General features: G+C 65.8%; 54 protein-coding genes (1 of these 54 cut by a window edge). 36 read left to right on the top strand and 18 right to left on the bottom strand.

Annotated features, from left to right (window positions below; translation table 11 throughout):
* Positions 1–17: 17 nt before the first annotated feature.
* Together purL and E1N52_RS28025 are read left to right on the top strand one after the other, a co-directional pair.
* The gene (purL, locus tag E1N52_RS28020) at positions 18–4094 is read left to right on the top strand and encodes a phosphoribosylformylglycinamidine synthase (protein ID WP_133186042.1); all 4077 of its coding nucleotides are present in this window, start codon (positions 18–20) and stop codon (positions 4092–4094) included.
* 218 nt (positions 4095–4312) lie between these two features.
* Positions 4313–5428 carry a Fic family protein gene (locus E1N52_RS28025; protein WP_133186043.1) on the top strand — a complete coding sequence of 372 codons (1116 nt, stop codon included), beginning with the start codon at positions 4313–4315 and terminating at the stop codon, positions 5426–5428.
* 81 nt (positions 5429–5509) lie between these two features.
* On the opposite strand, the gene E1N52_RS28030 is transcribed toward E1N52_RS28025, so the two are convergent.
* The 5 genes from E1N52_RS28030 to E1N52_RS28050 all read right to left on the bottom strand — a co-directional run bounded on the left by E1N52_RS28030 (position 5510) and on the right by E1N52_RS28050 (position 9367).
* A complete protein-coding gene (locus tag E1N52_RS28030) occupies positions 5510–6289 on the bottom strand; it encodes a peptidylprolyl isomerase (protein ID WP_133186044.1) in 780 nt (259 codons plus the stop codon).
* Between the two features lie 58 nt (positions 6290–6347).
* Positions 6348–6656 carry a BolA family protein gene (locus E1N52_RS28035; protein WP_028206991.1) on the bottom strand — a complete coding sequence of 103 codons (309 nt, stop codon included), beginning with the start codon at positions 6654–6656 and terminating at the stop codon, positions 6348–6350.
* Positions 6653–7186, bottom strand: a complete 534-nt coding sequence (locus tag E1N52_RS28040) for a septation protein A (RefSeq protein ID WP_042269484.1) — start codon at positions 7184–7186, stop codon at positions 6653–6655. The genes E1N52_RS28035 and E1N52_RS28040 overlap by 4 nt, the downstream gene beginning before the upstream one ends.
* A gap of 112 nt (positions 7187–7298) precedes the next feature.
* Positions 7299–7718 (bottom strand): peptide-methionine (R)-S-oxide reductase MsrB, encoded by a 420-nt coding sequence (gene msrB / locus E1N52_RS28045; protein ID WP_042269481.1) that lies wholly within the window; start codon positions 7716–7718, stop codon positions 7299–7301.
* A 50-nt stretch (positions 7719–7768) separates the two neighbouring features.
* Positions 7769–9367: a protein adenylyltransferase SelO gene (locus E1N52_RS28050; RefSeq protein WP_425468146.1), complete on the bottom strand. Its 1599-nt coding sequence runs from the start codon at positions 9365–9367 to the stop codon at positions 7769–7771.
* A gap of 156 nt (positions 9368–9523) precedes the next feature.
* Here E1N52_RS28050 and E1N52_RS28055 point away from each other — a divergent pair, with 156 nt between their 5' ends.
* The 9 genes from E1N52_RS28055 to E1N52_RS28095 all read left to right on the top strand — a co-directional run bounded on the left by E1N52_RS28055 (position 9524) and on the right by E1N52_RS28095 (position 19542).
* On the top strand, positions 9524–11212 hold the full coding sequence (locus E1N52_RS28055) for a 3-(methylthio)propionyl-CoA ligase (protein WP_133186045.1): 1689 nt from the start codon (positions 9524–9526) through the stop codon (positions 11210–11212).
* Between the two features lie 245 nt (positions 11213–11457).
* Positions 11458–13539 carry a 3-hydroxyacyl-CoA dehydrogenase NAD-binding domain-containing protein gene (locus E1N52_RS28060; protein ID WP_133186046.1) on the top strand — a complete coding sequence of 694 codons (2082 nt, stop codon included), beginning with the start codon at positions 11458–11460 and terminating at the stop codon, positions 13537–13539.
* 46 nt (positions 13540–13585) lie between these two features.
* Positions 13586–14221: a bifunctional nicotinamidase/pyrazinamidase gene (gene pncA, locus E1N52_RS28065; protein WP_133186139.1), complete on the top strand. Its 636-nt coding sequence runs from the start codon at positions 13586–13588 to the stop codon at positions 14219–14221.
* A gap of 53 nt (positions 14222–14274) precedes the next feature.
* Positions 14275–15453: an acetyl-CoA C-acyltransferase gene (locus tag E1N52_RS28070; RefSeq protein WP_133186047.1), complete on the top strand. Its 1179-nt coding sequence runs from the start codon at positions 14275–14277 to the stop codon at positions 15451–15453.
* Positions 15454–15639: 186 nt separating this feature from the next.
* Positions 15640–15942 carry a Dabb family protein gene (locus tag E1N52_RS28075; protein WP_133186141.1) on the top strand — a complete coding sequence of 101 codons (303 nt, stop codon included), beginning with the start codon at positions 15640–15642 and terminating at the stop codon, positions 15940–15942.
* Positions 15943–15950: 8 nt separating this feature from the next.
* On the top strand, positions 15951–16478 hold the full coding sequence (locus E1N52_RS28080) for a PaaI family thioesterase (protein ID WP_133186048.1): 528 nt from the start codon (positions 15951–15953) through the stop codon (positions 16476–16478).
* 110 nt (positions 16479–16588) lie between these two features.
* Positions 16589–17587 (top strand): NADP-dependent oxidoreductase, encoded by a 999-nt coding sequence (locus E1N52_RS28085; protein WP_133186049.1) that lies wholly within the window; start codon positions 16589–16591, stop codon positions 17585–17587.
* Between the two features lie 87 nt (positions 17588–17674).
* Positions 17675–18556: an SDR family oxidoreductase gene (locus tag E1N52_RS28090; protein ID WP_133186050.1), complete on the top strand. Its 882-nt coding sequence runs from the start codon at positions 17675–17677 to the stop codon at positions 18554–18556.
* Between the two features lie 23 nt (positions 18557–18579).
* On the top strand, positions 18580–19542 hold the full coding sequence (locus E1N52_RS28095; protein ID WP_133186051.1) for an alpha/beta hydrolase: 963 nt from the start codon (positions 18580–18582) through the stop codon (positions 19540–19542).
* Positions 19543–19549: 7 nt separating this feature from the next.
* On the opposite strand, the gene E1N52_RS28100 is transcribed toward E1N52_RS28095, so the two are convergent.
* A complete protein-coding gene (locus tag E1N52_RS28100; protein WP_133186052.1) occupies positions 19550–20404 on the bottom strand; it encodes an NRDE family protein in 855 nt (284 codons plus the stop codon).
* Between the two features lie 91 nt (positions 20405–20495).
* Positions 20496–21515: a CAF17-like 4Fe-4S cluster assembly/insertion protein YgfZ gene (gene ygfZ / locus E1N52_RS28105; RefSeq protein ID WP_133186053.1), complete on the bottom strand. Its 1020-nt coding sequence runs from the start codon at positions 21513–21515 to the stop codon at positions 20496–20498.
* Positions 21516–21592: 77 nt separating this feature from the next.
* Here ygfZ and mltG point away from each other — a divergent pair, with 77 nt between their 5' ends.
* The 10 genes from mltG to E1N52_RS28155 all read left to right on the top strand — a co-directional run bounded on the left by mltG (position 21593) and on the right by E1N52_RS28155 (position 32019).
* Positions 21593–22603: an endolytic transglycosylase MltG gene (gene mltG, locus E1N52_RS28110; protein WP_133186054.1), complete on the top strand. Its 1011-nt coding sequence runs from the start codon at positions 21593–21595 to the stop codon at positions 22601–22603.
* Positions 22604–23224: a dTMP kinase gene (gene tmk, locus E1N52_RS28115; RefSeq protein ID WP_133186055.1), complete on the top strand. Its 621-nt coding sequence runs from the start codon at positions 22604–22606 to the stop codon at positions 23222–23224.
* 87 nt (positions 23225–23311) lie between these two features.
* Positions 23312–24355 carry a DNA polymerase III subunit delta' gene (locus E1N52_RS28120; RefSeq protein ID WP_133186056.1) on the top strand — a complete coding sequence of 348 codons (1044 nt, stop codon included), beginning with the start codon at positions 23312–23314 and terminating at the stop codon, positions 24353–24355.
* A gap of 53 nt (positions 24356–24408) precedes the next feature.
* Entirely contained in the window at positions 24409–25194 is a 786-nt protein-coding gene (locus E1N52_RS28125) for a TatD family hydrolase (protein ID WP_133186057.1), read from the top strand.
* A gap of 67 nt (positions 25195–25261) precedes the next feature.
* A complete protein-coding gene (locus tag E1N52_RS28130) occupies positions 25262–25987 on the top strand; it encodes an ankyrin repeat domain-containing protein (protein ID WP_133186058.1) in 726 nt (241 codons plus the stop codon).
* 85 nt (positions 25988–26072) lie between these two features.
* Positions 26073–26435 carry a Rap1a/Tai family immunity protein gene (locus E1N52_RS28135; protein WP_028207010.1) on the top strand — a complete coding sequence of 121 codons (363 nt, stop codon included), beginning with the start codon at positions 26073–26075 and terminating at the stop codon, positions 26433–26435.
* A gap of 205 nt (positions 26436–26640) precedes the next feature.
* Positions 26641–27969 carry a mechanosensitive ion channel family protein gene (locus tag E1N52_RS28140; RefSeq protein WP_133186059.1) on the top strand — a complete coding sequence of 443 codons (1329 nt, stop codon included), beginning with the start codon at positions 26641–26643 and terminating at the stop codon, positions 27967–27969.
* A 45-nt stretch (positions 27970–28014) separates the two neighbouring features.
* Positions 28015–29421: an alpha,alpha-trehalose-phosphate synthase (UDP-forming) gene (gene otsA, locus E1N52_RS28145; RefSeq protein WP_133186060.1), complete on the top strand. Its 1407-nt coding sequence runs from the start codon at positions 28015–28017 to the stop codon at positions 29419–29421.
* A 101-nt stretch (positions 29422–29522) separates the two neighbouring features.
* Positions 29523–30689, top strand: coding sequence for an AAA family ATPase (locus tag E1N52_RS28150; RefSeq protein WP_133186061.1), 1167 nt, complete (start codon positions 29523–29525; stop codon positions 30687–30689).
* A 262-nt stretch (positions 30690–30951) separates the two neighbouring features.
* Positions 30952–32019, top strand: coding sequence for a glycosyltransferase family 4 protein (locus E1N52_RS28155; RefSeq protein ID WP_133186062.1), 1068 nt, complete (start codon positions 30952–30954; stop codon positions 32017–32019).
* Between the two features lie 23 nt (positions 32020–32042).
* On the opposite strand, the gene E1N52_RS28160 is transcribed toward E1N52_RS28155, so the two are convergent.
* From E1N52_RS28160 to E1N52_RS28170, 3 genes are all read right to left on the bottom strand, one after another.
* Positions 32043–32630 (bottom strand): BPSL1445 family SYLF domain-containing lipoprotein, encoded by a 588-nt coding sequence (locus tag E1N52_RS28160; RefSeq protein ID WP_133186063.1) that lies wholly within the window; start codon positions 32628–32630, stop codon positions 32043–32045.
* A 128-nt stretch (positions 32631–32758) separates the two neighbouring features.
* Positions 32759–33202, bottom strand: coding sequence for a hypothetical protein (locus E1N52_RS28165; RefSeq protein ID WP_133186064.1), 444 nt, complete (start codon positions 33200–33202; stop codon positions 32759–32761).
* A gap of 329 nt (positions 33203–33531) precedes the next feature.
* The gene (locus tag E1N52_RS28170; RefSeq protein WP_133186065.1) at positions 33532–33852 is read right to left on the bottom strand and encodes a PsiF family protein; all 321 of its coding nucleotides are present in this window, start codon (positions 33850–33852) and stop codon (positions 33532–33534) included.
* 205 nt (positions 33853–34057) lie between these two features.
* Between E1N52_RS28170 and E1N52_RS28175 the strand changes: the two genes are divergently transcribed.
* Entirely contained in the window at positions 34058–34354 is a 297-nt protein-coding gene (locus E1N52_RS28175; protein WP_133186066.1) for a YciI-like protein, read from the top strand.
* A 35-nt stretch (positions 34355–34389) separates the two neighbouring features.
* On the opposite strand, the gene E1N52_RS28180 is transcribed toward E1N52_RS28175, so the two are convergent.
* The gene (locus tag E1N52_RS28180; protein ID WP_133186067.1) at positions 34390–35061 is read right to left on the bottom strand and encodes a phosphoribosyltransferase; all 672 of its coding nucleotides are present in this window, start codon (positions 35059–35061) and stop codon (positions 34390–34392) included.
* Between the two features lie 270 nt (positions 35062–35331).
* Here E1N52_RS28180 and E1N52_RS28185 point away from each other — a divergent pair, with 270 nt between their 5' ends.
* Positions 35332–35553, top strand: a complete 222-nt coding sequence (locus E1N52_RS28185) for a hypothetical protein (RefSeq protein ID WP_133186069.1) — start codon at positions 35332–35334, stop codon at positions 35551–35553.
* Between the two features lie 15 nt (positions 35554–35568).
* Here the strand turns inward: E1N52_RS28185 and E1N52_RS28190 are convergent, their stop codons facing one another.
* Entirely contained in the window at positions 35569–36426 is an 858-nt protein-coding gene (locus E1N52_RS28190; RefSeq protein ID WP_133186071.1) for a LysR substrate-binding domain-containing protein, read from the bottom strand.
* A 138-nt stretch (positions 36427–36564) separates the two neighbouring features.
* On the opposite strand from E1N52_RS28190, the gene E1N52_RS28195 reads away from it, so the two are divergent.
* The 3 genes from E1N52_RS28195 (at position 36565) to E1N52_RS28205 (ending at position 38999) form a co-directional block, all read left to right on the top strand.
* On the top strand, positions 36565–37725 hold the full coding sequence (locus E1N52_RS28195) for a 2-aminoethylphosphonate--pyruvate transaminase (protein WP_133186073.1): 1161 nt from the start codon (positions 36565–36567) through the stop codon (positions 37723–37725).
* Between the two features lie 54 nt (positions 37726–37779).
* Positions 37780–38583 carry a phosphonoacetaldehyde hydrolase gene (gene phnX, locus E1N52_RS28200; protein ID WP_133186075.1) on the top strand — a complete coding sequence of 268 codons (804 nt, stop codon included), beginning with the start codon at positions 37780–37782 and terminating at the stop codon, positions 38581–38583.
* A 98-nt stretch (positions 38584–38681) separates the two neighbouring features.
* Positions 38682–38999 carry a YnfA family protein gene (locus tag E1N52_RS28205; protein WP_133186077.1) on the top strand — a complete coding sequence of 106 codons (318 nt, stop codon included), beginning with the start codon at positions 38682–38684 and terminating at the stop codon, positions 38997–38999.
* Positions 39000–39011: 12 nt separating this feature from the next.
* Here the strand turns inward: E1N52_RS28205 and E1N52_RS28210 are convergent, their stop codons facing one another.
* The gene (locus E1N52_RS28210; RefSeq protein WP_133186079.1) at positions 39012–39455 is read right to left on the bottom strand and encodes a thioesterase family protein; all 444 of its coding nucleotides are present in this window, start codon (positions 39453–39455) and stop codon (positions 39012–39014) included.
* A 190-nt stretch (positions 39456–39645) separates the two neighbouring features.
* Here E1N52_RS28210 and E1N52_RS28215 point away from each other — a divergent pair, with 190 nt between their 5' ends.
* The gene (locus tag E1N52_RS28215) at positions 39646–40287 is read left to right on the top strand and encodes a GNAT family N-acetyltransferase (RefSeq protein ID WP_133186081.1); all 642 of its coding nucleotides are present in this window, start codon (positions 39646–39648) and stop codon (positions 40285–40287) included.
* Here the strand turns inward: E1N52_RS28215 and E1N52_RS28220 are convergent.
* Positions 40270–40494: a hypothetical protein gene (locus E1N52_RS28220; RefSeq protein ID WP_133186083.1), complete on the bottom strand. Its 225-nt coding sequence runs from the start codon at positions 40492–40494 to the stop codon at positions 40270–40272. The genes E1N52_RS28215 and E1N52_RS28220 overlap by 18 nt on opposite strands.
* A 242-nt stretch (positions 40495–40736) precedes the next feature.
* Between E1N52_RS28220 and E1N52_RS28225 the strand changes: the two genes are divergently transcribed.
* The 5 genes from E1N52_RS28225 to E1N52_RS28245 all read left to right on the top strand — a co-directional run bounded on the left by E1N52_RS28225 (position 40737) and on the right by E1N52_RS28245 (position 43476).
* The gene (locus E1N52_RS28225; RefSeq protein WP_133186085.1) at positions 40737–41084 is read left to right on the top strand and encodes a hypothetical protein; all 348 of its coding nucleotides are present in this window, start codon (positions 40737–40739) and stop codon (positions 41082–41084) included.
* 4 nt (positions 41085–41088) lie between these two features.
* Positions 41089–41661 carry a cupin gene (locus tag E1N52_RS28230; protein WP_133186087.1) on the top strand — a complete coding sequence of 191 codons (573 nt, stop codon included), beginning with the start codon at positions 41089–41091 and terminating at the stop codon, positions 41659–41661.
* Positions 41662–41729: 68 nt separating this feature from the next.
* Positions 41730–42173, top strand: a complete 444-nt coding sequence (locus E1N52_RS28235) for a PRC-barrel domain-containing protein (RefSeq protein ID WP_133186089.1) — start codon at positions 41730–41732, stop codon at positions 42171–42173.
* A 137-nt stretch (positions 42174–42310) separates the two neighbouring features.
* Positions 42311–43132: a polyphosphate kinase 2 gene (gene ppk2, locus E1N52_RS28240; protein WP_133186091.1), complete on the top strand. Its 822-nt coding sequence runs from the start codon at positions 42311–42313 to the stop codon at positions 43130–43132.
* 89 nt (positions 43133–43221) lie between these two features.
* Complete coding sequence (locus E1N52_RS28245; RefSeq protein ID WP_133186093.1) at positions 43222–43476, top strand: RNA-binding protein; 255 nt, start codon at positions 43222–43224, stop codon at positions 43474–43476.
* A gap of 114 nt (positions 43477–43590) precedes the next feature.
* Here the strand turns inward: E1N52_RS28245 and arcC are convergent, their stop codons facing one another.
* From arcC to arcD, 4 genes are all read right to left on the bottom strand, one after another.
* The gene (arcC, locus tag E1N52_RS28250) at positions 43591–44520 is read right to left on the bottom strand and encodes a carbamate kinase (protein ID WP_133186095.1); all 930 of its coding nucleotides are present in this window, start codon (positions 44518–44520) and stop codon (positions 43591–43593) included.
* Positions 44521–44626: 106 nt separating this feature from the next.
* The gene (locus E1N52_RS28255; RefSeq protein ID WP_133186097.1) at positions 44627–45637 is read right to left on the bottom strand and encodes an ornithine carbamoyltransferase; all 1011 of its coding nucleotides are present in this window, start codon (positions 45635–45637) and stop codon (positions 44627–44629) included.
* A 49-nt stretch (positions 45638–45686) separates the two neighbouring features.
* On the bottom strand, positions 45687–46946 hold the full coding sequence (arcA, locus tag E1N52_RS28260; RefSeq protein WP_425468147.1) for an arginine deiminase: 1260 nt from the start codon (positions 46944–46946) through the stop codon (positions 45687–45689).
* Between the two features lie 13 nt (positions 46947–46959).
* Positions 46960–48327, bottom strand: coding sequence for an arginine-ornithine antiporter (gene arcD, locus E1N52_RS28265; protein ID WP_246089245.1), 1368 nt, complete (start codon positions 48325–48327; stop codon positions 46960–46962).
* A 719-nt stretch (positions 48328–49046) separates the two neighbouring features.
* Here arcD and E1N52_RS28270 point away from each other — a divergent pair.
* From E1N52_RS28270 to E1N52_RS28285, 4 genes are all read left to right on the top strand, one after another.
* Positions 49047–51041, top strand: coding sequence for an acetoacetate--CoA ligase (locus E1N52_RS28270; protein WP_133186103.1), 1995 nt, complete (start codon positions 49047–49049; stop codon positions 51039–51041).
* 79 nt (positions 51042–51120) lie between these two features.
* Positions 51121–52125, top strand: coding sequence for an AraC family transcriptional regulator (locus E1N52_RS28275; RefSeq protein ID WP_133186105.1), 1005 nt, complete (start codon positions 51121–51123; stop codon positions 52123–52125).
* A 242-nt stretch (positions 52126–52367) separates the two neighbouring features.
* Positions 52368–54158 (top strand): acyl-CoA dehydrogenase, encoded by a 1791-nt coding sequence (locus E1N52_RS28280; protein ID WP_133186107.1) that lies wholly within the window; start codon positions 52368–52370, stop codon positions 54156–54158.
* 43 nt (positions 54159–54201) lie between these two features.
* Positions 54202–55323, top strand: the 5' portion of a protein-coding gene (locus tag E1N52_RS28285; protein ID WP_133186109.1) for an electron transfer flavoprotein-ubiquinone oxidoreductase. Its footprint extends 552 nt past the window's final position; only the first 1122 of its 1674 coding nucleotides appear in the window; it begins with the start codon at positions 54202–54204; its stop codon lies beyond the right edge, outside the window.

A 55323-nucleotide genomic window follows, 5' to 3' on the forward strand; every position in this document is an offset into this window, starting at 1 on the left:
ACGCAACGCCCCAGTCCATGGCCCACTTCTCGTGTTTCCCCGGCGCTTCGGCCCTTTCCGACTTCCGTCAGACCCGCCTGCTCGAGACGCTTCAGCGTATCGACGCCAACATCGTCGGCGTGCACGGCCAGTATCTGCATTTCGTCAATTCGGCCGAGCCGCTCACTGCTGACGACAGCGCGAAGATCGAAGCGCTGATGCACTACGGCGCGCCGTTCGCGGCCCCGCAGGAGCGCGGCAGCGCGCTCACGTTCCTCGTCGTGCCGCGCTTCGGCACGGTGTCGCCGTGGGCGAGCAAGGCCACGGACATCGCGCACCATTGCGGCCTCGAGCAGGTGCGCCGCATCGAGCGCGGCGTCGAATACACCGTGGTGCTCAAGTCGGGCCTGCTCGGCGGCAAGAAGACGCTTTCGGAAGAGGCGCACGCCGCTGTCGCCGCGGCGCTGCACGACCGCATGACGGAAAGCGTGGCGCCTTCGCGCGACGCGGCACTGCATCTGTTCGACGAACTGCCGGCCCGGCCGATGCAGACGGTGGACGTGCTCGGCCACGGCCGTGCGGCGCTGGAAACGGCCAACGGCGAACTGGGCCTCGCGCTCGCCGACGATGAAATCGACTATCTCGTCGACAACTTCAAGAAGCTCGAACGCAACCCGACCGACGTCGAGTTGATGATGTTCGCGCAGGCCAACAGCGAGCACTGCCGCCACAAGATCTTCAACGCGAGCTGGACGATCGACGGCCAGGATCAGGATATGTCGCTTTTCGCGATGATCCGCAACACCGAGAAGATCAGCCCGCAGGGCACGATCGTCGCGTACTCGGACAACTCGTCGATCATGGAAGGCGCGGTCGCGGAGCGCTGGTTCCCGCGCAAGAACAACGCCGACGGCACGCCTGGCGAGCAATATGGCCGCCACACCGAACTCACGCACACGCTGATGAAGGTGGAGACGCACAACCACCCCACGGCGATCTCGCCGTTCGCGGGCGCGGCAACGGGCTCGGGCGGCGAAATCCGCGACGAAGGCGCGACGGGCCGCGGCGCGCGTCCGAAGGCCGGTCTCACGGGCTTCACGGTTTCGAACCTCGATCTGCCTGACGCGCGCGAAACATGGGAAGACGCCCGCGACGCGGCCGTGCCGCTCGCGCTGCGCAATCCCGCCGATACGCAGGGCGCCTATGGCCGCCCGGACCGCATCGCTTCGCCGCTGCAGATCATGATCGACGGCCCGCTCGGCGGCGCCGCGTTTAACAACGAATTCGGCCGCCCGAACCTCGGCGGCTATTTCCGCACCTACGAGCAGAATGTTGCGGGCACCGTGCGCGGCTATCACAAGCCGATCATGATCGCGGGCGGCCTCGGTAACATCAGCGCGCAGCACACGCACAAGCACGACCTGCCTGCCGGCACGCTGCTGATCCAGATCGGCGGCCCGGGCATGCGCATCGGCATGGGCGGCGGCGCGGCCAGCTCGATGGCGACGGGCACCAACACGGCCGAACTCGATTTCGACTCGGTTCAGCGCGGCAACCCGGAAATCGAGCGTCGCGCGCAGGAAGTCATCAATTCGTGCTGGCAGCTGGGCGAGCGCAACCCGATCCTGAGCATTCACGACGTCGGCGCGGGCGGTCTTTCCAACGCGTTCCCGGAACTCGTCGACGGCGCGGACAAGGGCGCGCGCTTCGAGTTGCGCGAGGTGCAGCTCGAAGAGTCGGGCCTTTCGCCGCGCGAAATCTGGTCGAACGAGTCGCAGGAACGCTACGTTCTCGCGATCGCGCCCGCCGATCTGGCCGAATTCCAGGCGATCTGCGAGCGTGAGCGCTGCCCGTTCGCTGTCGTGGGCGTCGCAACCGACGCGCGCGACCTGAAGCTCATCGACACCGACGAGCAGGCGCTCGCGGCCAACGGCGGCCACCAGCCCGTCGACATGCCGATGGACATCCTGCTCGGCAAGCCGCCGCGCATGCACCGCGACGTCGCGCACGCGAGCGTGCCGCTCGCGCCGGTCGAAGTCACGGGCGTCTCGCTCGACGAAGTCGCGAAGAGCGTCCTGCGCCACCCGACCGTGGGCAGCAAGTCCTTCCTCATCACCATCGGCGACCGCTCGGTGGGCGGCACGACGGTGCGCGACCAGATGGTCGGCCCGTGGCAGGTGCCGGTGGCCGACTGCGCGATCACCGCGCTCGACTACGCCGGCTACAAGGGCGAAGCGATGACGATGGCCGAGCGCACGCCGCTCGCCGTGATCGATGCGCCCGCATCGGGCCGCATGGCCGTGGGCGAGGCGATTACCAACATTGCGAGCGCACCGATTCTGTCGCTCGACAAGCTCAAGCTCTCCGCGAACTGGATGGCCGCGTGCGGCGCACCGGGCGAGGACGCCGCGCTGTACGACACCGTGAAGGCGATCGGCATGGAGCTGTGCCCGGCGCTTGGCATCGGCATTCCGGTGGGCAAGGATTCGCTCTCCATGCGCACGAAGTGGAACGAGGAAGGCGTGGCGAAGGAAGTGGTCGCGCCGGTTTCGCTCATCATCTCGGCGTTCGCGCCGGTCGACGACGTGCGCCGCCACCTCACGCCGCAACTGCGCCGCGTCGACGAAGTGGGCGAGTCGGTGCTGATCGCGATCGATCTGGGCCGCGGCAAGAACCGCATGGGCGGCAGCATCTTCGCGCAGGTCACGCAGCAGGTCGGTGACGCAGTGCCCGACGTCGACAGCGCCGAAGACCTCAAGCAGTTCTTCACGGCCATCCAGCAACTGAACGCGAACGAGCAACTGCTCGCGTACCACGACCGCTCGGACGGCGGCCTGTGGGCGACGGTCTGCGAAATGGCTTTCGCGGGTCATACGGGCGTGTCGCTGAACGTGGACATGCTCACGCTCGACAACGAGCACGAGTCCGATTACGGCGACGCCAAGGACTGGGCGAAGCAAACGAGCGGCCGCCGCGAAGACCGCACGCTGCGCGCGCTCTTCTCCGAAGAGTTGGGCGCCGTGATCCAGGTGCCGGCACAGCAGCGCGACGTCGTGATGGGCGTGCTGCGTCAGCATGACCTCTCGGCGTGCTCGCACGTGATCGGCACGCTGAACAATCGCGACTCGATCGAAATCTACCGTGACGCGAAGCGCATCTACGAAGCGCCGCGTGCGGAACTGCAACGCGTGTGGGGCGAAGTGAGCTGGCGTATTGCGCGTCTGCGCGACAACCCTGCGTGCGCCGATTCCGAATACGACGCGCTGCTCGACGCCGCCGATCCGGGCATGCAGCCGCATCTCACGTTCGATCCGGCCGAGGACATTGCCGCGCCGTTCATCGGCAAGGGCGCGCGTCCGCGTGTGGCGATCCTGCGCGAACAGGGCGTGAACTCGCACCTCGAAACCGCGTACGCGTTCGATCGCGCCGGCTTCGACGCGCACGACGTGCACATGAGCGACCTGCTCGAAGGCCGTGCCACGCTCGCCGACTTCGCGGGCGCGGTCGCCTGCGGCGGCTTCTCGTACGGCGACGTGCTGGGCGCGGGCGAAGGCTGGGCCAAGACGATCCGCTTCAACGCGAAGCTCGCGGACATGTTCGCGGCGTTCTTCGCGCGCCAGGACACGTTTGCGCTCGGCATCTGCAACGGCTGCCAGATGATGTCGAGCCTCGCCTCGATGATCCCGGGCGCCGAAGCCTGGCCGAAGTTCACGCGCAACAAGTCGGAGCAGTTCGAAGCGCGCTTCTCGCTGGTGGAAGTGCAGGGCTCGCCGTCGATCTTCTTCAACGGCATGGAAGGCTCGCGCATTCCGGTGGCGGTCGCGCACGGCGAAGGTTTCGCGGACTTCTCGCAGCAGGGCGACATCTCGAAGGTCGCGGTGGCGATGCGCTACGTCGACCATCGCGCCCAGGCGACCGAGGCCTACCCGTTCAATCCGAACGGCTCGCCGCAAGGGATCACGTCGGTCACGACGCCCGACGGCCGCTTCACTGTGCTCATGCCGCACACCGAGCGCGTGCAGCGCACCGTCACGATGAGCTGGCACCCCGAAGCCTGGGGCGAGGCGAGCCCGTGGATGCGTGCGTTCCAGAACGCGCGCAAGTGGGTGGGCTAACGAGCCTCGCGAACCACGCGGACGTTTGACGCCACCGCACGCCAGGGGCAACTCGCCCTGGCGGAAAACCCCGGCCATGCCTCGATTGCGAGTGCGGGCCGGGGTTTTTGCCTTTTGGCGCTGGCCGAAAACGCCTTGCGGCGAATAGCGGCGTTAATCACCGCATTTTTTGCGGCGATTAACTTGTGCATGCGGCGAATACGTCCCATAATCGCCGCATGAATGGCGGCGAATACACCTACATCTGGGAGGCGGGCGACTGGCCTCAATGGCGCTTCGATCTGGCAGCGCTTGCCGAGCCCATGGCCGAGGTCAGCCGCGCCCAGGGCTTGCTGGTGGGCAGGCTGGCCGATGTCGGCCTCGCGCTGCGCGACCAGGCGAGCCTCGCGGCCCTGACGGAGGACGTGCTCAAGACCAGCGAGATCGAGGGCGAGCAACTCGACGTCGCCTCCGTGCGTTCGTCCATCGCGCGTCGCATGGGCGTGGACATCGGGGCGCTCGCGCCGGTGGACCGCCACGTGGAAGGCGTGGTGGAGATGGTGCTCGACGCGACCACCAACAGCCGCGCGCCGGTCACGCGTGAGCGCCTGTTCGGCTGGCATGCCGCGCTATTCCCTACGGGCTACGCGGGCCTGTCGCGGATCAACGTCGGAGCATGGCGCGACGATGCAAGCGGGCCCATGCAGGTGATCTCCGGGCCGATCGGCCGTCAACGCGTGCATTTCGAGGCGCCCCCCGCGAACCGGCTGGAAGCCCAAACGCGGCGCTTTCTCGACTGGCTCAACGGCCCGGCGCAAGAGCCGCCGCTGATCAAGGCGGCCCTCGGCCACTTGTGGTTCGTCACGCTGCACCCGTTCGACGACGGCAATGGCCGCGTCGCAAGAGCCATCGGCGACTTGCTGCTCGCGCGCGCAGACGGCAGTGCGCAGCGCTTTTACAGCCTTTCCGCGCAGATCCAGCGGGAGCGCAAAGGGTATTACGACATTCTGGAGCGCACGCAGCGAGGCTCGATGGATGTCACGCCGTGGCTCGCGTGGTTCTTCGACGCGCTGCATCGCGCGGTCGATCAGGCGCAAATCACGCTGGACGCGGTGCTCGGCAAGGCGCGCTTCTGGCGCGAGTGGGCCACGACGCCGTTCAACGAGCGCCAGGTCAAGCTCCTCAATCGCTTGCTCGATGGCTTCGACGGCAAGCTCACGAGCGGCAAGTGGGCGGCCATTGCCAAATGCTCCTCCGACACGGCGTTACGCGACATCAACGATCTGGTGGCGCGTGGCGTGCTGCGCAAGGCGGAGGGTGGCGGGCGCAGCACGAGCTACGAACTCAACGCGTAGCCGCAAACAAAAACCCCGCGCCTTTGCAGGTCGCGGGGTTTTTTGCAGCACCTAAAGCGGCAAATGCGCCGCCATGCAGCCTTACTGAATCTTCGCTTGCTTGCGCAGATTCTCTTCGAACGCTTGCAGCTTTTCCTGCTGGAGCTGCTGGACGATCTGCGGGCGCACCTGCTCGAGCGGCGGCGGCGTGACCGGGCGGATGTCGTCCACGCGGATGATGTGCCAGCCGAACTGCGTGTGCACCGGCGTATCGGTCATCTGGCCTTTCTGCAGGTGCGTGGCCGCAGCCGCGAATTCCGGCACGTACGCCTTCGGATCGGACCAGTCGAGGTCGCCGCCGTTCTTGGCCGAGCCCGGGTCCTTCGAGTACTGCTTCGCGAGGTCTTCGAAGCTGGCGCCGGCCTTGATCTTCGCGATCAGGTCCTTGGCCTGCTGCTCGTTGTCCACGAGGATGTGGTGCAGGTGGTATTCGCTGCCGCCCGCATCCTTCGTCAACTGGTCGTAGCGCGCCTTGACTTCGGCGTCGGTCGGCTGGTTGTTCTTCACGAAGTTCTGAATCAGCGCGCGCAGCACGACGGTCTGCTGGGCCACGGCGATTTGCGCCTTCACGTCCGGGTTGTTCGGAATGCCCTGGCGAATGGCTTCCTGCATGAGGATTTCGCGGTTCACGAGCTCCTCGCGCACCGCCATTTGCAGTTGCGGCGAATCCTGCTGGCCTTGTTGGACAAGCTGCTGGACCAGCGCATCGGCGCGCGCTTTGGGAATCGGCGTGCCGTTCACGACGGCGATGTTCTGCGCAAAGGCGGGAGCCGCCGCGCACGCAGCCAGCAACACCCAGAGATGGGTCTTCTTCAAGGTCATCGGAAAGTCCTAACGGGGCGAACCAAAATGGCGAACAAAAAACGAAATCTAACGTGGGCTACCGGGGCAGCGCCGCGGCTTCTTCGGGCGTGAGCGCCGTGATCGCGAGGGCGTGGATGCCGCGCTGCATGGCCTCGGCCAGCGCATCATACACCATGCGATGCCTTGCCACGCGGGCTTTCCCCGCGAATGCGCCCGCAACGATCGTGACATGATAGTGACCGCCAGCAGCGGCGCCCGCGTGTCCCGCGTGCTGCGCGCTGTCGTCGCGCACGTCGATCGAAACGGGGGCGAGCGCCGCAGTCAGGCGCGTTTCGATGAGCGCCATGCGCTCGGCGGGGCTGGCGTTGAGAAAGACGTCGCTCATTCTTCTTCCTTCATGTAACGCGAAAGCCACAGGCTCTGGCCGACGATGAACACCACGAGGATGCCGGTCGCGCCGAACAGCTTGAAGTCGACCCACGCGTCGGTGGAGAAGTGGAACGCCACGAAGAGATTGAGAATGCCGAGCAGCGCGAAGAAGATCGACCAGACGAAGTTCAGTTGCGTCCAGATGCGCGGCGGCAGGGTGATCTGCTTGCCCATCATCGCTTCGATGAGGTTCTTGCCGAATGCCACTTGCGAAACGAGCAGCACGACCGAGAACGCCCAGTAGAGTACGGTGGGTTTCCACTTGATGAAGGTTTCGTCGTGCAGCATCAGCGTGGCGCCGCCGAACACGACGACGATGCCGAGCGAAAGCCACAGCATCGGGTCGACCTTGCGATGACGGAACGCGACCCACGCGATCTGCACGAGCGTAGCTCCAATCGCCACGGCCGTAGCCGTAAAGATGCCCCACAGCTTGAAGGCGACGAAAAAGAGGATGATCGGGAACAGATCAAACAGGAATTTCATTATCGGCCTGAGAGTTGACGAATTGAGCCCAACAAAAGAGGGCGCGACGCTTTCAAGGCCTGGTTTTACCCAGCGGCGCCCCGCGCGGGGCGCGGAGCTGCCTTGCCAACGTTCACTTGGGCTCGAATTGTAGCGCAGCCGAATTGATGCAATACCGAAGGCCCGTCGGGGCCGGACCATCCTCGAACACGTGGCCTAGGTGCGCGCCGCAGTTCTTGCAGCGCACCTCGATGCGTAGCATGCCGTGCGTGCGGTCGGTTTTCTCTTCGATCACCTCGCCGTTGATCGGGCGGAAGTAGCTCGGCCAGCCGCAACCCGCGTCGAATTTCGTGTCGGACTCGAAGAGCGGCGTGCCGCAACACACACAGTCATACACGCCGCGATCGAAATGATCCCAGTATTTGCCCGTGAAGGCGCGCTCGGTGGCCGCATGGCGCGTGACCTGGTACTGGCCTTCGTCGAGCTGCTCGCGCCATTGCTCGTCGGACTTGTAGCCGGGGTAGGAGGGGGAGTTGTGGTCGTCCTGGCTCATGTCGGGTTCCTGTCGGGTGGGAAACAAGGATCACGTAGATGGGGGCGCGCTCACGAAGAGCAACTGACTTCGAGCGAACTCGCCCAGTCGGGCGGCAGCCCTGCGTACGACGCGTTCTCGGGCTGCTCGTCGAATGGCCGCTCGAGCACCTTGGCGAGCCGCTCGACTTCGCTGAAGTCCTTTTGCGCGGCGCGCTCGATCGCCGTTTGCGCGAGGTGATTGCGCAGCACGTATTTCGGATTCGTGCGGTTCATCGCCTCGGCGCGCGCGGCGTCGTCGCGTGTCTCGTGCGCGAGACGAGCGCGGTATTCGGTGGCCCAGGCGTCGAATGCGGCGCGATCGAGGAAGAGATCGCGCACCGCCGTGTCGCCGCTCGCGTCATGCTTCGAAACGCGCGCGAGATGGCGATACGTGAGCGTGAAATCGGCACGGTTGGCATGCATGATTTCGAACAGTTTGTTCGCGAGCGCGTCGTCGCCTTCGCGCTCGTGTTCGAGGCCGAGCTTCGCGCGCATGCGCGCTTCGAGCGCGGGCGCGAAGTGCCCCTTGAAGCGTTCGAGCACGCCTTGCGCGTCGGCCACCACGCGCTCGCCGCGCTTCTTTTCGTCGGCGATGTCGTAGTGCGCGCCGAACAGCGGCACGAGCGCCTGCGCGAGGCAAAAGAGATTCCAGTACCCGATCTGCGGCTGCATGCGATACGCGTAGCGGCCCTGCGAATCCGAATGATTGCAGATGTGGTTGGCGTCGAAGCCGTCCATGAAGCCGAACGGACCGTAATCGATCGTGAGGCCGAGGATCGACATGTTGTCGGTATTCATCACGCCGTGGCAGAAGCCCACCGCCTGCCACTCGACCATCAGCGCCGCCGTGCTGCGCACCGCTTCGTCGAGCAGGGCGAGGTACGGGTCGTCGGCTTCGCGCAGTTGCGGATAGAAGCGCGCGATCACGTGGTCGGCGAGCGCGCGCAGCGCATCCACGTCGTCATGCGAATAGAAGTGCTCGAAGTGGCCGAAGCGCACGAAGCTCGGCGACACGCGCGTGACGACCGCCGCCGTTTCCATCTCTTCGCGGCGTACAGGCTGGTCGGAGCCGATCACCGTGAGGGCGCGCGTGGTCGGAATGCCGAGATGATGCATGGCCTCCGAGCACAGAAATTCGCGGATCGACGAGCGCAGCACCGCGCGGCCGTCGCCCATGCGCGAGTAGGGCGTGCGGCCCGCGCCTTTGAGCTGGATCTCGTTGCGCTTGCCCTCGTGCTCGACTTCGCCGAGCGTGAGCGCGCGGCCGTCGCCGAGCTGGCCCGCCCATACGCCGAACTGGTGGCCGGAGTAGACCGTTGCGTGCGACATGGTCGAGGGCGAGCGCTCGCGCGTGAAATTCCCGCAGAAGAACTCGGCGAACGCGGGATCGGCAACAGCGGATGCCTCGAGCCCGAGTTGCGCGGCCATGGCCTTCGAAAAGCCGACGACGTAAGGCGCAGGCAGCGGCGCGCCGGGCAGCCGCGTGTAAAAGCGGGCGCCGAGCGCGGCGAAGGCATCGTCGCGCGGCATGATCAATGCGCGTTCGAAGTCGGCGAGCGGACCGGTGGCGGGCGTGTGCGTAGCGGACGAGCCGCCTTGGGAGTCGGGAGTGCCTGGTGAAAACGACATATTGAGGGCCTGTTGAATAGCCGATATTGTAAGTCCGCACCCGCCGGCGTGCTGGAGCGCGTTCGAAGCGTGCCGGCGCGCCAGCCCGATACGTGAAAGTAGAACGCGAAAGACAACGACACACAACGCCGATCAAACGCGAGGAGACCGCTACCGATGAGTGCGCCGCTGCTGGGACAAATGATGGATGTGCCGCTCACGCTCTCGTCGTTGATCGCGCATGCGGCGCGCCATCATGGCAGCGCGCAGATCGTCTCACGCCGGGTCGAGGGCGATATTCATCGCTACACGTACCGCGAGTGCGAGGTGCGCTCGAAGCAGCTCGCCCAGGCGCTCATTGCGCTGGGCGTGGCGCCGGGCGAACGAGTCGGCACGCTGGCCTGGAACGGCTACCGGCACCTCGAAGCCTATTTCGGCGTGACCGGCTTCGGCGCCGTGTGCCACACCATCAATCCGCGGCTCTTTCCCGAGCAGATCGCCTGGATCGTCAATCACGCCGAAGACCGCTACGTGATGTTCGACATCACGTTCGCCGCGCTCGTCGACACGATCGCGCCGCAATGCCCGAACGTGCGCGGGTGGATCGCGCTGTGCGACGAGTCGCACCGGCCGCCAATGCGCACGGAAGTGCTCTGCTACGAAACGCTGCTCGGCGAGCAGGACGGCCACTTCGCGTGGCCCGAACTCGACGAGCGCAGCGCCTCGAACCTTTGCTACACGTCCGGCACTACGGGCAACCCGAAAGGCGCGCTGTACACCCATCGCTCGTCGGTGCTGCATGCGTATGGCGCATCGCTGCCTGACGCAATGGGGCTTTCCGCGCGCGATGCGATCTTGCCGGTCGTGCCGATGTTCCATGTGAACGCGTGGGGCATTCCGCATGCGGCGCCGCTCACAGGCGCAAAGCTCGTGCTGCCCGGCAAGGATCTCGACGGCAAGTCGCTCTACGAACTCATGGAAGCGGAAAGCGTCACCTCCTCGGCCGGCGTGCCCACGGTCTGGCTCGGCTTGCTGGCGTATGTGCGCAGCGCGGGCGTGAGGTTTTCCACGCTGCAGCGTACGGTGGTCGGCGGCTCGGCCTGCCCGCCGGCGATACAACGCGCCTTCGAGGACGACTACGGCGTGCAGACCATCCACGCGTGGGGCATGACGGAGATGTCGCCGCTCGGTACGCTCTCGAAGCTCAATTGGGAACAGTCGCAGCGCCCGCCCGAAGCGCAGCAGGTGCTGCTCGAAAAGCAGGGGCGTGTGATTTTCGGCGTGGACATGAAGATCGTGGGCGAGGACGGAAGGGAATTGCCGTGGGATGGCGTGACGTTCGGCGACCTGCACGTGCGCGGGCCGTGGGTGATCGACCGTTATTTCCGCCAGGAAAGCGGCTCGCCGCTCGTGGACGGCTGGTTCCCCACGGGCGACGTCGCCACGATCGACCCCGATGGCTTCCTGCACATCACTGACCGCAGCAAGGACGTGATCAAGTCGGGCGGCGAGTGGATCAGCTCGATCGACCTGGAAAACATCGCCGTGGCGCATCCGGCTATCGCGGAGGCCGCGTGCATTGCCTGCGCGCATCCGCGCTGGACCGAGCGCCCGCTCATCGTCGCGGTGAAAAAGCCCGGCGCGGCAGTGACGCGTGAAGAACTCCTCGCGTACTTCGAAGGCAAGGTCGCGAAATGGTGGCTGCCCGACGACGCCGTGTTCGTCGACGAATTGCCGCACACGGCAACGGGCAAGCTGCAAAAGCTCAAGCTGCGCGAGCAGTTCCGCTCCTACGTGCTGCCGACTGCGCTCGCGGTGGAAGGGTGTCCGATCGATCCGGCGCACGACGCCGCGAAGCACGGATAAGCCGCATCAAGTCACCCGCGCAACCGCGCAAGGTTCTCCGGCGCAGCCATCTGGCTGCGTTTTTTTTCTTCTGACTTTTGCCGGCCGACCCGCCAGTTTCGTGCTTTCAGTACAAACCCTGGCGTCCGCAGCGCAGCAAAAAATTGAACGAACGTTCTTTTTTGGGTATTCTGCCTGCTGACCGGGAATGTCGGACAATGAAACCGACGACGCACAACGCGGCCCGCAAGCATGGAGGCAGGCAAATGGCAGTGGACTACACGACTCGCGACGGCGTCGCCGTCATCACGCTCAATAATCCGCCCGTCAACGGCCTCGGGCATTCGACCCGCGCAGGCATTGTCGAGGGTCTCGCGCGCGCCGCGAGCGATCCGGCCGTTGCGGCCATCGTGATCACGGGCGCCGGCAAGGCGTTCTCGGGCGGCGCGGATATTACCGAATTCAACACGCCCAAGGCGATGCAGGAGCCGACGCTCCACACCGTCATCAAGGAAGTCGAAAGGAGCGCGAAGCCGGTCGTGGCCGCGATCCACAGCGTGGCCATGGGCGGCGGTCTCGAACTGGCGCTCGGCGCGCACTACCGTATCGCTGCTCCCGGCGCGCAGATCGCGCTGCCCGAAGTGAAGCTCGGCATTCTGCCAGGCGCGGGCGGCACGCAGCGTCTGCCGCGTGCGATCGGTCTCGAAGCCGCGCTCAACATGATCGTCACGGGCGCGCCGGTGATGAGCGAAAAGCTCGCGAATTCGGGGCTCTTCGACGCCATGGCGCAAGGCGATCTGCTCGAAGAGGCAATCGCATTCGCACGCAAGGCGGCCGACAAGCCGGGCCCGCATCCGCTCGTGCGCAACCGCAAGATCGAACATCCGAACGCCGAAGGCTTCCTGCAGTTCTCGCGCAATACCGTCGGCGCGATGGCGAAGAACTACCCCGCGCCGGTGAAGTGCGTCGACGCCATCGCGGCGGGTGTGAAGCAGGGCTTCGACAAGGGCCTCGTGTTCGAGCGCGAATGCTTCCTCGAACTCGTGCAGACGCCGGAAAGCCGCGCGCTGCGCCACGCGTTCTTCGGCGAGCGCGCCGCGAGCAAGATTCCCGACGTGCCGTCGAGCACGCCCACGCGCGACATCCAGAAGGTGGCCGTGATCGGCGCGGGCACGATGGGCGGCGGCATCACGATGAACTTCCTCAACGCGGGCGTGCCGGTCACGCTGCTGGAAACGAAGCAGGAAGCGCTCGATCGCGGCCTCGCCACGATCCGCAAGAACTACGAAGCGCAGGTCAAGAAGGGCAAGCTCACGCAGGAGAAGCTGGAAGCGCGCATGGCGCTCATCAGCCCGACGCTCTCCTACGACGACCTCAAGCAAGCCGATCTCATCATCGAAGCGGTGTTCGAAGAACTCGGCGTGAAGGAGCAGGTGTTCAAACGCCTCGACGAAGTCGCCAAGGCCGGCGCGATCCTCGCCTCGAACACCTCGACGCTCGACGTCGACAAGATCGCGGCGTTCACGAAGCGTCCGCAGGACGTGGTGGGCCTGCACTTCTTTAGTCCTGCCAACGTGATGAAGCTGCTCGAAGTCGTGCGCGGCAAGGAAACGGGCAAGGACGTGCTCGCCACCGTCATGCAGGTCGCGAAGAAGATCCGCAAGACGGCCGTGGTTTCGGGCGTGTGTGACGGCTTCATCGGCAACCGCATGATCGAGCAGTACGTGCGTCAGGCGCTCTACATGCTCGAAGAAGGCGCGCTGCCCGCGCAAGTGGACCGTGCAGTCGAGAAGTTCGGCTTCGCGATGGGCCCGTTCCGCATGAGCGACCTGGCCGGCAACGATATCGGCTGGGCCATTCGCAAGCGCCGTTATCAGGAACACCCGGACATGAAGTACTCGAAGATCGCCGACCGTCTGTGCGAGACAGGCCGCTTCGGGCAGAAGACCGGCGCGGGCTGGTACGACTACAAGGCGGGCGAGCGCAACGCGCTGCCTTCGAAACTCGTCGACGAGATGATCGTGGCGTACTCGAAGGAAGCCGGTGTGGAACGACGCAAGATCAGCGACGAGGAAATCGTCGAGCGTCTCGTGTTCTCGCTCGTCAATGAGGGCGCGAAGATTCTCGAAGAGGGCATCGCTTCGAAGGCATCGGACATCGACATGGTCTATCTCACGGGCTATGGCTTCCCGCTGTGGCGTGGCGGCCCGATGCTGTACGCCGACACGGTTGGCCTCTACAACGTCGAGCGCGCCATCCGCCGCTACGCGCAGCAGCGCAATGGCGAGGCGTGGGAAGTCGCGCCGTCGATCGTCGAGCTGGCTGCCTGTGGCGGTACGTTCAACTAAGCATCACTCACGGACGCAAAAGCGGACGAACAGGCGGACGAACATGATGAGAAGCGCAGACGACGTGCTCCTGCTGATCGACCTGCAATACGACTTCATGCCCGGCGGCGCGCTTGCTGTCGCGCGTGGCGATGAAGTCGTGCCGGTCGCGAACCGCCTCGTGCAGGGCTTCAGCAACGTGGTGCTCACGCAAGACTGGCACCCGGCGCAGCACGTTTCGTTTGCGGCCAACCACGCGGGGCGCGCGCCGTTCGAGACGACGGCGCTGCCCTACGGCGAGCAGGTGCTGTGGCCCGTGCATTGCGTGCAGGGCACCGAAGGCGCTGCGCTGCATCGCGACCTGAACGTGCCGCATGCGCGCGCGGTGATCCGCAAGGGCCATCACGCCGATGTGGACAGCTACTCCGCGTTTCTCGAAGCCGACCGCAAAACGCCCACGGGCCTCGCGGGCTATCTGCGCGACGTAGGTGTGAAGCGCGTGTACTGCTGCGGCCTCGCGACCGACTATTGCGTGGCGTGGTCCGCGCTCGATGCGCGCGCCGCGGGCTTCGAAACCGTGCTGATCGAAGACGCCTCGCGCGCTATCGACCTGAATGGCTCGCTTGCCGCCGCGTGGCAGCAGTTGCTTGACGCCGGTGTGAAGCGCGCGCAATCGGCCGAGGTGCTGGCACTGTCCGCTTGAACGTCCAATCAAAGACATCCTCTGGATTCAATATTCGTAGTGGGAGACATCGCATGACTGACGCCGTAATCGTATCGACCGCCCGCACGGGCCTCGCCAAATCCTGGAAGGGCGCCTTCAACATGACGCACGGCGCCACGCTCGGCGGCCATGTGACGCAAGCCGCCGTCGAGCGCGCGAAGATCGACCCCGCCCGCGTGGAAGACGTGATCATGGGCTGCGCGAACCCCGAAGGCGCAACGGGTGCGAATATCGCGCGCCAGATCGCGCTGCGCGCGGGCCTGCCCGTGAGCGTGCCGGGCATGACGGTGAACCGCTTCTGTTCATCCGGACTCCAGACGATTGCGCTTGCCGCGCAACGCGTGATCGTGGGCGAAGGCGACGTGTTCGTTGCGGGCGGCGTGGAATCGATCTCGTGCGTGCAGAACGAGATGAACCGCCACATGGTGGCCGAAGGCTGGCTCAACCAGCACAAGCCGGAAATCTACTGGAGCATGCTGCAAACGGCCGAAAACGTCGCGAAGCGCTATGAAATCTCGAAGGAGCGCCAGGACGAATACGGCGTGCAGTCGCAGCTGCGCGCGGCGGCCGCACAGGCCGCGGGTCTCTTCAACGATGAAATCGTGCCGATGACGGTGCTTGCCGGTGTTGCCGACAAGGCGACCGGACAGCTCGTCACGAAGGAAGTGACGATCGCAGCCGACGAAGGCATTCGCGCCGACACCACGCTCGAAGGCGTTGCGAAGATTCGCACGGCGATGCCGGGCGGCGTCATTACGGCTGGCAACGCGAGCCAGTTCTCGGACGGTGCGAGCGCCTGCGTCGTGATGAACGCGAAGGTCGCGGAGCGCGAAGGCCTGCAGCCGCTCGGCATTTTCCGCGGCTTCGCCGTCGCGGGCTGCGAGCCGGACGAGATGGGCATCGGTCCCGTGTTCGCCGTGCCCAAGCTGCTCAAGCAGACGGGCATGAAGGTCGAGGACATCGGCCTGTGGGAGCTGAACGAAGCGTTCGCGGTGCAGGTGCTGTATTGCCGCGACAAGCTCGGCATTCCCGCCGACCGTCTGAACGTGAACGGCGGCGCGATTGCCGTCGGCCACCCGTATGGCGTGTCGGGCGCGCGCCTCACGGGCCACGCGCTCATCGAAGGCAAGCGCCGCGGCGCGAAGTTCGTCGTGGTGACGATGTGCATCGGCGGCGGGCAGGGCGCCGCCGGCCTCTTCGAAGTCGTGTGATGCACGGTGCGGCGGACTCGCGAGAGTCTGCCGCCGCCTCGGCTACGGCACCGCTTTTCACCGCTTTCCCGCGGCTTTCCGCGCGCCGGGCCGCTCTCGTGCGCGAGCCGCTGCGGGTATCATGACGGCTGTCGGCGCGCGCGCGGTGCGGCGCCTGTTCCCATGCAGACTGAAAGAGGTGAGTTCGTGATTCGTCATATCGTGATGTGGAAGCTCAAGGAGTCGGCCGAAGGCGCGACGCGCGCCGAGAACGTCGTGAAGTTCAAGGCGCTGCTCGAAGGCTGCCGCGATCTCGTGCCGGGCACGCTGCACCTCGAAGTCGGTGTGGCCGCGCCGGGCCTCGCTTCCACATTCGACCTCGTACTCGTCTCCGACTTCGCCGATCAGGCCGCGCTCGACGGCTATCAGGACCACCCCGAGCATCTCGTCGTGAAGCAGTTCGCGAAGCTCGTGGTCGAGTCGCGCCAGTGCGTGGATTACGTGGTCTAACGCGCATCATGACCGGTACCGCAGATCAGTCCCCGGGCGGCGGCGCGCCAAAAGGCGAAGACGCACAACATCCGCAAACGTCGCTCACGATCATCGAGAGTCCCTTCGTCGAGCACCTCGGCGCGCAACTCGTGAGCGCGCGTGACGGCGCGAGCGAAGTCTTGCTGCCGCTCGCCGAACGGCATCTGAATACGTGGGACGTCGCGCACGGCGGCGTCACGATGACGCTCGCCGACATCGCGCTCGCGATGGCCGCGCGCAGCGTCGCTGCCGACGGCGTGGGCGTCGTCACCGTCGAAATGAAAGTGAACTTCATGCAGCCTGGGCGCGGCGAATTGCGCGCCACGGGCCGCGTGCTGCACCGTTCCACCACCATGGCCTATTGCGAAGGCGAGATTCGCGACAGCGAAGGCCATTTCGTCGCCAAGGCGCTCGGCACCTTCAAGTACATGCGCCGGCTTGCGGTGGGCCGCGACGTGACGCGTCAGCGTCTGCGCAGCGACCCCAGCGCACGGCCGGGCCCGAGCGACGGTTAAACGCGCGACCGGGCGCGTACGAGGGCTTTGCTCGTGCGCACCCGATCGCTGTTCTCTCGCGCGGCTGGCGTTCAACGCCTCGCCGCGCCCAACGAAGCAACACGGACGCCATGACCCAGACCAATCGCCAGATCCTGCTCGCTTCGCGCCCGGAAGGCGCCGCGAGCGTCGATAACTTCCGCCTCGTCAAAACGCCGCTCGCAGCGCTCGAAGAGGGCCAGGTGCGCGTGCGCAACCACTATCTTTCGCTCGACCCGTACATGCGCGGGCGGATGAACGACAGCAAGTCGTACGCGGCGCCGCAGCCGCTCGACTCGGTGATGATCGGCGGCACGGTGGGCGAAGTGGTCGAGTCGCGCAACGCGAAGTTCAAGCCCGGCGACAAGGTGGTGGGCATGTTCGGCTGGCAGGAGTTCGGCACCTCGAACGGCAGCGACCTGCATGTCGTCGATACGACGCATGTGCCGCTTTCCGCATACCTCGGGCCGGTGGGCATGCCGGGCGTCACCGCGTGGTATGGCCTGAATCGCATCATCGAGCCGAAGGCCGGGCAAACCGTCGTCGTGAGCGCGGCGAGCGGAGCGGTGGGCAGCGTGGTCGGCCAGCTTGCGAAGCGCGCGGGCTGCCGCGCGGTGGGTATCGCGGGCGGCGCGGACAAATGCCGCTATGTCGTGGAGACGCTCGGTTTCGACGCATGCGTCGATTACAAGGCCGGCAATCTCTATCAGGATCTGAAGGCCGCGACGCCGGACGGCGTGGACGGCTACTTCGAGAACGTCGGCGGTGCGGTGCTCGACGCGACGCTCGCGCGCATGAACGCGTTCGGCCGCATCGCGCTGTGCGGGATGATCGCCGGTTACGACGGCGAGCCGATGCCGCTCAAGTATCCGCAACTGCTGCTCACGCAGCGCCTGCTCGTGCAGGGCTTCATCGTGAGCGAACATATGGAAGTGTGGCCGCAGGCGCTCACTGAACTGGGTACGCTGGTCGCGAAGCAGCAGCTCGCGTATCGCGAGACCGTGGCCGACGGGCTCGAGAACGCGCCGAGTGCGTTCCTCGGCATGCTCAAAGGCCAGAACTTCGGCAAGCAGCTCGTCAAGCTGATCTAACTGACTCAACGTCAGCGAAGCGCCCGGAAAGGGCGCTTCGCTTTTCCGTGCGCAGTACTCACCGCAACCTTTACCGCAGGATTCGCAATGTCCGAACCGTTTGAGTTCGACGGCCGCGTGGCCGTCATCACGGGCGCGGCAAGCGGCTTTGGCCGCGCGTTCGCGCAACAGGCCGCAGCGCTCGGCATGAAGCTCGTGCTCGCCGACGTCGACCAGACGCTGCTCGACGAAACCGTCAACGCATTGCGCGACGGCGGCGCGCAGGTCATCGGCGTGCGCACCGACGTACGCGATGCCGCGCAGGTCGATGCACTCGCGAAGGCCGCGCTCGACACTTATGGCAAGGTTCATCTGCTCTTCAACAACGCGGGTGTCGGTACCGGCGGCTTCGTGTGGGAAGCCAGCGCGAAGGACTGGGACTGGGTGTTCGGCGTGAACGTGATGGGCGTGGCCAATGGCGTGCGCAGCTTCACGCCAGCGATGCTCGCGCAGGGCGAGCGCGCGCATATCGTCAACACGGCTTCGGTGGCGGGGCTGCTTTCGCCGCCCGCCATGGGCGTGTACAACGCGTCCAAGCATGCCGTGGTCTCGCTCACCGAGACGCTTTATCACGACCTGAAGAATGTGACCGACAAGGTGAGCTGCTCGCTGCTGTGCCCGGCCTTCGTGTCGACCGGCATTGCGAACGCCGAGCGCGCCCGCCCTGACGATTTGCGCAACGAAGCGCCGCCCACGCGCTCGCAGCAAGCCGCCGATCTGCAGTTGCAGCGCGCGGTGCGCTCCGGCAAGCTCACGCCCGACGACGTCGCGAAGGCGACCTTCGACGCCGTGCGGGAAGGGCGCTTCTATATCCTCACGCATCCGCAGATTCTCCCTTCGGTGAAGCTGCGTCATGAGGACATCGAAACATTGCGCAACCCGACCGATCCGCTCTCGCTCAAACCTGAAGTCAAGAAAGCGCCGCAATAAACGCGGCGCACGGGGTCCGTGCCATGCCACTCACCGCGAAGATCGCACTCGTGCTCGACATGGTGGCCCGCACGGGCCGCGCGCCTTATCACGAACAGACGGCACAGGAGGCGCGCGCGGAGTATGAAAAGAGCGCGTCGGTGCTCGAAATCCCGTCTGCGCCGATGCACGGAGTGGAAGACCTGCAGGTTCCGACGCGTGACGGCGCGACGATCCGCGCGCGCCTGTATTTGCCGGTCGAGCCGCACTGGGCGGAACCGCTGCCCGTGCTCGTCTACTATCACGGCGGCGGCTTCACGATTGGCAGCGTCGACACGCACGATGCGCTGTGCCGCATGTTCGCCCGCGACGCGCGCTGCGCCGTGTTTTCCGTGGATTATCGCCTCGCGCCCGAACATCGTTTTCCGACCGCGGTGCATGACGCTTTCGACGCCTACGCGTGGCTCCACGCCCATGCGGCCGAATATGCGCTCGACGCCTCGCGCTTCGCCGTGGGTGGCGACAGTGCGGGCGGCACGCTTGCCACGGTTTGCGCAGTGCTGGCGCGCGACGCGGGTATCGCACCGGTGCTGCAGCTGCTGTTCTATCCGGCGGTGAGCGCGCATCAGCAGAGCGAATCGCACCAGCGTCTTGCCGATGGCCATTTGCTGACCGCGCCGACAATCCAGTGGTTCTTCAATCACTACGTGCGCAATGACTCGGATCGCGACGACTGGCGCTTCGCGCCGCTCGACGGCACGCGCGGCGAGCCGGATTTTCGTGGCGTCGCGCCTGCGTGGATCGGCGTGGCCGAATTCGATCCGCTCGTGGACGAAGGCGAAGCCTATGCGAAAAAGCTGCGCGAAGCCGGCAACGAGGTCACCCTCGTGCGATACGACGGCGTGATTCACGAGTTCATCAAGATGGGCGCGTTCATCGACGAGGCGCGGCGCGCGCAGCAGCAAGCCGCCCACGCGCTGCGCGTGGCGTTCGGCACGGGCGACTGAAGCGCGCTCAGCCTCTTTCGATCGTGTAGGTCTCGTGGCGCTCGAAGGCGCCCGGGCGCACGACGCGATGCGAGCCGTCGTCGTCGCTGCGCTCCAGCGCTTCGACATCCAGGAGGGCGCCGCGCAGCGTGACACGCAGTGCCGTGGTGCCGCGTGTGCCGTAGTCAGGCGTTTCGATGAATGCCGCGGAAAGCGCGCGCTCGCGTTCCAGCGAAATGCCAGTGGCAGGCAACTCGCGGTCGGGCGCAACCTGCGGGTCGCGCATCATCTCCACGAGCCGTGCGAGCGGGACGTGCGCGTCGCCCGCCGCGAGCTGCGCGAGTTCCTCGCGCTTGCGCACTAGCTTGGGCCACGGCGTGTCGAGCACGGCGTTCGAAATGCCGTGCGTGCCTTCGGGCAGCAACGCAGGCGCGCGGTCCGCGCGATTGCAGTACCACGCCATTTCGCGCCGCGCCCAGTCGCCGACGATCAGATTGAAGCCGTTGTAGAGATCGCCCGAGCGCGCGATCTCGTCGAGATAGCCGAGCGGCGTATCGGGCAGACCTTGCGCGCCGGTGAGCCAGCGCGAGACGAGCGTGCCGCGCGTGGGTGCGTCGGGGCGCATGTCTTTGGGCGCGCGATAGTTCGTGAGTGCGGCGAAGCGGCCGCTGCGCGTCATGCCGAGCCACGTGCCGCCGCCGACGAGATCCCGGCCCGCCAGCACGCCCGTTGCGGAACTACCCGGCGACGTGACGTCATCCGTGGCGTTCCACCAGTGCAGCGGATCGGCGGTGCGGCGCAGGAACTCGTCGCGGTTGGCCGCGAGCGTGAAAAGCACGCCGGCGCTCGCGCGCGGACGCCAGTCGAACACGATCAGGCACATGGAGCAGGCCCTTGCAGGGTCGGGTATCGGGCCGCGCCCAGGCAACGCGAGGCGCTGGACGCCTCACGCGCGATGGGCACGGTACGCAGCGTCAAATTTCGGCCGGCAACGCGTACGGCAGCGGCAACACGCGCAGCGCGGGGCCGTCCGCGGCGCCGAGATGCACGCTGCCCGTTTCGAGTGCGGCAAGCTTGATCTCGGCGAGCAGATCGATACCGCCCTCGGGCGCGGCAGCGGCGTTCACGACCATGCCGCACGGCTGGCTCGGATCGTCGGAATGGAAGAGTTCGACGCCCGCATGCGCGACGTCCAGACTCGCGGCCACATTGGCGAGCGCGGTGCGGCGCTTGATCGTCCCGCGATACTGGCTACGCGCGACGATTTCCTGGCCGGGGTAGCAGCCCTTGCGGAAGTTCACGCCGCCCAGCACGTCGTAGTTGACCATCTGCGGCACGAACTGCTCGCTCACGGCCTGCGTGATGCGCGGCTCGCCCGCGCGAATGTCGAGCCAGTCCCACACCGCCGGCGACACGCGCTTGAGCGCACCGTCGAGCTTCGCGAGGCGCTCCTGCACCGCTTCCTTCGGACCGACCCACAGATAACGCAGCACGCCGGCTGCGTCGGGCACACGGATCAGCGTGCCGGCGGGGTCGTCCACTTTCACGTGCACACCGTCGGGCAGCGCGTCGAACACGCTCGCGAGCGCGCCGCGCACGTCGCCGGCGAGGCCCACTACGAGCAGCTTGTCGCTGTCGTCGGTGAGCTTCGCCTTGGCACGGAGCACGAACATCGACAGGCGTTTTTGCACCGGCGCCTGTACGTCCTTCGAGATCAGGAGACGGATCGTGTCGCCGGTCTTCCAGGTCAGGAACGAGGCGAGCAGGCGGCCCTTGGGCGAGCAGTAGCCCGCGAGGCGCGCGCCGGCCACGTCGAGATGCTGGACGTCGTTGGTGAGCTGGCTGTGCAGGAAGGTCGCGGCGTCGTCGCCATTGGCGTCGATCACGCCGAACTGCGGCAGGATCGCGTAAGCGCCGCCCTTCAGAACGGCGTCGAAGTCGACCGTGGATTCAGGAGCGGAAAGCGTGGAAGCGGAATCGAGCGGTGAGTTCATGGATTCGGGGAACAGTCAATCCTGACTTTAGCGAAGGCAAGCAGTTATTATATGAGGTCCCCCTGAGTCGTGTTTCCATGTCCCTTCTGAAGAAATGCCTTGTTGCCGGCGCCGTGCTAGTCGTGATTGGCGCCGCTGCGGCGGGCGGCGTATGGCGCTGGGCCACCACGCCGCTTGAACTGGCCGCCCCACAGCTCGACGTCACCATCAAGCCGCACAGCACCGTGCGCAGTGTCACGCTGCAATTGCGGCGCGGCGGCGTGCCCGTGCAGACGCAACTTTTCGTGCTCATGACGCGCGTGCTCGGCCTGCAGAGCCAGCTCAAATCGGGCAACTACGAGTTCAAGGCGGGCATCACGCCCTATGAAGTGCTCCAGAAGATGGCGCTCGGCGACGTGAACGAGTCCGTCGCCACCATCATCGAAGGCTGGACCTTCAAGCACATGCGCGCCGAACTCGACGCGAACCCCGCGCTGCGACACGACACGGCCGGCATGAGCGATGCCGAACTGCTCGCCGCGATCGGTGCGCCGCCCGCGCCGAACGGCAGCGGCGAGGGGTTGTTTTTCCCCGACACCTATCTGTTCGACAAGGGCTCGAGCGATCTCGACGTGTACCGCCGCGCGTACCACCTGATGCAGACGCGTCTGGACGAAGCGTGGACCGCACGCGCGCCTGGCTTGCCGCTCAAGTCGCCTTACGAGGCGCTGACGCTCGCTTCGCTCGTCGAGAAGGAGACGGGCCGCGCTGCCGACCGCGCGCTCGTGGCGGCCGTGTTCTCGAACCGTCTGAAAGTGGGCATGCCGCTGCAGACTGATCCCGCCGTGATCTACGGTCTGGGCGACAGCTACGCGGGGCATTTGCGCAAGCGCGATCTGCAGTCGGACACTCTTTACAATACCTACCTGCGCCTTGGGTTGCCGCCAACGCCCATTGCGCTGCCCGGCGTCGCGGCGATCCAGGCGGCGCTCAATCCGGCATCGACGGCTGCGCTGTACTTCGTGGCGCGCGGCGACGGCAGCAGCGTTTTTTCTGACAATCTTGTCGACCACAACAAGGCCGTCGACAAATACATCCGGGGTAACTAAATGGCGCGGGGCCGATTCATCACGTTCGAGGGCATCGACGGCGCGGGCAAGACCACGCATCTCGCCTGGTTTCGCGATCAGCTCGCCCAGAAGCTCGCGCCGTCGGGCCGCACGGTCGTCATGACGCGCGAACCCGGCGGCACGCCGCTCGGCGAGTCGATCCGGGAACTCGTGCTGCATCAGCCAATGGACCTCGAAACCGAAGCGCTGATGATGTTCGCGGCGCGTCGCGAGCACCTCGCCAAGGTCATCGAGCCAGCGCTTGCGCGCGGCGACTGGGTGCTGTCCGACCGTTTCAGCGACGCCACCTTCGCCTACCAGGGCGGCGGCCGCGGGCTGCCGCGCGACAAACTCGAAACGCTGGAGCGCTGGGTGCAAGGCGGTTTCCAGCCGGATCTGACGGTGCTGTTCGACCTGCCGCCCGATACGGCGAGCGAGCGGCGAGGCGCGGCGCGCGAACCCGATCGCTTCGAAAGCGAATCCGACGCGTTCTTCAAGCGCACGCGCACCGAATACCTGCGGCGCGCGGAAGAGGCGCCGTATCGTTTCGCGATCGTCGATTCGTCGCAGGGCATCGATGCGATTCGCAAAAAACTCGAGCATGTGATCGCAGCGCTTTGATTTCAAGGCGATATTTGGCGTTCTTATAGGGCTGTGCGAACTTCATGTGAATTCTATTGAGGATCGCTTAACTGATTGATTTCGAAGATGATCTATCCTTGGCAAACCGACGACTGGCAACGCCTGCAGCAACTGCGCAGCCACTGGCCGCATGCGCTCCTGCTGCATGGCCAGGCGGGCATCGGCAAGCTCCAGTTCGCGCAGCATCTGGCGAAGGGGCTGCTCTGCGAAGCGCCTCAAGCGAACGGCGAGCCGTGCGGCGCCTGTGCGGCGTGCAACTGGTTTGTCCAGGGCAATCATCCGGATTACCGCATCGTCGTGCCCGAGGCATTGGCGGGCGAAATCGGCCAGGCCGGCGATGACGAGGCCAAAGCCGACAAGGCCGACAAGGCTGACGGTGAAGAGGGCAAGAAGGGCCGCGCGCCGAGCAAGGAAATCCGCATCGAGCAGGTGCGGGCGCTGCTCGACTTCACGGGCGTGGGCTCGCATCGCGGTGGCCTGCGCGTGGTCGTGCTGTATCCGGCCGAGGCGCTCAACGTCGCCGCTGCGAACGCGTTGCTGAAGACGCTCGAAGAGCCGCCCGCGGGCGTGGTGTTCCTCGTGGTGTCGGCGCGCATCGACCGCCTGCTGCCGACCATCATCAGCCGCTGCCGCCAGTGGCCCATGGGCACGCCCGCGCCCGAAGCCGCTGCGGCCTGGCTCGCGCAGCAGGGCGTGGACGACGCGCCGGCGCTGCTCGCGGAAGCCGGCGGCGCGCCCCTCGCGGCGCTCGCGCTCGCGCACGACGAAAACCGCACGCTGCGTGACTGGACCTTGGCCCAGCTCGCAGCGGGCCCCGCCTGCGACGCCTTTGCCTGCGGCGAGACGCTGCAAAAGCTGCCGGTGCCGCTCGTGCTCGGGTGGTTGCAGCGCTGGGTGTACGATCTGCTCGCCGAACGCGCAGCGGGCCGCCCGCGCTACTTTCCGCAGGCTGCCGGCGGCCTCGCGCGCTGCGCCGCGAAGCTCGACGCCGCGGCGCTGGCGCGCTACCTGAAGACGGTCACGCGCCAGCGCGCCGTGGAAAACCATCCGCTGAATGCGCGCCTCGTGTTCGAGGAACTCTTTCTCGGCTATCGTGAACTGTTCGCCTGACGGGCACGCTGACGTCCACGATCAGGCCCGAATCTTCCATTGCAGGACCACCCATGTTTGTCGATTCACATTGCCACATCAACTTCGAGGGCCTCGGCGACCGCCTCCCGCAGGTGCTCGAGAACATGCGCGAGAACGCCGTCACGCACGCGCTGTGCGTGTCGGTAGACCTCGAAACGCTGCCTTCGGTGCTCGACATCGCGAGCCGCTACGAGAACGTCTACGCGTCGGTGGGCGTGCATCCCGACCACGAGCACATGCGCGAGCCGAGCGTGGCCGAGCTGGTCGAGCTCGCTGAGCACCCGAAAGTGGTGGCGATCGGTGAAACGGGGCTCGATTATTATCGGCTGGGCGAGCGCACGATCGCCGACATGGAGTGGCAGCGCGAGCGCTTTCGCACGCACATTCGCGCGGCGCACGCCACGGGCAAGCCGCTCATCGTCCATACGCGAGCCGCTTCGGACGACACCCTGCGCATCATGGAAGAGGAGCGCGCGGGCGAACCGGGCGGCGTGATGCATTGCTTCACGGAGCCGTGGGCGATCGCCGAGCGCGCACTCGCGCAGAATTTTTACATCTCGCTTTCGGGCATCGTGACGTTCAAGAGCGCGACCGATGTACAGGAAGTGTCGCGTCGCGTGCCGATCGAGCGTCTTTTGATCGAAACCGATTCGCCGTACCTCGCGCCGGTGCCATTTCGTGGCAAACCCAATGAACCTGCGTACGTGAGCCATGTCGGAAGATTCATTGCGCAGCAGCGCGGATTGCCGGACGCCGAACTCGGCGCTGTCACCACGCAGAACTTTTTCCGGCTCTTCAAGATCCAGCCACCGGCCTGAATCGCGAACCGCATGCTGTCAATTGTATTGAATATCAACGAGATAGCAGATAACGTTAAGGCTTGACATGAACTTGAAACCGCTTCCGCACGCCACGAACCCTGTCCGCCGTACTGCCGCCGCGCTCGTGCTCGGCGTCGCCGCCACCCTGTTCGGCGCCGCCGCGCACGCCGCGCCGCTCGACTCGCTCATCAAGAGCGTCAAGTTCGACGACGACAAGGGCGTGCAAAAAGCGCTCGCGCAGGGCATGGACCCGAACGCCACTGACGACCAGGGCATGCCGCTCCTCGTGCTGGCCGCGCGCGAAAAGTCCGACAAGGTCGGGGCGCTGCTGCTCGACAATCCGAAGACGAACATTGCCGCCGAAGACCGCGCAGGCGAAAACGCGCTGATGCTCGCCTCGCTCAACGGCGACGTGGACTTCGTGAAGCTCCTCATCACCAAGGGCGCCGAGGTCAACAAGAAGGGCTGGACGCCGCTGCACTACGCCGCCGCGAACGGCAACGACGATGTCGCGAAGCTCCTGATCGGCTATTCGGCCGACGTCAACGCGCTGTCGCCGAACGGCACGACGCCGCTCATGATGGCCGCGCGCGGCGACCATCTCACGACGATCCAGATGCTGCTGGAGCATGGCGCGACGCTCGGCGCCAAGAATCAGATCGGCATGACGGCGCTCGATTTCGCGCGCCAGTACAAGGCGCCGGACGCGATCAAGGACCTCACGGCGCGCATGACGCAGGCTGGCCTCTCCACGGCGAGCCCGGCAGCGCCGCAAAACAGTGCAAAATAATGGGGATGAAGGCGGCCGCACGGGACCAACGCGGCCGCTTGGCGGCGCTCGAGGCGCCGCTCCCCACGACAATTCAAGGAGAACCATGCTGCGGGTTCTGATCTGTGCGGGCGCGATGGCGTTGCCGCTCTCCGCTTTTGCGTTCACGGCAAGCGACCTCAACCGGCTCTGCACGAAGACCGACGTGGCTTCGCGCAGTGCATGCGCTGCCTATATCGAAGGTGCCGCGGACGGCATCTTCAACACCATCGACGCCATCGGCGGCACTACCGGGCCGCGCGTGGGTCAATACTTCTGCTTGCCGCCCGATGCGCGCTCTGCGCAACTCACCGACGCGGTGCGCAAGTACATCGCCGACAACCCGAACGTGGCCGGCTACAACGCCAGTACCGCCATTTCGCTCGGGCTTGGCAAGGCGTTTCCCTGCAAGACCGGCAACGGTAGCTGAAGCCGGCGGGTTCAAGCCGTAATCAGTAGTGCGTAGATAGACGTAGCTAGAAGCACGGCGCGGCACTTTCCACCGCCGCGCCATTCATCTTCGAGGCCGCAGCGAGCCCAGCTGAACCATCGCCGTGGCCGTTCGCGGGCCTGCGCCCGTGCCGTTTCCAAGAGTCGCCCTATAGCTCAGGATGCTCAGGAGGAACTGGCCGCAGATGCCGACACTCGACGATCTTTCCCGTTTCACCGATGCGCCGCTGCAGGATTGGCTCGGCACGTTGCTCGTGAGCGCGCTCGCGCTCGTTTTCGCGTTCGGCCTGCACTGGGTCGGCGGCCGCGTCTTGCTGCGCGTCGCACGCCCGTATCCGCGGGTCAGCGTGTTCTTGCGCTACATACGCAAGCCGGCGCTCGCTGTGCTCGCCATCCTCGCGATCGAATTCGTCTGGTGGCAGGCGCCCGACTCGCTCAGGCACATCAGCGGACTGCGCGAGCTGTGCGCGTTCGCGCTGATCGCCGCGATCACCTGGCTTTCGGTGCGCTGCGCGGCGGCGATCGGCGAGGCCATCATTGCCGCGCATCCGCTCGACATCGCCGACAACCTCCAGGCCCGCCGCATCCACACCCAGGCCCGCGTGCTCGCGCGCACGGTGATGGTCCTCATCATCATCGTGGGCGTGGGCGCGGCGCTCATGACTTTCCCGAACGTGAGACAGATCGGCGCGAGCCTGCTGGCTTCGGCCGGTGTTGCCGGTCTCGTTGCCGGTATCGCGGCACGCCCCGTGCTAGGGAATCTGATCGCGGGTTTGCAGATCGCGCTCTCGCAGCCGATCCGGCTCGACGACGTGGTCGTGATCCAGGGCGAGTGGGGGCGCATCGAGGAAATTACCGGCACCTATGTTTCGGTGCGGATCTGGGACCAGCGACGGCTCATCGTACCGCTGCAGTGGTTCATCGAGAATCCGTTCGCGAACTGGACGCGCAGCAGCTCGCAGATCATCGGCACGGTGTTTCTGTGGCTCGACTACCGCATGCCGCTCGCGCCGCTGCGCGAGGCGCTCGCGCGCATCGTCGACGGTGCGCCCGAATGGGACCGCCGTGTGCAGGTATTACAGGTCACCGACGCCAACGAGCGCGCGATGCAGGTGCGCGTGCTGGTGAGTTCGCGCGACTCCGGCCTGAACTTCGATTTGCGCTGCCGCGTGCGCGAAGGGCTGCTCGATTTCGTCAACGAGCACTATCCGCAGTTCCTGCCGCGTGCGCGCGCCGAGGTGTCGGCGGAGCTCGAAAGCAGCACTGGGGAACTGCCGTCCTTCGTGCGCCGCCCGGCGCCGCAGGCAGCGGCGAGCACGGCGGCACATACTGAGGCCGATCCCGTGACGGGCACGCGCGTGCCGGGGCACGGCGAGGAGCTGGAGACGCATGGCCCGGACAGCGCGACGGATGCGAAAGCCGCCCAAGCGGCTAAAGGCGCGGAGGCAGCCGAAGCGGCGCGGGCCGCCGACGCCCGCGAGCCTGCGACTGAAAGCCGCCGCGGCAACGATTGATGGCGGTTGATAGAGACTGAGAGGGAAAGGAGGAGGAACAGCAAGATGGGCAGACTGATAGTCGTCTCGAACCGCGTGGCGACGCCGACGGAGACCAAGGGCTCGGCAGGCGGGCTCGCGGTCGGTGTATTCGGCGCGCTGAAGGACGCGGGCGGCGTGTGGTTCGGCTGGAGCGGCGATGTGGTGAGCGAGACGGTGGCGAACGCGGGGCCGACGCTCGTCGAAGAAGGCCACGTTACCTTTGCGACCGTCGGCCTCACGCGCAAGGACTACGATCAGTACTACCGCGGATTCTCGAACGCCACGCTCTGGCCGGTCTTCCACTACCGCAACGACCTCGCGCGCTACGAGCGCGACGAATATGCTGGCTACCGCCGCGTGAACGCGTGGCTCGCGCACAAGCTCATGAAGCTGATCCACCCGGACGACAACATCTGGGTGCACGACTACCACCTGATTCCGTTCGCCGAGGCGCTGCGCTCGGAAGGCGTGCGCAACCGCATCGGCTTCTTCCTGCATATTCCGTTTCCTTCGCCGCAGGTGCTGCAGACCATTCCGCCGCACGACGAACTCGTCAGATCGCTGTGCTGTTACGACCTGCTAGGTTTTCAGACGCAGAACGACCAGCAGGCGTTTCACGACTACATCGCGCGCGAGGCGCACGGCAAGGTCAGCGAGCGCGCAGAGAATCCGGAGCATGGCGAGGTCGAGGCGTATGGCCGCAAGCTGCGCACGGGGGTCTATCGCATCGGCGTGTTTCCGGACGAGATCGCCGAACAGGCCGCGCGTTACGAAAGCCGCCAGCATGTGCTCGATCTCAAGCAGAGTCTGGAAGGGCGCAAGCTCATCATGAGTGTGGACAGGCTCGACTATTCGAAGGGGCTCGTCGAGCGTTTCCATGCGTTCGAGCAGTTGCTGGAAACGTCGCCCGAATGGCGCGGCAAGGTCACGCTCGTGCAGATCGCGCCGCCTACGCGCTCTGATGTCGCGAGCTACAAGGTGATACGCGAGGAGCTGGAGCGCGAGGCTGGGCGCATCAACGGCCGCTACTCGGGCCTCGATTACACGCCGATCCGTTATCTGAGCCAGCAGTACGACCGCTGGAAACTGATGTCGCTCTTTCGCGAGTCGCAGATCGGCTATGTGACGCCGCTGCATGACGGCATGAACCTCGTCGCCAAAGAGTACGTGGCCGCGCAGAATCCGGACGATCCGGGCGTGCTCGTGCTGTCGATCTTTGCGGGCGCGGCGGCCGAGCTCACGGGCGCATTGCTCGTGAATCCTCATGATGCGACCGGCATGTCGGAAGCGCTGGAACGCGCGCTCTCGATGCCGCTCGAAGAGCGTCAGGCGCGCTACCAGACCAACATGGAGGCGCTCAGACGCAACGATCTCGGCGTGTGGCGAGACACCTTCCTGCGCGATCTCGCGGCGGTGCCTCAGCCGCGCTGAGCGATACCGGGCACAGGCGATTCGCGCGCCGGCACGATTGCGTATGATGCGTGGCTGATCCACGCATCCGCCGTGCAACTGCCACGCCCCCGTGCACCTTCATGCTGACCACGCTCGCCATCGCCAACTACCGCTCGCTGCGCGAACTCATCGTGCCGCTCGGAGCGCTCAACGTCGTGACCGGTCCGAACGGTAGTGGCAAGTCGAATCTCTATCGCGCGTTGCGCCTGCTCGCGCTTACGGCACGCGGTGGCGTGATTCCCTCGCTGGCGCGCGAGGGCGGCCTGCAATCCACGCTGTGGGCAGGCCCGGAGCGCTTCTCGCGCGCGGTCGCGGCGGGCGAATACGCGGTGCAGGGCACGTTGCGCAAGGATGCGGTGAGCCTGCGCCTTGGCTTCGCGGGCGACGCCTTCGGTTACGCGATCGATCTGGGGTTGCCGCTGCCTTCCTCGACTTCGCAGTTTTCGCTCGACCCGGTGATCAAGCGCGAATGCATCTGGAGCGGGCCGATCCTGCGCCCCTCGGCGTTGCTCGTGGACCGCCAGGGGCCGATGATCCGCATCCGCGACGCCTCGGGCGACTGGTCGACGCTCGCGCAGCCCGTGGCGAGCTTCGACAGCATGATGACGGAGTACGCCGACCCGCGCAGCGCGCCCGAAATGATTGCCGTGCGCGAACAGATTCGCTCGTGGCGTTTCTACGACCACTTCCGCACCGACGAGCACGCAAGTGCGCGCCAGGTGCAGATCGGCACGCATTCGCCGGTGCTCGCCGATGACGGCGCAAACCTCGCCGCCGCGCTGCAGACGATCCGCGAGATCGGCGACGGTGAGGCGCTCGATACCGCCATCGGCGACGCCTTTCCCGGCGCGCGTGTCGAAATCGTGAATCACGAAGGCCGCTTCGAGGTGGCGCTGCGCCAGGAGGGGCTATTGCGGCCGCTGCGCGGCGCGGAACTCTCGGACGGGACCTTGCGCTACCTGTTGCTCGCGGCGGCGCTGCTGAGCCCGCGGCCGCCCGGCCTGCTGGTGCTCGACGAGCCCGAGACGAGCCTGCATCCGGACCTGCTGCCGTCGCTTGCGCGGCTCATCGCGCGGGCGTCGCGGCACTCGCAGGTCATCGTCGTCTCGCACGCGGCGCGGCTCGTGGCGGCGCTGGAGCGCGAGGCCGGCAGCCAGTCGGTCGTGCTCGAACGGCGCCTCGGCGCGACCGGGTTTGCCGATCCGGACACGCTCGACGTGCCGGCCTGGAAATGGCCCGCCAGGTAGGCCCGCAGGCAAACGCAGGGGTTGTTTCGGCATGTAACACCGTATAGAAATTGAAAGACCGGCGGCGCGCGCGCCCGGCTTGCCGAATAATGGGACAACTGCCGCGTCGCCGATGCCCGCCCGGATCCGACCCCGCATGAATCGATGCGAATCGGTGCTAACCCGAAGGTCGCCCGGAGCGCGCGGACGCAGTGCCTGCGTGGCTTAGAATGACCAGCACCGCAAGAACGGGCAACGTGGCCCCGATTCCTGGAGACACACGATGAGAATTGCGCAGATCGCCCCGCTGACCGAATCGGTCCCGCCGAAGCTCTACGGCGGCACCGAGCGCGCCGTGTCGTATATTACCGAAGCGCTGGTCGAACTCGGGCACGACGTCACGCTGTTCGCGAGCGGCGATTCGCTCACGAGCGCGAAACTCGAGCCCGTATGGCCACGCGCGCTGCGGCTCGACCCCGGCATCCGCGACCGCATCGCACCGCACATGCTCCTCATGGAAATGGTGCGCCGCCAGGCCGACCAGTTCGATGTGTTGCACTTCCATATGGACTACTACTCGTTCTCGGTGTTCAAGCGCCAGGAAACGCCGTTCGTGACGACGCTGCATGGCCGTCTCGACCTGCCGGAGCAGCAGCCCGTCTTCGATACGTTCAACACCGCGCCCGTCATCTCGATCTCGAATGCACAGCGTCAGCCGATGCCGCAGGCGCGTTGGCTGCGCACCGTCTACCACGGTCTGCCCGAGACGCTTTACACGCCGCAGCCCGTGGAGCAGCGCTACCTCGCGTTTCTCGGCCGCATTTCGCCTGAAAAGCGCGTCGACACGGCGATACGCATTGCCGGGCGCTGCGGGTTGCCCATCCGCATCGCGGCGAAGGTCGATGAAGCCGACCGCGAATATTTCGAGCGCGACATCAAGCCGCTGCTGGCGCTGCCGCACGTCGAGTACGTGGGCGAGATCAACGACAGCCAGAAGGCCGAATTCCTCTCGGGAGCCCATGCGCTGCTGTTCCCGATCGACTGGCCGGAGCCGTTCGGCCTCGTCATGATCGAGGCGATGGCGTGCGGCACGCCCGTGATCGCGTTCAATCGCGGCGCCGTGCCGGAGGTGGTGGAAGAGGGCGTGACGGGCTTTATCGTCGAGGACGAGATCGGCGCCGTGGCGGCGGTGAACCGCATCGCGCGCGTTGCGCGTGCCGGCGTGCGGCGCCGCTTCGAGGAGCGTTTCACCTCGCACCGCATGGCGCAGGAGTACGTGCAGGCGTATGAGGCGGTGATTCGCGCGAACAAGCGCTCGCGCTTCAAGGTGATCGATACGTCCGCGAGCTGAGCGCGCGGACGTTCGGGGCGCGCTTAGAGGTCGAGCTTCGTGATCTTCGTGCCGCCGAGCGAGAGGTCGCCGATCAGCCCGCTGTTGGTGAGCACGAAGACCTGCACGGGCTTGGTGGCCGTGGTGGTGTCGATCGAGCCGTTCGCGCCGACCTTCACGAGTGCGACCGATGCGTCGCCGCCTGCCGACCAGCCGCTCGAATTGCGAAATTTCGCGAGCGCGTCTTCCGTCATGAAGAGATAGATGACGGACTTCGACTGCACGCCGAGCGTTGCGCCGACCGAAGCCGACGACGTGCTGTAGAAGCCAACCGTGCTGCCGCCCACGCGCAGCGCGCCGTCGCCGTGTTCGCCGCCAACGCCGATGCCCGCCTGGATCACACGCGGAAACACGAGAATGCCGCGAGCCTTGCCGACCAGCTCGCGCGAGCCTGGCACGGTTTGATAGAGGCGCGACAGGGTGGCGTCGACGTCGGAGTTGATCGAGTCGGCGCGCGAGGCATTGGTCGCGGCGCTGGGGGCCTGGCTGCCGGTGGTCGTGCAGCCCGAGAGTGCCGCGGCGCCAAGCGCGATTGCGACAGAAGCCTTCAGAAGAAAGCGAGATGCGGTCATCTTGTTCTCCGTTCTTGTTACCGGGCGCCGTGATGCCACGGCGTCTAGTCGTTATACCCGAACGTCCCGATCCGCACTTTGAGGTTGCGCAGCACCAAGGTTGCGCGGTGGAGCATGCACGAAAAGCGCTAGCGCTCCGGCACTGGCTTGGCCGTGGGCCGCCGCAGGGCGCGCTTCACGCCGCCGATCAGCACGCCGATCGCGAGTAGCACTGCGGCGGGCACCACCCAGTAGCCGACGAATGCGTGCCACAGGTAGCCCGCGAGCGTCACGCGCCGCACGGCGTATTCGTCGCGTGCTTCCTGCTGGCGCTGTGCGTTCGCTGCGAGGACGGCTGCGGGGCAGCCGGCTGCACGCGCGATTTCGGGCGTGCCGTGGCAGCGCAGCGGGGCGCCGGCGTCGCGCTCGGCGTCGGTGAAGGTCCAGGAGGTCAGCGCGCGCTGCAAATCCGCGCGGTTATACGCCATCTCGTCCTGAACCTCGCGCACCACGACGATCATCACCGGCACGAGCCAGAAGGTGATGACCATCAGCCAGCGGCGAAACCAGCGGTTCTTGTGTCTCCATGCCATCTGCGCCTCCGTTCGATGCCATTGGCATCAACGTCAACGCGGCAGCCCGATGGCTAATGTGTGATTTCGCGGGGAGGGGCCGCCGCTGCAGCCATCATAGGAGAAAAACGGCGCGGCCGAATGCGGGCGACTACGCAAATCCGCGCAAACCCGCACGATTTCGCATACATCGACGATGATTCGCACAACCGAAGACGCAGGCGCACGGTGATCGAGCGACCGCTGCAACGCACAAAACCGGCGCATAAAAAAAGCGCCGCAGCGTTTGCTGCGGCGCGCGGATCCTGCGGGTACAGGAGGGTGCAGAAGCGGACTTGAACCCGCTTCGCTCAGCTCTTCGTCGAGAGGCAGGTCTTCATGAATGCCTTGCGGTCGTCGCCCTTCTTGTCGCCCGCCTGGGTGTTACACGCCTTCATGCGCTCCTGCTGGGTCATGGTCGGAGCCGGGGCGCCGGCAGCCGAAAGGCATTGCTTCATGAATGCCTTGCGATCGTCGCCTTTCTTGTCGCCGGCCTGGGTGTTGCAAGCCTTCATCTTGTTCTGCTGGCTATTCGCCGCCGGCGCGGAAGCGGGTGCGGCGGTTTGTGCGAACGCAGGCGCGGCCAGCACGCCGCCCAGCACGATTGCAGCAATGACGGATTGCATCTTCATCGTTCACTCCCTTGAATTTGGTCGTTCTCAATTGACGTGCGGCCAGCCGTGAATGGCGGTGCGCTTTTGCGCGCGCCGCCATTATGGCAAAGCCGCCATTAAAACGACGCGGCAATGTGTTCGGTTGACGCGCGCGCTGCTGCACAATGTTCGCTATCGGCCGTCGACCTGGTCCGACGCGGCCGCAACAGCACGGAGAACGCGCATGCATTACCTCTTGATGTACGAACTCGCAGACGATTACCTCGAACGCCGTCCCGAACACCGCAGCGCACATCTGAAGCTGGCATGGGCCGCCGTCGAACGCGGAGAGTTGCTGCTAGCGGGGGCGGTTGCCGAACCCGTCGACAACGCGCTGCTGCTTTTCCAGGGCGACAGCCCGGCCGCGGCCGAAGCGTTCGCGCGTGCCGATCCGTACGTACTCTCGGGGCTCGTGAAGCACTGGCGCGTGCGGCCCTGGCAAACGGTGGTGGGCGAAGCGGCGTCGAACCCGGTGCGATGAGGCGTGAGGGCAGCGGCGGCGACAACCGCTGCGGCTTAGCTCTGCGCTTCGCCGTTTGCCTCGTCAGCCGCCGCCTGCGCTAGCAGGTCGCGCACGGTGTCGTCGCTGACCTGATCGAAGTCGAGATAGAACTGGCCGACGCTGTAGAACGCCTCGGGCGTACGCGCACAAACGAATTCGTCCACGGTTCCGCCGAGCCGGTCTTGCGAGCCCGCGGGTGCGACCGGCAGCGCCGCGACGATGCGCGCGGGGCCGAGCGTGGCGAGCGCGAGCGCCGCTGCCTTGAGCGACGCGCCCGTGGCCATGCCGTCGTCGACGACGACCGCCACACGGCCCGCCACCGCAAGCGGGGCGCGCTCGCCGCGATAACGCGCCTCGCGCCGGCCAAGTTCGATGCGCGCGAGCGCCATGGCACTCTGCAACTGGGCCTCGCTCACGCCGGCGCTGCGCACGAGCGCGCTGTCCACGTACTGCGCGCCGTTCGACGACAGCGCGCCCATGGCGAGTTCCGGCTGCCAGGGCAAGCCGAGCTTGCAGACCGGCAAGACATCGAGCGGCACCTGCAGCGCCTTCGCGACTTCATAGCCTACCGGCACGCCGCCGCGCGGGAGCGCGAGCACGATGACGTCGCGTCTGCCTGCGTAGGCCGAGAGCGGACCGGCGAGCGAACGGCCCGCTTCGCGGCGATCGGTAAAGGGGCGTTCCATGAGGAGATCCTCCCATCTCGTTGCCGGCAAATTGCCGCGCAACGATGCGTTTAGTTTGCCACTCGCGGCCACACGCTGCTGGTAAAAGAGGCACCCGCAGGCAGCCACAAAGCGCTACCAGGCGGCACGAGACGTGAGCGCGGCACGCATGCCACTGCCCGCGCGATCCAATGCGGCGCGCCGCTCATTTGCATACGCGGATTTCTCGTTTGGCGCGGACCTGTTGCCTCGGTACGATGAAGTCGATCCCGCCACCGACGAGGTCTCGCCATGTCCGAATCCGCCTCATTCAATCCGCGCGTCGTCGAACCTGTCGTGCCCGATGCGCCCGACGGCCTCGGGCTCGCCGTCGAGCTGTGGCTCGCGCGCCCGGTCGACGGCATCGCGGGCCGGGCGCTGCGCATTCATCTGCGCCACGGCGCGCGCATGGAGCAGGCCGAAACGCTGCGCGATCTGCTCCATGCCGTCGGCACCGCTATCGTGGTGTCCTGACGGCCGCCGCGCCGCTCAATCGAGCGGGGTGGCAAAGAGCGCGTCGAGCAGATTCGACGAGGACGTGTCGGCAAGGCGCGTGAGCGATTCGACCATGCGCACCTGGCAGTCCACGAGCGGCAGCATACGAATGCGCCGCGACTCGCCGAATTCCGCATGCGCGATCACGCCCACGCCAACGCCCTGCGCAATGGCCGTTTGCAACGCCTCGCGGCCGTCCACATAGAGCACGGGCTGGACCTGCAGTCCTTTACGCACGAGTTCGGCTTCGAGCAATTGCTGAGTCACCGAATGCGTTTCGCGAAACACCATCGGCTCGCGCACGAGTTCCTCGTACGTCATGCGGCGCTTTTTCGCGGCGGGGCTCTCCGCGGGTACCACCGCGACTAGCGGTTCCTCGCGCAGCACGCGCGCCTGCAGCCGGCTGTGCACCTGGCGCGCGGCCGTGATCGCGGCGTCGGCCTCGCTCGCGAGGACGCGGCGCATGCATTCGGTCGCGTTCGCGATCGAGAGCTTGATCACCACGCCGGGATAACGACGCCTGAACGCGCCGATCAGTTTGATGGCGAGGTCGGGCGCGTCGGCGGCGAGGGCGAGTTCGCCCGATTCGAGCGCCCCCGCCGCTTCGAGCAGCCGCCGTGCGTCGCGTTCGCACCCCACCATCTGGCGCGTCACCGCGAAGAGCCGCCGCCCGAGTTCCGTGAGTTCCACGCCGCGCGGCCCGCGCTCGAAGAGTTTGACCCCGAAATCCTGTTCGAGCCGCCGCACATGGTCGGACACGGCCGGCTGCGTGAGTGAGAGCGCCTGCGCGGCGCGTGAGAACCCGCCGTGTTCGGCGACCGCGTGAAAAGCCCGCAATTGCGCGTATTGCATGTCGAAGCGCTCCAGCGACAGGGGATAGAACAGGGGATAAGTTCAACTTATATCGACATCGATTATATCGATTTTACCGATGGAGAGCGCTGCGCTAACGTGTCGGGGTTGACTGAACCGACGCCCACTGGAGCCAGCATGACCACCCCCGCCGAGCCGTATCTCCTGACCCCCGGACCGCTCACCACCGCGGCTTCGACGAAGGCCGCGATGCAGCGCGACTGGGGCTCGTGGGACGCCGACTTCCGCGCCATGACCGCGCAGTTGCGCGCCGCGCTGCTCCAGATCGCCGGCGACGAGCGCGGTGAATATGACTGTGTGCCGTTGCAGGGCAGCGGCAGCTATTGCGTCGAGGCGATGCTCGGCAGTTTCGTGCCGCGAGACGGCCACGCGCTCGTGCTCGCCAACGGCGCGTATGGCAAGCGCATCGCGACGACGTTGCGCTACCTGGGCCGCCAGCACACCGTCCACGATACCGGCGACTACCTGCCGCCGCGCGCCGAAGACGTCGAGCAACTGCTGATCGCGAACCCGGACATCACGCATGTCGTCGTCGTGCACTGCGAGACCAGCTCGGGCATTTTGAACCCGATCGAGGCGATCGCGGCCGTGACGGCCCGCCAGGGTCGGCGGCTTCTGGTCGACTCGATGAGCGCGTTCGGCGCGGTGCCGCTCGACGTGCGCACGCTGCCGTGCGACGCGTTCGTCTCGTCGGCCAACAAGTGCATCGAGGGTGTGCCGGGCTTCGGCTTCGTGATCGCGAAAAAAGAAGTCCTGAACGATGCAAAGGGCGTGAGCCACTCGCTCGCGCTGGACATCCACGACCAGTGGGATGTCATGAACCGCACCGGCCAGTGGCGCTTCACGCCGCCCACGCACGCGGTGGCCGCGTTCATCGAGGCGCTGCGTCTGCATGCGCTCGAAGGCGGTCAGCCGGGTCGCCTTGCACGCTATGCGCGCAACCGCGACGTGCTCGTCGAGGGCATGCGCGGTCTCGGTTTCGAGCCGCTGCTGACCGAAGCCTGGCGCTCGCCCATCATCGTCACGTTCTTTTCGCCGGCCGATCCCGCATTCGACTTCACGCGCTTTTATGAGCTGATGAAGGCGCAGGGTTTCATCATCTATCCGGGCAAGCTGACCAGCGTGGAGAGCTTTCGCATCGGCTGCATCGGCGCGCTCGACGAAAACGTCATGCGCAGCGTCGTGGCCGCGTGTGGCGAAGCGCTGCGCACGCTCGGCGTGGCAAGCGCCGCGCCCGCGCCGGTCGATCTCGGCGCACGCGAAGCGCTCGCCGCTTGATGCGTGCATACCGTTAAGACTCCACATCATCGATTTTTTAGCAGGATGCATGCAATGAAACACGTCAAGGCAGTGATCTTCGACTGGGCCGGCACCGTGGTCGACTACGGTTCGCGCGCGCCGATGGGCGCCTTCGTCGAGACCTTCGAGCAATTCGGCGTGCCGATCACGATCGACGAGGCGCGCGGGCCGATGGGCATGGCCAAGCGTCCGCACATCGCGGCGCTGATGGCGTTGCCGCGCGTCGCGGCGGCATGGGAAGCGCGCTACGGCCACGCGCCGGGCGAAGCCGATATCGACGCCGTATATGACGTCTTCGTGCCGAAGAACGTCGCCGTTGCCGCGCAGTACAGCGACGTCATTCCGGGCGTCGCGGCCGTGACTGCCGCGCTGGGCGCCGACGGCGTACGCATCGGCTCGACCACGGGCTACACGCGCGAGATCATCGACCAGATCGTGCCGGGCGCGAAGGCGCAGGGTTTCGATCCGGACAGCATTGTCTGCACGGGCGACACGCCTGAGGGCCGGCCGTCGCCGTACATGATCTACCGCACGCTGCCGCAGCTCGGCGTGTGGCTCGCGCGCGACGCGATCAAGGTGGACGACACCGAAGTCGGCATCGAGGAGGGCATCAACGGCGGGACGTGGGCGGTGGGTGTTGCGGTGAGCGGCAACGCGTTCGGCATGACGGAGGACGAAGTCCGCGCGCTCGCGCCCGACGAATTCGCTCGCCGACGCGCCGCGGCCGTGGAACGCCTGCGCGCGGCGGGCGCGCACTATGTGATCGACAGCGTCGCCGATCTGCTGCCCGTGGTGAACGAGATCGAAGCGCGGCTTGCCCGCGGAGAGCGGCCCTGAGCCCACCTGAAGGGCACTGAGCGCCACGTTGCGAAGAACGCGCAGGCGGCCTTGGCCGCCTGCGTTACCATGGGCACCCCTGCATCTGGCCGCTGCCCATGAAGACGTTTCTGCTTTTCGTTGTGACCGCATTCGCCGAGATCATCGGCTGCTATCTGCCTTACCGCTGGCTGCGCGAAGGCGCGAGCGCATGGCTGCTCGTGCCCGCGGCGGCCTCGCTCGCGCTCTTCGCGTGGCTGCTCACGCTCCATCCTACGGCCGCCGGGCGCACCTATGCGGCCTACGGCGGCGTCTATGTCTGCGTGGCGATTCTCTGGCTCTGGGCCGTCGAGGCAATCCGGCCGAGCCCGTGGGACTGGGCCGGCATCGGCTTCACGCTGGCCGGCATGGCGCTCATCATGTTCCAGCCGCGTTGAGCGGACCCGAACTCAGCCGAGCGTATTGACCTGCGGAAACTTGTCGCGGAAGGCCTGCGGCATCGGCACGACCTTTTTCGCTTCGTAATCGAAGAACACGAAGCCCGATTTCGCCATGGCGATGAGCGCGCCATCGGCGGGCCGCGTGATGCGGAAGATGATGTCGCCGCCGTACTTGTTGAAGTCCATGATGCCCACCTCGAAGCAGAGCGCGTCGCGCGCGTAGGCTTCGGCGCGATAGGTCGTGGCGAGGTCGGTGACGATGATGCTCGTGTGCGCGTCCTTCATGTCCTCGATGCCGGCGTCGAACAGAAAACGCGCGCGCGCCTCGGAAATCATCGAGATCATCGAATCGTTGGCGAGGTGATTGGCCGAATTGATGTCGGTGACGCGCACCGTGAGGTGCGTCGAGTAGTAGAACTGGTCTTCGGGAAAGTGGAGCTCGATGCGGGCCATGATGCGATGCAAAAAATTGGGGACGGGCGGTGCCACCGGGCTTGCGCGGCGTAGGCGCCGGGCCCGATTGTAACGGGAGGCGCGCCGCCTCCGCCGTCAGCCCGGCGCTAGAATGCGTGAGCCTTTTGCGCCGAGGCGCAGGGGCACCCGCATTGTTCCAGGCACCCGCCACATTCCATCGATTCCCGCCATGACCGACACGCCAGGCTTCGCATCCCGATCCGCCGCCGAAGCCATTCCCGCGCCGCACGACCAGCCCACCCTGAACGGCCGCACGGTCGCACTGCATCCGCTGTGTGCGCAAGACGCACCGCGCCTTGTCGCCGCGGCGGCGGACGGCGAACTCTGGAACCTGAAGGTGACGGTGGTGCCCGGGCCTGCGACTGTCGACGCCTGGATTGCCAGGGCGCTCGATGGCGTGCGCGCCGGCACCGTGATCCCGTTCACGATCCGCCTGCGCGAGAGCGATCGGGTGGTGGGGAGCACGCGCTTCTGGAAGGTCGACCGGGACAACCGCAAGCTGGAGATCGGCTCCACGTGGCTTGCGGCTTCGGCGCAGCGCACCATCGTGAACACGGAGGCGAAGTTTCTGATGCTGAGCTACGCCTTCGAAACGCTCGACTGCGTGCGCGTGCAATTCACGACCGACGTGCTCAACGCGAAGTCGCGCGCCGCGATCCTGCGCCTCGGCGCAAAGGAAGAGGGTGTGGTGCGGCGCGAGCGCATCATGCCGGACGGCCGCAAGCGCGACTCCGTGCGCTTTAGCATCATCGAGGACGAATGGCCCGAGGTGAAGGCGGGCCTGTTGCGCCGGTTACAGGCCGCCGGGTGAGCGCTGCCGCGTCACGGCGGCGCGAGAATCCTGGCACAGCCGCTCGGGCGGCGCTTCAGGCGGCGGATCGCCTTCCGGCACGGGCGGCGGCTCGGCGTCCGGCACCGGAGGCGGTGGCGGACGATGCGGATTATCGGGCTCCTCGGTCGGCAGATGAGCCTCGGCGCCGCGCCGGACACGGGCGGCGGGAAGGAAATTCGAACGCATAGACCTCTCCGGGATGCGCGAAGCGTGCGCCCGGTGCCACCTCGGGCCACCACAGGCACCGTGTTCGCGAGAATCCATTTGCCCGGGTGGGCGCAATCGCCGTGCCGCGCAACGCGCACGGGCCTGTCCGGGCCGGTATGAGGGTTGCTACGCTTTGTGCGGGGACCTCGCGGTCAGCTCGCTTCGGCTTTGCTGGGTCCTTGCACCAGGGCTCGCAACGTACTGAGGGAGGACCGATCGCCATGCACACCCCACCGACGAAGGCTTTCGTGGCCGGTGCGCTCGCTTTCGCGCTCGTCCTGGAAGGGGCAGCGGCGCTCGCGCAGGACAACACCGGCGCGGATCGGCCGACCACGGCGCCGGCCACAGAGTCGAGCGGGGCGAAGGCCAACGGCGTGTACCCGGCGCCGACTCAGGGCGTCGAACAAGGCGTGCCCGCCAACAAAGGCGCACAGGCCACGCAAACGACGCATTCCTCCAAGCACAAAACGCATCACGCGAAAAAGCCGGTAAAAGGCGCGGCGAAAGAAACGACAACCGGCGCAGCGGGCGCGTCGGCCGCGGCGGGCGGCAGCGATGCGAGGGAGTAAGACGATGCACGAAAATCGCGCTTTTCATTTTCCGCGCAGTCTGCGCGAAAGCCGTTCGGCTCAACGCGAAAGCGGCGTCGAAACTTTCCTCCTCGCCGCGCATGGTTGGGTGCCGAACAACGCCAGGCTTCCCGTCATCGTCTATCGGCGCGCGCTGGCGCCGGGCGCCCATGACCTTGCACGGGCCTTCAACGAACGCTTCGAGGCGAACGGCTGGCCGGTGCAATGGCTCGACAGCGTATTCGACTATCACCATTTCCATTCCACGGCGCACGAGGTGCTGGGCGTGTTCGCCGGCACGGCCGAGCTGATACTCGGCGGTCCGGGCGGGCGCGTGCTGCGTGTGCATGCCGGCGACGCGCTGCTGCTGCCGGCCGGCACGGGTCATTGCCTGCTATCGCTGGCCGGCGGCTTTCGCGTGGCGGGCGGCTATCCGCGCGGACAGCAGTGGGACATCCGCCGCGAGGCGCTGACCGCGGCGGAGCTGCGGGCCATGCAGGCGCTTCCGTATCCCGCGAGCGATCCCGTTTACGGCGAACGTGGCCCGCTGATCGAGCACTGGCTCGCGCAGGCGTGAGTGCGCCGGGCACAGCGCTTGCATTTGCGCGGTATTCACCGTGTTTTCGCACAAGGGAGGGGGATACCATGACGACACAATCGAATCGCCCGCTGAATTCGCGTAACCTGGCTTGCCGCCGTGCATCCGCATTTGCCGTCGCGCTCGGGTGCGCGTTCGGCTGTGCGCTGGGCGTGCCGTCCGCCTCGCTCGCGCAGGGCGCTCCGCAATCGATCGCCGTGCAGCGCATGGCGACGGTGCAGTCGGGAACCGGCTTTCGCGCCTCGAAGCTCGTGGGCTCCGATGTCTACGACAATAGCGGCAGCAAGATCGGCGCGATCGACGACATCGTGCTCGAGTCGCCTAACGAAGGCGCGTTCGCAATTCTCTCCGTCGGCGGCTTCCTCGGTTTGGGCAAGCATCTCGTGGCTGTGCCGTTCAACGACCTGCGCATCGACAGCAAACAGATCGTGTTGCAGGCCGACAAGGCGCAACTGAAGGCCATGCCCGAGTTCAACTACGCGCACGAATGACGCGCTCGTACGGAAGTGTGATTGCCGGAGGTCAAGACGGTCAGTGCCTGAGTCTAAAGTCTTATTGCGCGCCCCTCGTCCACACACCATAGTGGATGGATGCCTCGTGTGAGGCGTCTGAAGCGGGGAGCGATTCAATGGCGAAGAAAGAGGAAGTCAAGGCCCCGAGCGCAGCCGAGCCGGTGGAAAAACTCAGCGAAAAGGCCTATCAAAAGGAACTCGAGCGCTTGCACGGCGAACTCGTTCGCTTGCAGGACTGGGTGGTTCAGAAGCGCCTCAGGGTATGCATCCTGTTCGAAGGCCGCGACGGCGCGGGCAAGGGCGGCACGATCAAGGCGCTCACCGAACGCGTGAGCCCGCGCGTGTTTCGCGTATTCGCACTGCCAGCGCCCACGGAGCGCGAGAAGTCGCAAATGTACTTCCAGCGCTACTTGCCGCTGCTGCCCGCCGCGGGCGAGATCGTGGTGTTCGACCGCAGCTGGTACAACCGTGCGGGCGTCGAGCGTGTGATGGGCTTTTGCACGCCGGAACAGGCGTCGGAATTCCTGCGCGGCGTGCCGCTCATCGAGCGCGCCATCATCGACTCGGGCACGATCCTCATCAAGTTCTGGCTCGAAGTGAGCCAGAAAGAGCAGACCCGGCGCCTCGAAGGGCGCATCAACGACCCGCGCAAGATCTGGAAGCTTTCGCCCATGGACCTGCTGTCGTATAGCCGCTGGTACGACTATTCACGCGCGCGCGACGAGATGTTCGACATGACGGACACGCCGGAATCCCCATGGTTCGTTGTCCGATCCGATGACAAGAAACGCGCGCGTCTGAACGTCATCAGCCATATTCTGAACACCATTCCATACAAAGCGCTACCGCGCGAGAAAGTCACGCTGCCCGAGCGCCAGAAGGCACAAGGCTACCGCGACCCGAACTATTCCTACCGCTACGTGCAGGAGAAGTACTGAGCGGCATCGCATTCGATCCGGCGCGGCTTGCCGTCGCGCCGGATCAAACCACACTATGATCACGATTGAACGCTCACGAGGGGTAGACCATGGCCGATCTGCTGTTGGGTAATATCGACGAACACGTCACGGACGCCGAAATCAACGAGTTTCTGGAGCGCTACGGTTTTCCGCCGTACGACGCGATTCAGCGCATCGAGGGGGCGGGCCGCCCCGGCGCGCTGCTCACCTTCCACGCCGCGAGCGAGGAGGGACTGCGCCGGTTGCAGGGCCGCATCAACAACCTGTTCTGGCGCGATCACACCATCAGTGCCCAGGTCATGCCGCCGGCACGCGAAGAGTAGGCGACACGGGAACACACAACTGGGCGCGCACCGCGGCTTCGCGAGCCTGGGTGCGCGCCCTGCATTTTCAGGCGCCGTTTCGAGGCGTCCGCTCCTGGTCCGAACAGACCGGCCTCAATAGAAGATCAAGCCCGGCCGCTCCGTGCTCACACGCGTGCCAGCGTTGCCCTGGGTGATCGCCACGATATCGGCCAGCGCGCCGATCACCGCATCCTTGCCGGTGTTGCGCGCAAATTCCGCGGCCGCCATGACCTTCGGCCCCATCGACCCCGCTGCGAAACCCAGCTTCTCCAGTTCGTCGGGATGCGCGCTCGCAATCGCCTTTTGCGACGGCTTGCTCCAGTCGACGTACGTGGCGTTCACGTCGGTGGCGATGATGAGCACGTCGGCCTCCAGCTCCTGCGCGAGCAGGGCGGAGCACAGATCCTTGTCGATCACCGCCTCCACGCCGCCCAGCTTGTGGCCTTCGCCGTAGAGCGTCGGAATGCCGCCGCCGCCCGCGCAAATCACGATCGTGCCGCGCTCGAGCAGCCATTTCACGGGGCGGATCTCGAAGATGTGCTTCGGCCGCGGGCTCGCCACGACACGGCGGAACTTGTCGCCGTCAGGGGCGATGGCCCAGCCGCGCTCGGCGGCGAGCTTCTCCGCCTGCTCCTTCGTGTAGACCGGGCCGATCGGCTTGCTCGGATGCTGGAACGCCGGATCGTTCGCGTCCACTTCGACCTGGGTGAGGATGGTCGCGAACGGCACCTCGTACGGCAGGAGATTGCCGAGTTCCTGCTCGATCATGTAGCCGATCATGCCCTCGGTCTGCGCGCCGAGCACGTCGAGCGGGTAGCCGGGCACCTCCTTGTAGGCCTCGCCCTGCAGCGCGAGCAGGCCGACCTGCGGCCCGTTGCCGTGGGCGATCACCAGTTCGTTGCCCTGCGCGATCTGCGAGATCTGGGTGGCCGCAAGGCGCACGTTTTCGCGCTGGTTCTCCGCCGTCATCGGCTCGCCGCGACGCAGCAGCGCGTTGCCGCCAAGCGCAATCACGATTCGCATGTCTGACTCCCAAGGTTATGCGTGTCGGTGAAGCGGGGCGCATGCGCTGCGTTACCGGGTCTGCAACCCGGTCGCGCAGCGCACGCGCCTCGTCAAGCGGTGCGGCTCAAATGTCGGCGAGCGTCGAAACGAGAATCGCCTTGATCGTGTGCATGCGGTTTTCCGCCTGTTCGAAGGCCAGATTCAGCGGCGACTCGAACACTTCCTCGGTGACCTCGACGCCGCCCTTGAGCTCTGGATACTTGTCGGCGATCTGCTTGCCGATCACCGTCTCGCTGTTGTGGAACGCGGGCAGGCAGTGCATGAAGCGCGTATGCGGCGTTCCGCTCGCCTTCATGAGCGCCATGTTCACCTGATAGGGCAGCAGCGCCTTGATGCGCTCGCCCCACGCTTCCATGGGCTCGCCCATCGAGACCCACACGTCGGTGTGCACGAAATCCACGTCCTTGACGGCGGCCTTGGGGTCCTCGGTCAGCAGGATGCGCGCGCCGCTTTCCTCCGCGAACTTCTTGCAGTCCGCTACGAGGTCGTCATGCGGCCAGAGCGACTTCGGCGCCGCGATGCGCACGTCCATGCCGAGCTTCGCGCCAATGAGCAGCAGCGAGTTGCCCATGTTGTTGCGGGCGTCGCCGAGATACGCGTAGCTGATCTGCGTGAGCGGCTTGTCCGAATGCTCGCGCATGGTGAGGACGTCGGCGAGCATTTGCGTGGGGTGGTATTCGTCGGTGAGGCCGTTGAACACCGGCACGCCCGCGAACTTCGCGAGTTCCTCGACGATATCCTGCTTGAAGCCGCGATACTCGATCGCATCGTACATGCGGCCCAGCACGCGCGCCGTGTCCTTCATGCTTTCCTTGTGGCCGATCTGCGAGGAGGTCGGATCGATATAGGTGACGTTCGCACCCTGGTCGTAGGCCGCGACTTCGAACGCGCAGCGCGTGCGCGTGGAGGTCTTCTCGAAGATCAGCGCAATGTTGACGCCCTTGAGGTGTTGCTGCTCGGTCCCCGTGTATTTGGCGCGCTTGAGGTCGCGCGAGAGGTCGAGCAGATAACGCAGCTCGCGGGTGCTGTGGTGAATCAGACTAAGCAGGCTGCGGTTGCGCAGGTTGAAAGCCATGTCGTTTCTCCGTTGCGGATGCAGTGGGAATGCGGATAGGGGGCGGCGCTCAGATATCGACGGCGTCGCGCACGATCGGGCAAGTCATGCAGTGGCCGCCGCCGCGCCCGCGGCCCAGTTCGCTTGCCGTGATCGTGATGACCTCCACGCCGGCCTTGCGCAGCAGCGTATTCGTATAGGTGTTGCGGTCGTAGCCAATCACGACGCCGGGCTCGACGCACACCACGTTGTTGCCGTCGTCCCATTGCTCGCGCTCGGCCGCGAACGCGTTGCCGCCGGTCTCGACGATGCGCAGGCTCTTCAAGCCCATCGCTTCGGCCACGACGTCCACGAAGGGCTTTTCCTCGCGGCGCAGGTCGAGCTTCGACGGGCTCTTGTCGTCGGGGCGAATCGAGAACGGCACGATTTCGTTGACCACCTCGGGGAAAATCGTCACGAGGTCGCGGTCGCAGAAGCTGAACACCGTATCGAGGTGCATGGCCGCGCGCGACTTGGGCAGCCCCGCCACGACGATGCGCTCGGCGCCGCCCTTGGCGAAGATGTTCTGCGCGAGCCGGCCGATCGCCTGGCGGCTCGTGCGCTCGCCCATGCCGATCAGCACGACGCGGTTGCCGATCGGCATCACGTCGCCGCCTTCGAGCGTGGCTGCGCCATGGTCCTCGTCGGGGTCGCCGTACCACACCTGGAAGTCCTTGCCCGCGAACTCGGGGTGATACCGGTAGATGGCCGTGGTGAGCAGCGTTTCCTGCCGGCGTGCCGGCCAGTACATCGGGTTGAGCGATACGCCGCCGTAGATCCAGCAGGTCGTGTCGCGCGTGAAGGTGCTGTTGGGCAGCGGCGCGAGCACGAAGCTCGAATAGCCCAGATAGCGGCGAAATTCCTTGAGGATCTTGCTTTGTTCGGTGTCCGGAATATCTTCGGCAACCACGCCGCCAATGAGGAATTCCGCGGTCTTGCGCGGCTCGAGCCCTTCGAGCCAGCTGCGCACCTCGCCGGCGAGCGAAACGCCCACGGTCTCGGGGCGAACCTTGCGATCGAGGATGTACTTGAGCCCTTCGGGGTGTTGCACCGTTTCCGTGAGCAGATTGTGCATCTCGAGGACGTCCACGCCGCGTTCCCGCATCTTCGTCACGAAGTCGAAGTGGTCGCGCTTCGCCTGGCTGACCCAGATCACGTCGTCGTAAAGCAGCTCGTCGCAGTTGCTGGGCGTGAGGCGTTGATGTGCGAGACCCGGCGCGCACACCATGACCTTGCGCAGCTTGCCTGCCTCGGAATTGACGCCGAAGGCGACAGTGTCCGTACTCATCATGAGACTCCTCGAATCAGAGGGTGAGAAAGCCCTTGTACAGGCCGAAAGCCGCCAGCAATGCGCCAATCAGCACAGCGGCGAAAACGAACTTCTCGATGTTGGTGAACACGGGCTGGCCGACCTCGCGTTTTGCGCGCGCGAACAGCACGATGCCCGGCGCGTAGAGCAACGCTGAGAGCAGCACGTATTTGAGGCCGCCGGCGTAAATGAGCCAGACCGCATAGATCACCGCGATGCCCGCGATGACGAGGTCCTTGTTGCGCTCGCCACTATCGGCCTCATACGTTTCTCCGCGCACCGCGAGCAGGAATGCATAGGCTGCCGACCAGAAGTAGGGCAGCAGGATCATTGAGGTCGCGAGATAGATGAGCGAGAGATACGTGCCCTTCGAGAACAGCGTGATGACGAGGAAGATCTGCACCATGCCGTTCGTGAGCCACAACGCGTTGGCCGGCACGTGCTTCGCGTTTTCCTTGCGCAGGAAGTTAGGCATCGTGTGGTCGCGCGCGGCCGAAAAGATGATTTCGGCGCACAGCAGCACCCATGAGAGCAGCGCGCCCGCGAGCGACACGACGAGCCCCACGCTGATGAGAATCGCGCCCCAGTGGCCAACCACGTTTTCGAGTACGCCCGCCATCGAGGGGTTCTGCAGGGCCGCGAGCTTGGGCTGCGTGAGCACGCCGAGCGACAGCACGTTCACGAGCACGAGCAGCAGCAGCACGCCGACGAAACCGATGACCGTGGCCTTGCCGACATCGGTGCGCTTCTCCGCGCGCGCGGAGAAGATGCTCGCGCCTTCAATGCCGATGAAGACCCAGACGGTCACGAGCATCATGCCGCGGACCTGATTCGTCACGCTGCCGAGCTTGGGATTCATTTGTCCCCAGAAGTCGGCCGTGAAGACGCTGGAGCGGAACGCGAACGCGCAGATCACGATGAAGAGACAGAGCGGCACCAGCTTTGCGACCGTGGTGATCTGGTTGACGATCGCGGCCTCCTTGATGCCCCGCAGCACGAGAAAGTGCAACGCCCAGAGCAGCACCGAGGCGCAGATGATGGAGATCGGCGTGTTGCCCTCGCCGAACACCGGGAAGAAGTAGCCGAGCGTACTGAACAGGAGAACGAAGTAGCCGACGTTGCCGAGCCACGCGCTGATCCAGTAGCCCCATGCGGAGCCGAAGCCCATGTAGTCGCCGAAGCCGGCTTTTGCGAAGGCGTAGACGCCGCCATCGAGTTCGGGCTTGCGCACGGCCAGCGACTGGAACACGAACGCGAGCATGAGCATGCCGACCGCGGTAATCGCCCAGCCGATCAGCACTGCACCGGCGTCGGCACTGGCCGCCATGTTTTGCGGCAGGGAAAAGATACCGCCGCCCACCATCGAGCCCACGACGAGGGCGGTGAGTGCGCCGAGGCGAAGCCTGTTGGCGGCGGCCGGTGTGGCGGTGCTGTCGGGCTTGGCGGCGGGGTGAGGCGTAGACGTCGATTCGGACATGCGCGATCTCCTGTACGAGCCGGCTGGGTTGCAGATCTCGCGCTGCGCGCGAGCCCATCAACATGCTTGTGCCTGAGTCTGCAGCGCGGATCGCATGCCGCGAGAGCGGAACCCGTGCCGCTACGCGCCCAATCTGATATGGGGCGCGCAATCTGACAATAAGACCTTGGTCCGATAGAGAGAGGCGAATCGGCGGGAATTAGCCAAATTAAAGGCGTCAGTGGATTGCAGTTTTATGACGGGCCTTATGCTAATTGCGTACCGAATAGGCCGTATGCCGGACTTTCCCGGTACAACAGGCTTTGCGCGGCGCAACGTAAATTAGCGGTTCGATCTATTTGTGCAGGCAACTCGCATGTGAATTTCGATTAATCTTAGATTAAATCGGGAAGCAAAATATTGATCGCGCGTAAGTGTTCAATTACCTCTTTTATTCGAATTATTGGAAATAATTGCAAATTGACGTGCCATTACGCGCGACGTTATCGGACATCATTACGCGCGAACGCGATTGGGAACCTTCCACTGGTTTCCCTGAATTGTTCGACGTGCACCGGCTCCGGCACCATTAGGTCAAACGAACCCGCACGAGCCCACGCAACGAGATGAACGAAACCGTTCCCGCATCCGCTCCGGCCTGGACGCCAACGCCGCAACAGGTCGAATCAGCCCGCATTACCCGGTTCATGAAGTGGCTAGGCGAGACGCGCGGTCTCGCGTTCGACGATTACGACGCGCTATGGCGTTGGTCTGTAGACGACGTCGACGCTTTCTGGTGCGCGCTGTGGGACTGGGCGCACATTCCCTCGCGTGAGCCGCGCGGCGTGGCGCTTGCCGATGCGACGATGCCCGGCGCGCGCTGGTTTCCCGGTGTCGAACTGAACTACATCGAGCGGGCCTTTCAGCTCGCGAGCGATGCGCGGCCCGCGATCGTTTCGCAAAGCGAGAGCGGCCCAATGGCGGGGCGCACGCGCGAATTGAGCTGGGCGGAGCTGCGCCGCCAGGTCGCGGCCTGCGCAGCGACGCTGCGGCGCATGGGCGTGACGCGCGGCGACCGCGTGGCGGCGTTCATGCCGAACACGCCCGAAACCGTCGTGGCATTTCTCGCCACGGCGAGCGTGGGCGCGATCTGGTCGGTGTGCTCGCCCGACATGGGGCCGCTCGCGGTGCTCGACCGCTTCCGGCAAATCGAGCCGAAGGTGCTGTTCGCCGTGGACGGCTATCGCTACGGCGGCAAGCCGCACGACCGGCGCGAGCTGATTCACCATCTGCTGCGCGAGTTGCCGAGCGTGGCGCACCTCGTGTTCGTCCCGCAACTCGACACGGACGCCGACGTGAAGGCGTACCCGCAGGCCACGGCATGGCGTGACGCGATCGCTGGAAACGTCCCGCTCGAAATCGAACACGTGCCGTTCGATCATCCGTTGTGGATCGTCTATTCGTCGGGCACGACGGGCATGCCCAAGGCCATCGTGCATTCGCACGGCGGCATCGTGGTGGAGCACGTGAAGCTCACCGCGCTGCATCTCGACCTGAGCCCGGGCGACCGGTTCCACTGGTACGCGAGCACGAACTGGATCATGTGGAACTGCCAGGTGGGCGGCCTGCTCGCGGGCGCGACGCTCTGCCTCTACGACGGCAACCCCACGTACCCCGACGCGCAGGCGCTGTGGCGCTTCGTGGGCGAGACGGGCGTGACGTTCTTCGGCGCGGGCGCGGCGTATTTCCAGGGGTGCCTGAAGGCCGGCGTCGAGCCGCGTGCGGCGGCGGATCTCTCGCGCCTGCGCGCGGTCGGCTCGACCGGCTCGCCGCTGCCGCCCGAGGCGTATGCGTGGATACTCGAGCAGGTGGGGCCCGTCTGGATCGACGCGATTTCGGGCGGCACCGACTTCGCGGGCTGCTTCCTCGCCGGTGTGCCGACCTTGCCGGTCTATCTCGGCGAAATGCAGTGCCGGTGCCTTGGCGCACGCGTCGAGGCATTCGATGAAGCCGGGCACGCGCGCATCGACGAGGTCGGCGAACTCGTATGTACCGCGCCCATGCCTTCGATGCCGCTTTACTTCTGGCGCGACGAAGCGAACCGGCGCTACCGCGAAAGTTACTTCGACATGTTTCCTGGCATCTGGCGCCACGGCGACTGGCTGCGCATCACGCCCCGCGGCGGCGCAGTCATCTACGGCCGCTCGGACGCCACCATCAACCGCCACGGCATCCGCATGGGCACGAGCGAGCTGTATCGCGCGGTGGAGTCGGTGCCCGAGGTGCTCGACAGCCTCGTGGTCGATCTGGAGTACCTGGGGCGCAGTTCGTCGATGCCGCTCTTCGTGGTGTTGCGCCCGGGTGTCGATCTGAGCGACGCGCTCGCGCAGCGCATTCGCGCGCGCGTGCGCGAGGCGCTCTCGGCGCGCCACGTGCCCGATGAGATCCATCAGGTTCAAGCCGTTCCGCGCACGCTGTCGGGCAAGAAGATGGAGGTGCCGATCAAGCGGCTCCTGCTCGGGCAGCCGCTCGAGAAAGTGGCCAATCCGGACACCATGGCCAACCCGGAAAGCCTCGCGTGGTTCGATGCATTTGCGCGGACGAGGGGAGGAGCAGCGTGATTTTGGCCGCGCCGATTTAGAATGGCGCGCGGGCCGACGCCTACGTCTGCCCGTTTCCGCGGCCTTCCATCGTCAATGCATGCCATCGCCTAGCGCCACCGTTCCCATCTCGCTCGTCAACGGCTTTCTCGCCGGCGCGGGCGCCGAGCCCGCCGTGATCCGCCGCTATCTCAACGAGGCGGGCATCGCGCTGGAACTGCTCGCCAAGCCGGGCGGCCGTGTGACGGAAGAGCAGTTCTCCACGCTCTACCAGACGCTCGCCATCGAACTCGACGACGAGATGCCCGGTATCTTCAGCCGGCCGCTGCGCAGCGGCACGCTCAAGTTTCTCTGCCTGAGCCTGCTCGATGCGCGCAACCTCGAAACGGCGCTGCATCGCTTCGACCAGTTCTTCCACATCGTGCTCGACGATTTCCGGCTCGAATCGCGCCGCCAGGGGCTGGTGGCCCAGGTGGCATTACGCGCCAACACGGCGTACGGCGCGATCGGGCCGCTCGGGCAGGAACTGACGCTCAAGCTCGCTCACGGCGTGTCGTCCTGGCTGATCGGCCAGCGCATTCCGCTGCTGCAGGTCGATTTCGCCTGCGCGCAGCCGCCGCACGCGCTCGATCACCGCTATTTCTTCTCGGGTCCCGTGCGCTTTGGCTGCGAAGCCACGCTGATGCGCTTCAGCGCGGCCTATCTCGACATGCCGATCCGGCAGAGCAAGCGCAACCTGCGCGCGTTTCTCGCGCGCTCGCCCGGCGACTGGATCTTCGAGACCTTCAGCGAGCAACTCGTGAGCCACAGCGTGCGCCAGTACCTCGCCGCGCAACTGCCCGATCTGCCGACCATTGAAGAGGCGGCCGACAACTTGCACTGCTCGGTGCGCACGCTCTGTCGGCGCCTCGCCGGCGAGGAGACCACCTTCCAGGCGCTCAAGGACGAACTGCGCCGCGACGTGGCGATCCAGCGCCTCACCGACACCCAGGACACGATTGCGGCCATTGGCGGCGATCTGGGTTTCGACGACCCCAGCGCCTTTCACCGCGCCTTTCGCCACTGGACGGGCAGCACGCCCGGCACCTACCGGCGCCGAGGCTGAGCGGCTGGACGCCTGAGCGTCGCCCGGCGCAAAGTCGGGTCGCCCACCCATGATGGGTGGGCACAGCAGCCGATAACGTGGCCAGAATTGTCACCATGTGGTCCGGTTTGGACAGTGGTTTGGTGACCGATTGACGCTACGATCCGTCCTGTACTGCCGCAAGGTGGCCACCCAGGTACCCCTGGTAATCCTGGCCCGGCGGCGAATCCATTTTGACCCCTGAGTGACTGGAAGGACCGATCATGAGCTACAACGCCCCCGTCAAGGACATGCTGTTCGTGCTGAAAGAGCTGGCCGGCATCGACGCCGTCGCAACCCTGCCGGGTTTCGAAGACGCTGGTTTCGACACTGCGCAAGCCGTGCTCGACGAGTGCGCGAAGCTCTCCGGCGAAGTCATCGCGCCGCTGAACGTGGAAGGCGACCGCGCGCCCAGCAGCTGGCGCGACGGCGAGGTCACGGCGACGCCTGGCTTCGCGGGGGCGTTCCGCCAGTATGTCGAGGGCGGCTGGCAGGGGCTGCAGCATCCGTCCGAATTCGGCGGCCAGGCGCTGCCCAAGCTTATCGCCACGCCTTGCATCGAAATGCTCAACGCGGCGAACCTCTCGTTCGCGCTGTGCCCGCTGCTGACCGACGGCGCGATCGAGGCGCTGCTCACCGCGGGCAGCGACGAGTTGAAGGCGCGCTACGTGCCGAAGCTCATCTCGGGCGACTGGACCGGCACGATGAACCTCACCGAACCGCAGGCCGGCTCCGACCTCGCCCTGGTGCGCTCGCGCGCCGAGCCGCAGGGCGACGGCACGTACAAGGTCTTCGGCACGAAGATCTTCATCACGTGGGGCGAGCACGACATGGCGGAGAACATCGTTCACCTCGTGCTGGCGCGCACGCCCAGCGCGCCCGAAGGCGTGAAAGGCATCTCGCTCTTCGTCGTGCCGAAGTTCCTCGTCAACGATGACGGCTCGCTCGGCGCGCGCAACGACGTGCATTGCGTATCGATCGAACACAAGCTCGGCATCAAGGCGAGCCCGACGGCCGTGCTCCAGTACGGCGATCACGGCGGCGCGATCGGCTACCTCGTGGGCGAGGAGAATCGCGGCCTCGAATACATGTTCATCATGATGAACGCGGCGCGCTTCGGCGTGGGCATGCAGGGCGTGGGCGTGGCGGACAGCGCGTACCAGAAGGCCGTGGCGTACGCGAAGGAGCGTGTGCAGAGCCGCCCCGTGGACGGCTCGCTCAAGCAGTCGGCGACCATCATCCATCATCCGGACGTGCGCCGCATGCTGGGTTCGATGCGCGCGATGACCGAGGGCGCACGAGCGCTCGCGTATGTCGCAGCCGCCTATAGCGACCATGCTCACTACCACGCCGACCCTGAAGTGCGCGCGCGCAATCTCGCGATCTACGAATTCCTCGTGCCGATCGTGAAGGGCTGGAGCACCGAAATGGTCAACGAGGTGACGAGCCTTGGCGTCCAGGTGCATGGCGGCATGGGCTTCATCGAGGAAACGGGTGCGGCCCAGTACTACCGCGATGGGCGCATTCTCGCCATCTACGAAGGCACCACGGCGATCCAGGCGAACGACCTGGTGGGCCGCAAGACGATGCGCGACGGCGGCGCGGTTGCGAAGGCGCTGCTTGGCGAGATCGCTCGGACTGCTGAGGAACTGGGCCAGGCCGGCGGCGCGGCCGCGGCATCGATGCGCGAGCAGCTGGAGAAGGGCGCGCGCTCACTGGCGAATGTCGTCGATTACGTGGTTGCGAACGTCAAGCGCGACCCGAACGCGGTGTTCGCGGGCAGCGTGCCGTATCTCAAGCTCGCGGGCATCGTGCTGTGCGGCTGGCAAATGGCGCGCGCGCTGCTCGTCGCGCAACGCGAACTCGCGAACGACGCCGAGTTTTACGGCGCGAAGATCGCGATCGCGCAGTTCTACGCCGAGCACATTCTCGCGCAGGCAGGCGGCCTCGAGACGTCGATCCTGGCCGCAAAGGGCGACGCGGGCGTGCTCGCGCTGAACGAAGTGCAGTTTTGATCGGGCGGCTTAGGGCGCTCAGTTAGCAAGGAAGGAAGAGGATATGTCGTCGAGTGATCTGATTGCACAGTACGGCCCACGCGAGTCGATGGAATACGACGTGGTGATCGTCGGCGGTGGGCCCGCCGGGCTGTCTGCCGCGATCCGCCTGAAGCAGCTTGCCGCGGAAAAAGGCGCTGAAATCGGCGTCTGCGTGCTGGAAAAAGGCTCGGAAATCGGGGCGCATATCCTCTCGGGCGCGGTCATGGATCCGCGAGCCCTGAACGAGCTGATTCCGGACTGGAAAGAGCAAGGCGCACCGCTGAACGTGCCGGTTACCGAAGACAAGTTCCTGTTCCTCACGGAAACCGGCGCGAAGGGCGTGCCGAACTGGGCACTGCCCGACAACTTCAAGAACCACGGCAACTACGTCATCAGCCTCGCGAACGTCACACGCTGGCTGGGCCAGCAGGCCGAGGCGCTGGGCGTCGAAATCTTCCCCGGATTTCCGGCTGCCGAAGTGCTCTACAACGACGACGGCTCGGTCAAGGGCGTCGCCACCGGCAACATGGGTGTCGGCAAGGACGGCGAGCCCACCGAGAACTTCCAGCTCGGCATGGAGCTGCACGCGAAGTACACGCTGTTCTGCGAAGGCTGCCGCGGCCATCTGGGCCGTCAACTGAACGAGAAGTTCAAGCTCGGCAAGGATTCGGATCCGCAGGTCTACGGCATCGGCATCAAGGAACTGTGGGAAATCGATCCGTCGAAGCACCAGCCTGGTCTCGTGATCCACACCGCCGGCTGGCCTCTCGAATCCGATACGTACGGCGGCTCGTTCCTGTACCACATCGACAACAACCAGGTGATGGTGGGCTTTGTCGTGGGTCTCGCGTACCAGAATCCGTATCTCTCGCCGTTCGAGGAATTCCAGCGCTACAAGACGCACCCGGAAATCCGCAAGTACCTCGAAGGCGGCAAGCGCGTGTCGTATGGCGCGCGCGCGATCACCGCAGGCGGCCTGATGTCGCTGCCGAAACTCGTGTTCCCGGGCGGTGCGCTCGTGGGCGACGATGCGGGCTTCCTGAACGCCTCGCGCATCAAGGGCAGCCACGCGGCGATCAAGACCGGCATGCTGGCCGCCGATGCGGCGTTCGAAGCCGTGCAGGCGGGCCGCCAGAGCGATGAA

It is taken from the genome of Paraburkholderia guartelaensis, assembly GCF_004353905.1.
GTDB classification, from domain to species: Bacteria; Pseudomonadota; Gammaproteobacteria; order Burkholderiales; family Burkholderiaceae; genus Paraburkholderia; species Paraburkholderia guartelaensis.

What these genes read in the sequence shown, in the direction of transcription:
- E1N52_RS28120 (WP_133186056.1), top strand. Translation starts at nt 23,312, where the DNA reads ATGATCTATCCTTGGCAAACCGACGACTGGCAACGCCTGCAGCAACTG.
- E1N52_RS28175 (WP_133186066.1), top strand. Translation starts at nt 34,058, where the DNA reads ATGCATTACCTCTTGATGTACGAACTCGCAGACGATTACCTCGAACGC.
- msrB (WP_042269481.1), bottom strand. Translation starts at nt 7,718, where the DNA reads ATGAGCCAGGACGACCACAACTCCCCCTCCTACCCCGGCTACAAGTCC.
- E1N52_RS28035 (WP_028206991.1), bottom strand. Translation starts at nt 6,656, where the DNA reads ATGAGCGACGTCTTTCTCAACGCCAGCCCCGCCGAGCGCATGGCGCTC.
- E1N52_RS28195 (WP_133186073.1), top strand. Translation starts at nt 36,565, where the DNA reads ATGACCACCCCCGCCGAGCCGTATCTCCTGACCCCCGGACCGCTCACC.
- mltG (WP_133186054.1), top strand. Translation starts at nt 21,593, where the DNA reads ATGTCCCTTCTGAAGAAATGCCTTGTTGCCGGCGCCGTGCTAGTCGTG.
- arcA (WP_425468147.1), bottom strand. Translation starts at nt 46,946, where the DNA reads ATGATGAGTACGGACACTGTCGCCTTCGGCGTCAATTCCGAGGCAGGC.
- E1N52_RS28165 (WP_133186064.1), bottom strand. Translation starts at nt 33,202, where the DNA reads ATGGCATGGAGACACAAGAACCGCTGGTTTCGCCGCTGGCTGATGGTC.
- purL (WP_133186042.1), top strand. Translation starts at nt 18, where the DNA reads ATGGCCCACTTCTCGTGTTTCCCCGGCGCTTCGGCCCTTTCCGACTTC.
- E1N52_RS28100 (WP_133186052.1), bottom strand. Translation starts at nt 20,404, where the DNA reads ATGTGCCTGATCGTGTTCGACTGGCGTCCGCGCGCGAGCGCCGGCGTG.
- E1N52_RS28085 (WP_133186049.1), top strand. Translation starts at nt 16,589, where the DNA reads ATGACCCAGACCAATCGCCAGATCCTGCTCGCTTCGCGCCCGGAAGGC.
- E1N52_RS28135 (WP_028207010.1), top strand. Translation starts at nt 26,073, where the DNA reads ATGCTGCGGGTTCTGATCTGTGCGGGCGCGATGGCGTTGCCGCTCTCC.
- arcD (WP_246089245.1), bottom strand. Translation starts at nt 48,327, where the DNA reads ATGGTGGGCGGCGGTATCTTTTCCCTGCCGCAAAACATGGCGGCCAGT.
- E1N52_RS28280 (WP_133186107.1), top strand. Translation starts at nt 52,368, where the DNA reads ATGAGCTACAACGCCCCCGTCAAGGACATGCTGTTCGTGCTGAAAGAG.
- ppk2 (WP_133186091.1), top strand. Translation starts at nt 42,311, where the DNA reads ATGGCGAAGAAAGAGGAAGTCAAGGCCCCGAGCGCAGCCGAGCCGGTG.
- pncA (WP_133186139.1), top strand. Translation starts at nt 13,586, where the DNA reads ATGAGAAGCGCAGACGACGTGCTCCTGCTGATCGACCTGCAATACGAC.
- E1N52_RS28080 (WP_133186048.1), top strand. Translation starts at nt 15,951, where the DNA reads ATGACCGGTACCGCAGATCAGTCCCCGGGCGGCGGCGCGCCAAAAGGC.
- E1N52_RS28170 (WP_133186065.1), bottom strand. Translation starts at nt 33,852, where the DNA reads ATGAAGATGCAATCCGTCATTGCTGCAATCGTGCTGGGCGGCGTGCTG.
- E1N52_RS28140 (WP_133186059.1), top strand. Translation starts at nt 26,641, where the DNA reads ATGCCGACACTCGACGATCTTTCCCGTTTCACCGATGCGCCGCTGCAG.
- E1N52_RS28150 (WP_133186061.1), top strand. Translation starts at nt 29,523, where the DNA reads ATGCTGACCACGCTCGCCATCGCCAACTACCGCTCGCTGCGCGAACTC.
- E1N52_RS28245 (WP_133186093.1), top strand. Translation starts at nt 43,222, where the DNA reads ATGGCCGATCTGCTGTTGGGTAATATCGACGAACACGTCACGGACGCC.
- E1N52_RS28090 (WP_133186050.1), top strand. Translation starts at nt 17,675, where the DNA reads ATGTCCGAACCGTTTGAGTTCGACGGCCGCGTGGCCGTCATCACGGGC.
- E1N52_RS28215 (WP_133186081.1), top strand. Translation starts at nt 39,646, where the DNA reads ATGACCGACACGCCAGGCTTCGCATCCCGATCCGCCGCCGAAGCCATT.
- E1N52_RS28205 (WP_133186077.1), top strand. Translation starts at nt 38,682, where the DNA reads ATGAAGACGTTTCTGCTTTTCGTTGTGACCGCATTCGCCGAGATCATC.
- E1N52_RS28270 (WP_133186103.1), top strand. Translation starts at nt 49,047, where the DNA reads ATGAACGAAACCGTTCCCGCATCCGCTCCGGCCTGGACGCCAACGCCG.
- arcC (WP_133186095.1), bottom strand. Translation starts at nt 44,520, where the DNA reads ATGCGAATCGTGATTGCGCTTGGCGGCAACGCGCTGCTGCGTCGCGGC.
- ygfZ (WP_133186053.1), bottom strand. Translation starts at nt 21,515, where the DNA reads ATGAACTCACCGCTCGATTCCGCTTCCACGCTTTCCGCTCCTGAATCC.
- E1N52_RS28190 (WP_133186071.1), bottom strand. Translation starts at nt 36,426, where the DNA reads ATGCAATACGCGCAATTGCGGGCTTTTCACGCGGTCGCCGAACACGGC.
- E1N52_RS28155 (WP_133186062.1), top strand. Translation starts at nt 30,952, where the DNA reads ATGAGAATTGCGCAGATCGCCCCGCTGACCGAATCGGTCCCGCCGAAG.
- E1N52_RS28275 (WP_133186105.1), top strand. Translation starts at nt 51,121, where the DNA reads ATGCCATCGCCTAGCGCCACCGTTCCCATCTCGCTCGTCAACGGCTTT.
- E1N52_RS28055 (WP_133186045.1), top strand. Translation starts at nt 9,524, where the DNA reads ATGAGTGCGCCGCTGCTGGGACAAATGATGGATGTGCCGCTCACGCTC.
- tmk (WP_133186055.1), top strand. Translation starts at nt 22,604, where the DNA reads ATGGCGCGGGGCCGATTCATCACGTTCGAGGGCATCGACGGCGCGGGC.
- E1N52_RS28160 (WP_133186063.1), bottom strand. Translation starts at nt 32,630, where the DNA reads ATGACCGCATCTCGCTTTCTTCTGAAGGCTTCTGTCGCAATCGCGCTT.
- E1N52_RS28070 (WP_133186047.1), top strand. Translation starts at nt 14,275, where the DNA reads ATGACTGACGCCGTAATCGTATCGACCGCCCGCACGGGCCTCGCCAAA.
- E1N52_RS28210 (WP_133186079.1), bottom strand. Translation starts at nt 39,455, where the DNA reads ATGGCCCGCATCGAGCTCCACTTTCCCGAAGACCAGTTCTACTACTCG.
- E1N52_RS28050 (WP_425468146.1), bottom strand. Translation starts at nt 9,367, where the DNA reads ATGTCGTTTTCACCAGGCACTCCCGACTCCCAAGGCGGCTCGTCCGCT.
- E1N52_RS28040 (WP_042269484.1), bottom strand. Translation starts at nt 7,186, where the DNA reads ATGAAATTCCTGTTTGATCTGTTCCCGATCATCCTCTTTTTCGTCGCC.
- E1N52_RS28180 (WP_133186067.1), bottom strand. Translation starts at nt 35,061, where the DNA reads ATGGAACGCCCCTTTACCGATCGCCGCGAAGCGGGCCGTTCGCTCGCC.
- E1N52_RS28220 (WP_133186083.1), bottom strand. Translation starts at nt 40,494, where the DNA reads ATGCGTTCGAATTTCCTTCCCGCCGCCCGTGTCCGGCGCGGCGCCGAG.
- E1N52_RS28130 (WP_133186058.1), top strand. Translation starts at nt 25,262, where the DNA reads ATGAACTTGAAACCGCTTCCGCACGCCACGAACCCTGTCCGCCGTACT.
- E1N52_RS28235 (WP_133186089.1), top strand. Translation starts at nt 41,730, where the DNA reads ATGACGACACAATCGAATCGCCCGCTGAATTCGCGTAACCTGGCTTGC.
- E1N52_RS28125 (WP_133186057.1), top strand. Translation starts at nt 24,409, where the DNA reads ATGTTTGTCGATTCACATTGCCACATCAACTTCGAGGGCCTCGGCGAC.
- E1N52_RS28025 (WP_133186043.1), top strand. Translation starts at nt 4,313, where the DNA reads ATGAATGGCGGCGAATACACCTACATCTGGGAGGCGGGCGACTGGCCT.
- E1N52_RS28230 (WP_133186087.1), top strand. Translation starts at nt 41,089, where the DNA reads ATGCACGAAAATCGCGCTTTTCATTTTCCGCGCAGTCTGCGCGAAAGC.
- otsA (WP_133186060.1), top strand. Translation starts at nt 28,015, where the DNA reads ATGGGCAGACTGATAGTCGTCTCGAACCGCGTGGCGACGCCGACGGAG.
- E1N52_RS28030 (WP_133186044.1), bottom strand. Translation starts at nt 6,289, where the DNA reads ATGACCTTGAAGAAGACCCATCTCTGGGTGTTGCTGGCTGCGTGCGCG.
- E1N52_RS28255 (WP_133186097.1), bottom strand. Translation starts at nt 45,637, where the DNA reads ATGGCTTTCAACCTGCGCAACCGCAGCCTGCTTAGTCTGATTCACCAC.
- phnX (WP_133186075.1), top strand. Translation starts at nt 37,780, where the DNA reads ATGAAACACGTCAAGGCAGTGATCTTCGACTGGGCCGGCACCGTGGTC.
- E1N52_RS28095 (WP_133186051.1), top strand. Translation starts at nt 18,580, where the DNA reads ATGCCACTCACCGCGAAGATCGCACTCGTGCTCGACATGGTGGCCCGC.
- E1N52_RS28185 (WP_133186069.1), top strand. Translation starts at nt 35,332, where the DNA reads ATGTCCGAATCCGCCTCATTCAATCCGCGCGTCGTCGAACCTGTCGTG.
- E1N52_RS28225 (WP_133186085.1), top strand. Translation starts at nt 40,737, where the DNA reads ATGCACACCCCACCGACGAAGGCTTTCGTGGCCGGTGCGCTCGCTTTC.
- E1N52_RS28060 (WP_133186046.1), top strand. Translation starts at nt 11,458, where the DNA reads ATGGCAGTGGACTACACGACTCGCGACGGCGTCGCCGTCATCACGCTC.